The sequence below is a fragment of the Nocardioides sp. zg-DK7169 genome (genome assembly GCF_013155365.1).
In the GTDB taxonomy this organism is placed as follows: Bacteria; Actinomycetota; Actinomycetes; order Propionibacteriales; family Nocardioidaceae; genus Nocardioides.
This window is the reverse complement of record NZ_JABJRA010000016.1, coordinates 1-56,829: the sequence shown is the minus strand read 5'-3', so window position 1 is coordinate 56,829 and position 56,829 is coordinate 1. Positions and strand designations below refer to the sequence as shown.

The window sequence follows — 56,829 nt, the reverse complement described above, 5'->3', positions numbered from 1 at the left end:
CAGTCGCGCACGTTGAGCCCCGCGCCGTACACCTTGGGCCGCCCGCCGGCGAGCACGTTGGTGATCTGGCGCGGGATGAACTTCTCCACGTGCTGCCAGGGGCCGTAGTTGTTGGAGCAGTTCGAGATCGTCGCCCGCACCCCGAAGCTGCGCACCCACGCCCGCACCAGGTGGTCCGAGCCGGCCTTGGAGGCGGAGTAGGGGCTCGAGGGGTTGTACGCCGTGGACTCGGTGAAGCGCTCCGGGTCGTCGAGCTCGAGGTCGCCGTACACCTCGTCGGTGGAGACGTGGTGCAGCCGCGTCCCGGCCTTGCGGACCGCCTCGAGGAGGGTGAAGGTGCCGATCAGGTTGGTGTGGATGAACGGCGAGGGGTCGGCCAGCGAGTTGTCGTTGTGCGACTCCGCGGCGAAGTGGACCACCGCGTCGTGCTCGGCCACGAGCGGCTCGACCACGCCCGGGTCGGCCACGTCGCCGACCACCAGCGAGACCCGGTCGGCCGGCAGCCCGGCGAGCGCCTCCCGGCTGGCGGCGTAGGTCAGCTTGTCGAGCACCGTCACCCGCGCGGCGGTCTGCGCGAGGAGGTGGTGCACGAAGTTGGAGCCGATGAACCCGGCGCCACCGGTCACGAGGATGCGGTCCATGCGCCCGATGCTAGGCACGGGCGGCGTGATCGTGCCTACAGTTCGCTGCATGCGCGGCATCATCCTCGCCGGCGGCACCGGCTCACGACTGCACCCCATCACGCTGGGCGTCAGCAAGCAGCTGCTGCCCGTCTACGACAAGCCGATGATCTACTACCCGCTCTCCACGCTGATGCTGGCGGGGATCCGCGAGATCCTGGTGATCACCACGCCCCACGAGGCCGAGCTGTTCCGGCGCCTGCTCGGCGACGGCTCGCAGTTCGGGATCGAGCTGTCCTGGGCGGTGCAGCCCAGCCCCGACGGGCTGGCGCAGGCGTTCCTGATCGGCGAGCAGCACATCGGCTCCGAGCCGGTCGGGATGGCGCTCGGCGACAACCTCTTCTACGGCGACGGCCTCGGCACCCGGCTGCGCCGCTTCCACGACGTCGACGGCGCGGTCGTCTTCGGCTACCGGGTCGCCGACCCCACGGCGTACGGCGTGGTGGAGTTCGACGACTCCGGGCTCGCGCTCTCCCTGGAGGAGAAGCCCGAGCACCCGCGCAGCAGCTATGCGGTGCCGGGGCTGTACTTCTACGACGCCGGCGTCGTCGAGCTGGCGCGCGACCTCACGCCGTCGGCGCGCGGCGAGCTGGAGATCACCGACCTCAACCGCCGCTACCTCGAGGAGGGGCGCCTGCACGTCGAGGTGCTCCCCCGCGGCGCCGCCTGGCTGGACACCGGCACCTTCGACGACCTCGCCAACGCCAGCGACTTCGTGCGCGCCATCGAGCACCGGCAGGGCCAGAAGATCGGCGCCCCCGAGGAGGTCGCCTGGCGGATGGGCTTCATCGACGACGCCCAGCTCGCCGAGCGGGCCGCCGCGCTGACCAAGAGCGGGTACGGCACCTACCTGACCCGGTTGCTGGACGAGGGTCGCTGAGGGTCTTCTGCCCCGCTCCGCCCAGCTCTCAGCGCAGCGCGTCCCGCAGCACCCCCGCGATCTCGCGGTGCGCGGCGCGGGCGGTGCGGCCGGCGCCGACGACGTTGAAGAAGCCGTGGATCTGGTCGGCGAAGCGGCGGGTGGAGACCGGCACGCCGGCATCGGTGAGGCGCGCGGCGTACGCCTCCCCCTCGTCGCGCAGCGGGTCGAAGCCGGCGGTGCAGACGTACGCCGGGGCCAGGCCGGACGGCAGGTCGGCGTGCAGCAGCGAGACCCGGGGGTCGGAGCGGGTCGCGGGGTCGGGGAGGTAGTTCACGGTCGCGAGGCCCATGAACTCCGCGCTCAGGAAGAACCCGGAGCCGTAGGTGCGCCGGCTCGCCATCGTCGCCTCGCCGTCGGCCATCGGGTAGACCAGCAGCTGGAAGGCCAGCGGCAGCCCCTCGCGAGCCGCGGCGATCGCCACCCCGGCGGCCAGGTTGCCGCCCGCGGAGTCCCCGCCGACCGCGATCCGCTCCAGGTCGACGTCCAGCCCGACGTCGGGGTCGGCGGCGTGCGCGACCACCCAGCGGTACGCCGCCACGCAGTCGTCGTACGCCGCGGGGAACGGCGCCTCGGGCGCGAGGCGGTAGTCCACCGCCAGCACCCGCACCCCGGAGTGCTCGGCCAGCAGCCGGCAGGCCGCGTCGTGGGACTCCAGGTCGCCGTAGATGAAGCCGCCGCCGTGGAAGAAGACCAGCAGCGGGCTCGAGCTGCCCGGCGTCCCCGGCTCCCAGCCCTGCCGGGTCAGCGACGGGTGCCCGGTCGGGGTGTAGAGCCGCGCGCCCAGCTCGCCGGCGTCCCCCAGCCGCAGGTCGCGTACGGCGCCGACGCCGGGCCGCCCGCCGGCCAGCCGGGACTGGCGCACGATGGCGCGGCGCCCGGCCGGGATCGGCAGCGACTCCGCGGGGGCCTCGCGCGCCACCCGCTGCAGGCGCAGCATCAGCTGGGTGTCGACCGCGAGGGTCTGCCCCTCGCTCACCACCGGCGGCCCGGCCAGCCGCCGCTGCACCCGCGCGGGCAGGTTCAGCGCGCCGGCGAAGACGGCCGCCTCCGCGCGGGCCAGCGCCGGGCGCAGCCCGCGGGGCCGCGCAGGTGTGGCGGCAGCGGCGGGCGGGACGGACGACGTACCAGCAGGCGTGTCACGGGTCACAGCCGCAACCTACCCACCGGTATCGAACCCGCGGGAGGGGGTCGGCCGCCTGATGGACACCCTGCGTTCAACCAGCGGTGCCACACTCGATCCATGTCCGCCGAGCTCTCGCCGACCGCGCCCGCCGACGCTCCACCGCAGGAGCCGTTCGACGTCGAGCCGCCCTACGAGCCCGACCACGAGGCGGTCGCGGCGGTCGAGATCTTCGACGACCGATTCCTGGACCGCGAGCTGAGCTGGCTGAAGTTCAACCAGCGGGTGCTCGAGCTCGCCGAGGACCCCTCGCTCCCGCTGCTGGAGCGGACCCGGTTCCTGGCCATCTTCACCAGCAACCTCGACGAGTTCTTCATGGTCCGCGTGGCCGGTCTCAAGCGACGCATCGCCGCCGGCCTCGCGGTGCGCTCCGCCTCCGGCATGATGCCGCGCGAGACCCTCGAGGCGATCTGGCAGACCGCCCGCGAGCTCTCGCTGCGCCAGGCGCGGGTCTTCCTCGAGGAGGTGGTCCCCCAGCTCGCCGCGGAGGGCATCCAGCTGGTGCGCTGGGACGACCTGGACCGCGAGGAGCAGCGCACCTGCAAGCGCCTGTTCAAGGACCGGATCTTCCCGGTGCTGACCCCGCTGGCCGTGGACCCCGCGCACCCGTTCCCCTACATCTCCGGGCTCTCGCTCAACCTCGCGGTGCTGATCCGCAACCCCAAGACCCGCAAGCAGCACTTCGCCCGGGTCAAGGTGCCGCCGATCTTCGCCCGCTTCGTGCCACTGGGCAACCAGCGCTTCGTGCCGCTCGAGGACGTCATCCGCGAGCACCTCAAGCGCCTCTTCCCCGGCATGGACGTGCTGGAGGTGCACACCTTCCGCGTCACCCGCAACGAGGACCTCGAGGTCGAGGAGGACGACGCCGAGAACCTGCTCGCCGCACTGGAGAAGGAGCTGCTGCGCCGCCGCTTCGGCCCGCCGGTGCGCCTCGAGGTCGAGGAGAGCATCTCCCCCTCGGTGCTCGCCCTGCTGGTCTCCGAGCTCGGCGTCTCCGAGCAGGAGGTGGTCCGGCTGCCCGGGCCGCTGGACCTGCGCGGCCTGCACGGCATCGCCGACCTCGAGCGTGAGGAGCTGAAGTACCCCGCGTTCGTGCCCACCACCCACCCCTACCTCGCCGAGGTCGAGTCGGCCGCGCCCGTCGACGTGTTCAAGGCGCTGCGGCGCCGCGACGTACTGCTGCACCACCCGTACGACTCGTTCGCGACCTCGGTGCAGCGCTTCCTCGAGCAGGCCGCCGCGGACCCGCACGTGCTGGCGATCAAGCAGACCCTCTACCGCACCTCCGGCGACTCCCCGATCATCGACGCCCTCGTCGACGCCGCGGAGGCCGGCAAGCAGGTGCTGGTGATCGTGGAGATCAAGGCCCGCTTCGACGAGGAGGCCAACATCCGCTGGGCGCGCCAGCTGGAGCAGGCCGGCTGCCACGTCGTCTACGGCCTGGTCGGGCTCAAGACCCACTGCAAGCTGGCGATGGTGGTGCGCGAGGAGCCCGACGGGATCCGCCGCTACACCCACATCGGCACCGGCAACTACAACCCGAAGACCTCCCGCACCTACGAGGACCTCGGCCTGCTCACCACCGACGAGACGATCGGCGAGGACGTCGCGCACCTGTTCAACAACCTGTCCGGATGGTCGCGCAACGCGTCGTACGAGGAGCTGCTGGTCGCCCCCGACAGCGTGCGCGTCGGCCTGATCGAGCAGATCCACCGCGAGATCGCCCACCACCGCGACGGGCGGCCCGCGCGGATCCGGTTCAAGGCCAACTCGGTGGTCGACGAGGCGATCATCGACGCCCTCTACCTCGCCTCCCAGGCGGGCGTGCCGGTGCAGCTGCTGGTGCGCGGCATCTGCGCGCTGCGCCCCGGCGTACCGGGCCTCTCGGAGAACATCGAGGTCCGCTCCGTGCTCGGCCGGTTCCTCGAGCACAGCCGGATCTTCGCCTTCGCCAACGGCGGCGAGCCGGTGGCCTGGATCGGCTCGGCCGACATGATGCACCGCAACCTGGACCGGCGCGTGGAGGTGCTGGTGCGCCTGCCCCAGGCCGACGCCGTCGCGAGCGCCGAGGAGGTCTTCGACCTGGCCTTCGCCCCCGACGCCTCGGTGTGGGAGCTCGGCCCGGACGGGGAGTGGACCCACCATGCCGGGCGCAGCCACCTGCAGGAGACGCTGATCACGCGACGCCGCGCACGCCGTACGGCTGGATGAGAACAGGCGGGCCCACGTCCCTTCCACCCGGGGGGTCTGGTTTGCCACGGTGGACGGACGACCCCCTAGCATGAGTTCGTTCTTCTCCGCCTCCTCAGGAGTATCCCGTGGGTTTGCGATTCCGCCCCGTCGACAATGCGTTCTACGACCTCTTCACCGAGTCGGCCACCCACCTCGTCACCGGAGCCGATCTGCTCGCGCAGATGCTCTCGGCCGGCGAGGAGCGCGAGGCGGTGGCGCAGAAGATGCGTGACGCCGAGCACGCTGCCGACGAGACCACGCACTCGCTGTTCAAGAAGGTCAACAGCACCTTCGTGACGCCGTTCGACCGCGAGGACATCTACTCGCTCGGCTCGGCCCTCGACGACGTGATGGACCTGATGGAGGAGGTCGTCGACATGATCCTCCTCTACGAGGTGCACGAGCTCCCGCCGCGCGTCTCCGAGCAGGTCGACGTCCTCCAGCGGTGCGCCGAGCTCACCGCCCAGGCGATGCCGAAGCTGACCGACCCGGGGTCCCTGTCGGACTACTGGATCGAGATCAACCGGCTCGAGAACACCGGCGACAAGAACCACCGCCGGATCCTGGCCCACCTGTTCAGCGGCGAGTACAAGACCATCGACGTGCTCAAGCTCAAGGACATCATCGAGTCCCTCGAGGAAGCGATCGACGCCTTCGAGAAGGTCGCCAACACGGTGGAGCAGATCGCCGTCAAGGAGTCCTGAGCGCGTGTCCGCAACCCTCGCGCTGGTCATCGCGGTCGTCGTCGTCGCACTCGTCTTCGACTACACCAACGGGTTCCACGACGCCGCCAACGCGATCGCCACGTCCGTATCGACGCGCGCCCTGACCCCTCGGGTCGCGCTCGGCATGGCCGCCGTCATGAACTTCGTCGGCGCCTTCCTCGGTCAAGAGATCGCCAACACCGTCGCCGGAGTCATCTCCGTCGCCGAGAACTCACACGGCCTGGTCATCGTGATGGCCGGTCTGCTCGGTGCCATCACCTGGAACCTGGTGACCTGGTACTTCGGGCTCCCCTCCTCCTCCTCGCACGCGCTGATCGGTGGCCTCGTCGGCGCCGCGCTCGCGTCCGGGTCGGTCGTGAAGTGGAGCTCGATCGTCGACAAGGTCCTGCTCCCGATGATCGCCTCGCCGATCGTCGGCTTCGCGGCCGCCTTCGCGTTCATGCTCGGCATCATGTGGGTCTTCCGGCGCCGCAACCCGCACCGCACGCAGCGCGGGTTCCGCATCGCCCAGACCGTCTCCGCCGCCGCCATGGCGCTCGGCCACGGCCTGCAGGACGCCCAGAAGACGATGGGCGTCATCTTCCTGGCGCTGCTCACCGGTGGCTACGCCAGCGCCGACGACAGCCTGCCGCTGTGGGTCATCCTCGCCGCCGCTGCCGCCATCTCGGCCGGCACGTGGGCCGGTGGCTGGCGGATCATGCGCACCCTCGGGCGCCGCATCATCCACCTCGACCCGGCCCGGGGCTTCGCCTCCGAGACGGTCGCCGCGGGTGTCCTCTACACGACCGCGTTCGTCTTCGAGGCCCCCATCTCCACCACCCACACGATCACCTCCGCGGTCATGGGCGCCGGCGCCACCAAGCGCTTCTCCGCCGTCCGCTGGGGCGTCGCCCGCTCCATCGTCGCCGCCTGGGTCCTCACCTTCCCGATGGCCGGCGCCGTCGCCGCAGTCCTCTACTGGGTCTGCAAGTACGTCTTCCAGCTGCCGTGAGGCGCTTCACCGCTTGAGACCAGGGCCGTCGGGTGATCCGGCGGTCCTGGTTTCTTGTGGGGGGTGTCTGCCGACCCCCGGCGCCGATAGTCCGCCACACAGGTGTCGTCGAATCACGATTTCACGACATCTGTGTGGCGGACTACCGGACTTGAGGCGGCCTACCGCTCAGCAACGCGGTGGCGCAGCAGACGCTCCCGGTCCCAGTCGGAGAGCGCGCGACGCTGGGCGACCGTCTCGGTCGGGATCCACCACCGGGGTTGGGCCAGGGTCCATCGGCAATCGGCCGTGGGTCGGCGCGACGCGCGCTCGTACGCCGCGCGCAGGCGGGCCACGAACGCGCCCGGGTCCGCGAGATCGGCGCCCACCATCGTCACCGGCTCCAGCCCGTGGGCGCGGAACCGCTCCTCGCGCGTCAGGTCACTGGCCCGCCGCGCGCTGGAGAGATGGACCTTCCCGTCGTACTCCCCCACGACGCCGAGCCCCGCATCGATGAGGTCCGGGGTCCCGAGGTGCCGCCCGTCGGTGTCGAAGACCGGCCGGTTGCACAGGGGGCGCGGCATGCCGCCGGAGCCGGTCCACACCAGGCGCATCGCCGACTCGGTGGGAGCCCAGGAGTTCTCGCTGGCGAGGATCAGCGCAGCCCGGAGCTGGGGAACCCCGGTCCACGTGCGCAGCCGCCACTGGGCGTAGACGCGGCACTCCTCCAGTGAGACCAGGTCGGAGTACGCCGCCATGTCCAGGGCCAACACCGCGGTCGCGACGTCCGGGGCGTGCCGCGCCTCGAAGCAGACCGACCGCACGGCGGTGGTGACCGGGAGCCCGTCGACCCGGTCGAGGTCGCGCGGGTCGATCCCCTCCTTGCAGACCAGCCGGCCGGGGCGCGGTCGCAGGTTGCCCAGGATCGCGAGCGGCACCGGCCGCCCGTCGCTGCCGTCGAACCACCGGGCTCCCATCCAGCACAGCGCCGCCCACCCGGTCACCGCCCCGTGGCCCGTCAACTCCGCAGCCGCCTCCACGATCCGCTGCCCGACCCGGGTGCCGTCGACCTCGGCGGGCACGTACATCCCGGCCGATGTACGCCGCCAGCGCGGCCCGCGCGCCTGCCCGGGTGTGGGACCGGCCCGCCCGGTGGGGTCGATCGGAACCGGGGCCACCACGCCGGGGTGGCCCGGATGAACACCGGGACCTGCTCGCTCGAGTCGCCGCACCCGGCGAGCCTGCGACCGGCCGGCACCCTCACGGGCGCCCTGCCCACAGCCTCCCCCGGCGTACGACCGGGAAGGGGGCCTGGGGACGGTTGGTGGCCCGATCCGTCCGCTGGGGCTCTTGGTTGCCCGAAAAACGATAGTCCGCCACACCAGTGTCGTGAATCGACGAAAACACGACAGTGGTGTGGCGGACTATCGGACCTGGGCGAGCGACAACCCCCACAAGACCCTCACCCGAACCGCCCCGAGATGTACGCCTCGGTCGACTCGTTGTCCGGGTTGGTGAACATCTTCTTGGTGGGGTTGAACTCCACCAGGTGGCCGGGCTGGCCGGCGCCCTTGAGGTTGAAGAAGCCGGTGTCGTCGGAGACCCGGGCGGCCTGCTGCATGTTGTGGGTGACGATCACGATCGTGTAGTCGGACTTGAGCTCGTGGATCAGGTCCTCGATCGCGGAGGTGGAGATCGGGTCGAGGGCGGAGCAGGGCTCGTCCATGAGCAGGATCTGCGGCTCGACGGCGATGGCGCGGGCGATGCACAGGCGCTGCTGCTGGCCGCCGGAGAGCCCCATGCCGGGCTTGGCGAGGCGGTCCTTGACCTCGTTCCACAGGTTGGCGCCGCGCAGCGAGCGCTCGACGATGTCGTCGGCCTCGGACTTCTTCATCCGCTTGGAGTTCAGCTTGTTGCCGGCCAGGACGTTGTCGTAGATCGACATCGTCGGGAACGGGTTGGGCCGCTGGAAGACCATCCCGATCTGGCGGCGCACGGCGACGGGGTCGACGCCGGGGTCGTAGAGCGACTGCCCGTCGACCACCACCTTGCCCTCGACGCGGGCGCCGGGGATCACCTCGTGCATGCGGTTCAGCGAGCGCAGGAAGGTCGACTTGCCGCAGCCGGACGGGCCGATGAACGCGGTCACCGCCTGCGCCCGGATCGTCATGTTGACGCCCTGCACGGCGAGGAAGTCCCCGTAGTAGATGTTCAGGTCCGAGACGTCGATGCTCTTGGCCATCAGTTGGTTCCTTGTTCGTGTGGGGGTGTCAGCGGCCGGACTTGGGCGCGAACAGCGCGCCGATCCCGCGGGCGAGCAGGTTGAGCAGCATCACGATCGCGACGAGCACGAGCGCGGCGCCCCAGGCGCGGTCGAGCTGCTCGAGGTTGTACTTGCCGCCGGTCGTGACCGAGCTGTAGATGAAGACCGGCAGGGTCGCCATCCGGCCGTCGAAGGGGTTCAGGTTCAGCGTGGTGGTGCTGCCGACGATGATCAGCAGCGGCGCGGTCTCGCCGGCGACGCGCGCGATCGCCAGCGTCACGCCGGTGGCGATGCCACCCAGCGCCGTGGGCAGCACGACCTTGACGATGGTGCGCCACTTCGGCACCCCCAGCGCGTACGACGCCTCGCGCAGCTCGTCGGGCACCAGCTTGAGCATCTCCTCGGTGGAGCGCACCACGGTCGGCACCATCAGCACCGAGAGCGCGACCGCGCCGCCGATGCCGAAGCGCACGCCGGGCCCGAAGATCATCGTGAACAGCGCGAAGGCGAACAGGCCGGCCACGATCGAGGGGATGCCGGTCATCACGTCGACCAGGAAGGTGATCATCCGGGCCAGCCGGTTCTTCCCGCCGTACTCGACCAGGTAGACCGCGGCCAGCACGCCGATCGGCACCGAGATGATCGCGGCCATCGCGGTGATGATCAGCGTGCCCATCAGGGCGTGGTAGATGCCGCCGCCCTCGCCGAGCACGCCGCGCATGTCATAGGTGAAGAACTGCGCGGAGAGCACGCCGTGCCCGCGGCTGATCACCTCGTAGACCAGGCTGACCAGCGGCACCATCGCGAGCGCGAAGACCGACCAGGCGACGGTGGTGACCAACCGGTCGGTGGCCTTGCGGCTGCCCTCGACGGCCGAGGACCAGGCGGGCAGGCCGAGCACGAGTAGGACCCAGCCGAGCAGCACGATCGCGATCGGGCCCCAGCCGAGCAGCAGCCCGGCCAGCGTGGAGAGGCCGAAGCAGATCGCCGCCGCCAGCGCCGGGGCGTACGACGGCAGCTGCGGCGCCCGCAGCGGGAGCGAGGAGCGCCCGGTGTCCGTGGGGGTGAGGGTGTCGGTTCCGGTCATGGCGGATCAGCCCTTCACCTGGCCACGGGCGGCGACCCAGCGACCGAGGAAGTTGACGATGAACGAGACGACGAACAGCACCAGGCCGCTGAAGATCAGCACGTTGACCTTCGTGCCGGAGGCGTTGCCGAAGTTGAGCGCGATGTTGGCCGCGATCGTGGAGGGGTTCTGCGAGGAGATCAGGTTGACCGTGACCGCGCCGCTCACCGAGAGCACCATCGCGACGGCCATCGTCTCGCCGAGCGCGCGCCCGAGGCCGAGCATGATCCCGGAGATGATGCCGGAGCGGGCGTAGGGGAAGACCGTCATCCGCACCATCTCCCAGCGGGTCGCGCCGAGCGCGAGCGCGGCCTCCTCGTGGGTGCGCGGGGTCTGCAGGAACACCTCGCGGCAGATCGCGGTGATGATCGGCAGCGCCATCACCGCGAGCACCACGGCGGCGGTGAAGATCGTGCGACCGGTGGTCGCCGGGCCCTCGAAGAAGGGCAGGAAGCCAAGGTGGTCGGCCAGCCACTGGTACGCCGGGAACAGCGTCGGCGCCAGCACCTGGATGCCCCACAGGCCGAACACCACCGACGGCACGGCGGCCAGCAGGTCGACCAGGTAGCCGAGCGTCCGGGCGATCCGGCGCGGCGCGTAGTGCGAGATCACCAGCGCGAGGCCGATCGCCAGCGGGGCCGCGATCAGGATCGCGAGCAGGGCGGCGAGGAGGGTGCCGTACAGCAGCGGCCAGACGTAGAGGGTCAGGCTCTCCTTGCCGTAGAGCTGCTCCTCGTTGGCGCCCAGGGCCGGGGCCCCCTCCACGATCAGGAAGATCGCGACGCCAGCGAGCGCAAGGACGATGAGGAGACCCGCGCCGCGGGCCAGGCCCGCGAACACGGCGTCACCGCGCCGCGAGGGCTGCGCGGAGGCCGTCCTCGTGGGGGTGCGCGTGGGGGTGGTCGACACCTGGTGCCCTTCTTCTTCTGTGGTGCTGGAGTGACTCATGTGTTTCACGCACCCGAGGGTCCGCGCCCGTTTCGGGCCCGGACCCTCGAGTGAGGACGCCTGTCGATCAGCCGACCGTGATGCCGTCGACGATCGCGGTGACCTCGTTGCGCAGGCTGTCGGTGAGCGGCGCGGAGCCGGCCTCCTCGGATCCCTGCTGCTGGCCCTGGTCGCTGAGGACGTACTCGAGGTAGCCCTTGGTCAGCTCGCCGGCCTCGGCCTCGTCACCCTCGTAGGTGTCGCAGGCGAGCAGGTAGGAGACCAGCACGATCGGGTAGGTGCCCGCCTCGCTGGTCTCGTGGTCGAGCTCGAAGACGATCGAGCTGTCCGCCCGGCCCTCGACGCGCGGGGAGACCTCGAGGATCTGGGCGGCGGCCTCGGCGGTCGGGCCGACGAAGTCCTCGCCGACGCCGATCTTCGCCTCGCTGAGGCCCTGGGCCTGGCTGGCGTCGGCGTAGCCGATGGAGTTGGTGCCCTCCTTGACCGCGGACACGACGCCGGAGGTGCCCTGGGCGCCCTCGCCGCCGTACTCCTCGGGCCAGACCTCGAGGGGGCCCTCGGTCCACACCTTGGGCGCGACCGCGTCTAGGTAGTCGGTGAAGTTCTCGGTGGTGCCGGACTCGTCGGAGCGGTGCACGGCGTTGATCGGCGCGCTCGGCAGGTCGGCGTCGGGGTTGTCGGCGACGATCGCCTTGTCGTCCCAGCGGGTGATCTTGCCGGCGAAGATGCCCGCGAGGACCTCCGGGGAGAGGTTGAGGTCGTCGACGCCCTCGACGTTGTGGATCACCGCGATGGGCGAGACGTAGTTCGGGATCTCGATCGGCGCGGTCCCGCCGCAGCGCTCGGTGGCGGCGCTGAGCTCGCCCTCGTCGTCGGTGAGGTAGGCGTCGGTGCCGGCGAACGGGAACGCGCCGGAGATGAAGTTCTCGCGACCCCCGCCGGAGCCGATGGGGTCGTAGGTGACGGTCACGTCGGGGTGCTCCCCGGAGAAGCCCGCCATCCAGGCGGCCTGGGCGGCCTCCTGGGAGGAAGCGCCGCCGCCGGCGAGGTTGCCGGCCAGGTCGGAGGACGAGGTGCCGCTGGCACCGGCGTCGTCGTTCGCCGCCGAGCACCCGGTGAGGGCGATCGCCAGAGCAGCAACACCGGGGACGAACGCCCGGCGCAAGGAAGTGCGGTTCACTTCGTGACTCCTGATTTCTCGACTGATGACATCAGTGACGCTAGGCAGTCGAGGTGTCCGGATCCCGGGTCGTTGGTGAACGACCGGTGAACGACTACCGGCGGCTCGGTCACACCGGGTCTCCCGGGGCCTCCCGGGGCCTCCCGGGGCCGGTCGAACCGTCCGGCGCAGCCCTCAGGGGTGCTGCTCGGTGGCCACGACCCGCCCTTGGCGCAGGTGCACCACGAGCATCGCGCCCTTCGCCAGGCCGGGGTCGGGCACGTCGAGGGCCTCGCAGACCAGCGGGAGCACCGGGCGGTGCGTGCACAGCACCCCGCCCACGCGGCGCTCCGCGATGGTGGTCGCGAGGTCCGTCACGGCCCGCGCGACGGCGGGCCCGGTGGCGTCGGCCTCGCCGAGGTCGTCGACCGCCCACGGGCTGATGCCCAGCGACGCGGCGTACGGCGCGACCGTGTCGACGCAACGGGTCGCGCTGGAGCTGATCACCTCGCGCACGTCGTACGCCGCGAGCAGCGGGACCAGCGCCTGGGCCTGCTGCTCGCCGGTCGAGGTGAGCGGGCGCGCGGCGTCGTCGCCGTGCCAGGACTTGCGGGCGCGGGCCTCGGCGTGGCGCAGCACCACGAACGCGTCGGTGCGGCGCCGCGCCCCGCGGGCCTCGCGCAGGGTGTCGCGGTCGAAGGGGTAGGTCAGCCGCTCGGCGGCCTCGTCGAGGTCGACCCAGGCCAGGTCGTCGATCTCGTCGTTGCGCTGGTAGCCGCTCACGTCGTCGTCCCCGACCACCCGGCCGCACCAGTAGTCCACGACCTTCGTGCGCCCGCCGGAGATCTCGTAGCGCTGCCGGGCCAGCGGTACGCCGAGGCGCACCCGCAGGCCGGTCTCCTCCTCGACCTCGCGGACCGCGGCGACGGTGCGGTGCTCGCCGGGGTCGAGCTTGCCCTTGGGGAAGGACCAGTCGTCGTAGCGGGCGCGGTGCACCAGCAGCACCTGTCGCTGGGGGCGGAAGACCACGACGCCGGCCGAGAACACCTCGTGAGGCTGCACCATGCCTCAAGTGTGGGCCCGCAGCGGTCGGACGGGGTCGCTAGGGTCACCCCGTGCGCAGGCGACGGGTCGTGGTCGGGGTCGCCGCCGTGCTGGTGGTGGCGCTGCTCGCGGTCGCCGCCGTGGTCGGCGTGGGCTGGTGGCGCGACTCCCGGCGCACCGACCTGGCCCGGGCGCTGGACCTCGCCGCGCCGGCCGAGCGCTACTCCTTCACCGACTGGGCCGGCGTACGCCGCGCGCTCGACGTCCCCGACGACGCGGGCACCGACGCGCGGACGCTGCGCCGGATGCTCGACGACGGCTACGACGCCGACCTGACCTCCGCCTCCGCGCTCGAGGGGTCCGCGGAGCTGCTGCGGGCGCGCTACGGCTGGTCGCCCGCGGACCTGGACTGGGAGCTGCTCGCGCAGGCCGAGGACGGGGTCCTGGTGGTCGCCGCGCTCGGCGAGGACACCGACGTCGACGACCTGGCCGACCGGCTCGCCGGGCTCGGCTACGAGCGCCCGGGCGAGGACGACGGCGTGTGGCGCGGCGGCGAGGAGCTGGTCGCCCGGATCTCCGCGCAGAGCGGCCTGACCGGAAGCCCGGTGCTCCAGTACGTCGCGCTCGACGCCGACGCCGGGGTGGTCCGCACCAGCGACAGCGCGGCGTACCTCGAGGCGGTGCTGGCCGGCGACCTCGGCGCCCCCGAGGAGGTCGACGACGTCGTCGGCGCGGCCGGCGACGCGCTCTCCGCGGCCGTCTACACCGGGCGCCACGCCTGCACCGCGCTGGCGATGAGCCAGGCCGACGAGATCGACCAGGCCAGCGCCGAGCAGCTGGTGGAGCAGGCCGGCGGGGTCAGCCCGGTGCGGGCCTACGCGATGGCGGTGCGCCCCGCGCGCGACCTGGTGGTGGCGATGTCCTTCGAGGACGGCGAGCGCGCCCGCCGCAACGCCGACGCCCGCGCGGTGCTCGCGGCCGGCCCCGCGCCCGGCCAGGGCGGCGCGTTCACCGACCGCTTCGAGCTCGGCGACGTGAGCGCCGACGACGGCCTGGTCCGCCTCGACCTCGACCCGGTCGACGGCGCCTCGGTCTTCTCCGACCTCAGCACCGGCCCCGTCCTCTTCGCCACCTGCTGAAGACGGGCGGTCCGGGCGCGGTCCGGATAGTCCGCCACACCACTGTCGAGAAATCGCCGTTCGACGACAGTGGTGTGGCGGACTATCACCCCGAGGGGGCGAGCACACCCACCTAGCGGAAGCCGCGCAGCCGCAGGCTGTTGGAGACCACGAACACCGAGGAGAGCGCCATCGCGGCGCCGGCGAGCATCGGGTTGAGCAGGCCTGCGGCGGCCAGGGGCAGGGCGGCGACGTTGTAGCCGAACGCCCAGAACAGGTTGCCCCGGATGGTCCCCAGCGTGCGCCGGGCCAGGCGTACCGCGTCGGCCGCGACCCGCAGGTCGCCGCGCACCAGGGTCAGGTCGCTGGCCTCGATCGCGATGTCGGTGCCGGTGCCCATGGCGATGCCGAGGTCGGCCTGGGCCAGCGCGGCGGCGTCGTTGACGCCGTCGCCGACCATCGCCACGACCCGGCCCTCGTCCTGGAGCCGGCGCACGACGTCGGCCTTGTCGGCCGGCAGCACGTCGGCGATCACCTCCTCGATCCCGACGGCGGCGGCCACGGTGCGGGCGCTGAGCTCGTTGTCGCCGGTCAGCAGGATCGGGTGCAGGCCCAGGCGGCGCAGGTCGGCGACCGCCTCGGCGGAGGTGTCCTTGACGGTGTCGGAGACGACCAGCACCCCGCGGGCGCGGCCCTCCCACCCGATGACCACCGGGGTGTGGCCGGCGGCGCGCGCGTCGCCCAGGGCGGCGGCCAGCGCGTCGGGCACGGCGAGCCCGCGCTCGGCGAGCAGTGCCGGGCGCCCGACGACGACCTCGCGGCCCTCGACGATGCCGCTCACCCCGAGCCCGGGCACGTTGGCGAAGCCCTCGACCTCGGGCAGCGGCCCCTCGGCCCCGGCGACCACCGCGCGGGCGATCGGGTGCTCGGAGCCGGCCTCCAGCGCGGCGGCGCTACGGCGTACCTCGTCCTCCCCGGCGCCGTCGGCGATCACCTCGACCAGCGACATGACGCCGGTGGTGACGGTGCCGGTCTTGTCGAGCACGACCGTGTCGACCTGGCGGGTGGACTCCAGCACCTCGGGGCCACGGATCAGGATGCCGAGCTGCGCGCCGCGACCGGTGCCGACCAGCAGCGCGGTCGGCGTGGCCAGCCCGAGCGCGCAGGGGCAGGCGATGATCAGCACCGAGACGGCGGCGGTGAACGCCGCGGAGGTCTCTACGCCGGTGCCGAGCCAGAAGCCCAGGGTGGCGACGGCCAGCGCGATCACCACCGGCACGAAGACCCCGGAGACCCGGTCGGCCAGCCGCTGGACCGAGGCTTTGCCGGCCTGGGCCTCCTCGACCAGCCGGGCCATCTGGGCCAGCTGGGTGTCCGCGCCGACGCGGGTGGCGCGCACCACCAGGCGCCCGCCGACGTTGACGCACCCGCCGACGACGTCGTCGCCGGGACCGACCTCGACCGGCACCGGCTCGCCGGTGAGCATCGAGGCGTCGACGGCCGAGGTGCCGGACTCCACGACCCCGTCGGTCGCCAGCTTCTCGCCGGGGCGTACGACGAACCGGGTGCCGACGCTCAGCTCCGCGGCCGGCACCCGCACCTCGGTCTCCGCGCCCGGGGCTCCGCGGAGCACCGCGACGTCCTTGGCGCCGAGGTCGAGCAGGGCCCGCAGCGCGGCGCCCGCGCGGCGCTTGGACCGCTTCTCGAACCAGCGCCCGGCGAGCAGGAAGGTGGTCACCCCGGTGGCGGCCTCGAGGTAGATGTTGCCCATCCCGTCGGTGCGCTCGACGGTGATCCGGAACGGGTGGGTCATGCCGATCTCGCCGGCACTCCCCCACAGCAGCGCGACCACCGACCAGCCGAAGGCGGCGATCACGCCGACCGAGACCAGGGTGTCCATCGTGGTGGCGCCGTGGCGCAGGTTGGTCCAGGCCGCGCGGTGGAAGGGCCACGCGCCCCACACCGCGACCGGCGCGGCGAGGGTCAGCGAGACCCACTGCCAGCCGTCGAACTGCCAGGCCGGCACCATCGCCATCGCGACGACCGGCACCGTCAGCAGCGCCGAGACCACGAGGCGCTGGCGCAGCGCGGCCAGCTCGCGGTCGGCCGGGTCCTCGCCCGCGCCCTCCTCGGCGGCGGGCTCGACCTGCGGCACGGTCGCGGAGTAGCCGGCGGCCTCGACGGTCGAGAGCAGCACGTCGGTGCCGACCGAGGCAGGGTGCGTGACCTTGGCCTTCTCGGTGGCGTAGTTGACCGTCGCGGTGACCCCGTCGAGCTTGTTGAGCTTGCGCTCGATCCGGTTCGCGCACGAGGCGCAGGTCATGCCGGTGATCGCCAGCTCGGTGTCCGTGGGCGCGGCTCCCGGCTCAGTGGCCGTGGTCGGACTGGTGATCCGGCCCGTCGTGGGGCTGCTGGGACCCATCGGGTCCTCCCTCCTCGCCGACGGTCACGGTGAGGACCGCGGTGCGTACGACGTCGGCGTGCTTGAAGTCCAGGAAGAGGCGGTAGCGGCCCGCGCTCGGGAAGGTCGTGTGGAAGGTGATGTCCGGCCCGGCGGCGCCGGCGCCGTCCTTGGCAGGGTGCGCGTGCAGGTAGCCCAGGTCGCCGTCGCGCAGCACCACCAGGTGCCCGTGCGCGCCGAGGTAGGGCTGCAGGTCGCGCACCGGCTCGCCGTCGCGGGACACGGTGAGCTCGAGCGGGGTCTCGGCCCCGACCTCGGGCGTCCCGTGCAGGGTCACCTCGTAGCCGTCGACCTCGGCGGTGCGCGCGTCCGGGCCGAGCCGCTCGGGCTCGTCGGCGCCGCCGACCAGCAGGTCCGCGCCGAGCACCAGCGGGTCGCCCCCGGCCGGGGTGAAGTCGGCGAGCACCCGCCAGGCGCCGGCGCTCAGGTCCACCGGCACCGTCCAGGTGCCGTCGGCGCGCAGCCGGGGGTGGACGTGCTGGAAGCCGGTCAGGTCGCGCCGCACCACGATCAGGTGCAGGTCGCGCTCGTGCGCCTCGTCGTACGCCGTCACCGGCTCGCCGTCGGCGTCGCTCACCGTGAAGGCGAGCCGCTGGCGACCGGACCGGGTGACCGGGTCGACGAGCTCCAGGGTGTGGCCGCCGGCGCTCACCGCGAGCCCGGCGACCTCGGCCTCGGCGCCGGCCTGCGACGAGCCGGCCCGGTCGTCCTTGGCTTCGTGGTCGTCGTGGCCGGCGGCGTCCACCGCATGGCCGTGCCCGTCGGGCTCCTCGGTCTCCCACGGCCCGACCGCCGTACCGACGCCCAGCGCCAGCGCGAACACCGCCGCGAGCGCGGCGACGAACGCGCCGATGCGGACCGGGGTGCTCATGTGAGCGCGTAGCCGGCTTCCTCGACCGCCGCGGCCACCGCGGCAGGGTCGAGGGGCGCGTCGCTGGTGACGACGACCGCGCCGGTCTCGTGGTGGGCCTCGACGGAGGTGACGCCGGGGATCTCGGAGATCTCCTCGCGCACGGAGGCCTCGCAGTGACCGCAGGTCATGCCGCTCACGGTCCAGGTGGTGGTCTCGCTCATCGGGTGCTCCTCGCTCAGGCTGGGTGTGGGGATCTCAGGACCGGACCAGGCGCCGGATCGCGGCGACCGCCTCGGTGACCTTCTCGCGCGCCTCGTCGTCGCCCTGGCGGGCCGCGTCGACGACGCAGTGGTTCAGGTGCTCCTCCAGCAGGCTCACGGAGACCGCCTGGAGCGCCTTCGTCATCGCGGCGACCTGGGTGAGGATGTCGATGCAGTACTGCTCCTCCTCGACCATCCGCTGGAGGCCGCGGGCCTGGCCCTCGATGCGGCGCAGCCGCTTGAGGTGGTCGTCCTTGTTCTGGATGTAGCCGTGCTGGTGGGCTCCGCCCTGCTCGGCAGGCAGTCCCGCGCCGTGATCCATGACCTGGTCCATGGCCTCAACATACCCCTACGGGGTAGGGGCTTCAAGGGCGCGCAGGCGGCCCAGCGGGCCGAAATGGGTGCAGGCCCCGTCGCTCCACAGGAGCGAGGGGGCCTGCGGCCGCGAGGAGCGGCTCAGTCGTTGCGGATCCCGAGGATGGTGTCGATCTGGGCGTCGCTGAGGTGGTCCTCGGACTCGCTCGCGGCGATGATCAGGTTGGTCGTGAGCTCGACCTCGCCGAGCAGGTCGGAGTCCTCGAGCGTGACGTCGAACTGATCGCGCACGAGTCCACCTCCTTCGGCATGGTCGGGATCATCGAGCGGGCGGTACTCCATCCGCTGCTCCTTCCCCGATCCGCGGCGCCACCAAACCGGCGACACCGATTGTGTTGCGTTCTCACCCATTCTTGTCAGGGTGCGCCCACAACGGACACGAGGCCCCACCCAAGAGGGTGGAGCCTCGTGCGCAAAGACCTGTCGAGACAGGTGCTGACCAGAGTCAGACCGGGCGGACGTTCTCCGCCTGGGGGCCCTTCGGGCCCTGGGTGACGTCGAACTCGACCTTCTGGTTCTCGTCGAGGGACTTGTAGCCCTGGGTCTGGATGGCCGAGTAGTGCACGAAGACGTCGTCGCCGCCGTCCTCCTGCGCGATGAAGCCGAAGCCCTTCTCAGCGTTGAACCACTTCACGGTGCCTTGAGCCATGGTGCTGGTACTCCTTGTCAGAACGAGAAGCCGTCACTTCGACGACTCCACACCAGATGCGGTGACACGTCGCTCCGACCCGTGGTGGACCACTAAGAAGAAACGCCGTTGGATCACAAACTCCGCGGGCGTCAGACCTGCTGGAACTTGCACCTGTTGCAGTCAGAACACTACCAAGAGAAGCGCGAATGCAAACCTCCCAGGGGCGAGGAGTTTGATCCGATCGTGAACATCGCGTGACGCGGTCGTGACGGCCCGCCCACGCGGGGGCTAGGGACGGCTCGGGAGCAGGCGGGCGACGACCGCGGCGAGCTCCTCGACCCCGACCGCGACGGCCTGCGCGAGCGCGACCAGGTCGCCCGACTCGGGCAGCCTCCCCTCGCGGGCAGCGGCCTCCAGCCCCGAGCAGCGCTCCGCGACGTCCCCGAGACCGAGGTTGCCCGAGGAGCCCCGCAGGGCATGTACCGCGGCGGCCACCGCCGTGGCGTCGCCGGCGTCGACGGCCTCCCGGGCGCCGACGAGCGCCCGCTCGGCGACCTGGTGGAACCGGTCGGCCATCCGGGTGACGAGCTCCGCAGGGATGCCGCTGTCCAGCAGCGACCCGAGCCGCTCGGCGACGCCGGTGGAGGCAGGTGGCGCGGCCGGCGCGATCTCGGCTGCGGCGGGGCCCGCCTCGGCAGTCTCCGGGCGCGCCGCCACCCACCGCTCCAGGGTCGCCTCGAGCGCCCCGACGTCCACCGGCTTGGCCAGGAAGTCGTCCATCCCCGCGGCCAGGCACCTGTCGCGCTCCTCCGCGACGGCCGCGGCCGTCATCGCCACGATCGGCAGCCGGCCGGCCCGCCCGGGCATCGCGCGGATGGCGCGGGTGGCGTCGTAGCCGTCCATCACCGGCATCTGGCAGTCCATCAGCACCGCGTCGTACAGCCCGGGGTCGGCGGCGACCGCGGCCACCGCGGCGGCGCCGTGCTCGACGATGCGGACCTCGTAGCCCAGCCGCCCCAGCAGCCCCTCGGCGACGAGCTGGTTGACCTCGTTGTCCTCGACCACGAGCACCCGGCCCCGGGCGCCGGCGGCGACGGGTGCGGGCGAGGAGCCCGCGGCGGGGCGGTCGCCGGCCCCCGCGCCCTGCTCGAGGCGCCCGCCCAGGCGGGCCAGCACGTCGAGCAGCCGGGTCGGCAGCACCGGCTTGCTCAGGTAGGCGTCGATGCCGGCCGCCCGCAGCCAGGCCTCCTCGCGCTCGGTGCCCGAGGAGAGCAGCACCAGCCGGACGCGCTCGTGGCGCGCCTCCTGGCGCACCATCCGGGCCACCTGCTCCCCGTCGGCCCCCGGCATCATGTAGTCCAGCAGCACCAGGTCGTACGGCGCGCCGCGCCCGGCGGCCGCGTCGAGCTCGACCAGCCCGGCGTACGCCGAGTCGACGGCGCGCACGCCGGCCTGCCAGGTCTGGAGCTGCTCGGTGAGGATGAACCGGTTGGTCTCGTTGTCGTCGACGACGAGCACCCGCAGGCCGGCGACGGCGCGCTCGCGGGCGGTGTCGCGCCCCGGGGAACGGCCCTGCGGCTGCTCGAAGCCGACCTCGAACCAGAAGGTGCTGCCCACCCCCGGCTCGCTCTCGACGCCGATCTCCCCACCCATCGCCGTGACGATCCGCTCCGAGATCGCCAGGCCGAGGCCGGTGCCGCCGTACTCACGGGTGGTGGAGCTGTCGGCCTGGGAGAAGGCCTCGAAGAGCCGCTCGCGCACCTCCGGGGTGATCCCGATGCCGGTGTCGCGGACCTCGACGCGGACGCACGGGCCGCTGGTGGCGCTGCCGGCGGTCCCGGTGGCGCGCACCACGACCTCCCCCGCGGCGGTGAACTTCACGGCGTTGGAGACGAGGTTGGTCACCACCTGGCCGAAGCGGACCTGGTCGCCGCGGACCAGCCCGGGGGTCTCCGCGGCGCTGGAGACCAGCAGCTCCAGGCCCTTCTCGGCGGCGCGCTCGGCCACCAGGGCGGCGCTCTGCTCGAGGACCGCGCGCGGGTCGAAGTCGAGCTCCTCGAGGTCGAGGCGGCCGGCCTCGATCTTGGACAGGTCGAGGATGTCGTTGACCAGCGACAGCAGGGTGCGCCCGGCCTGGTCGATGCCCTGGGCCAGGCGGCGCTGGTGGGTGGTCAGCTCGGTGCGCCCGAGCAGCTCGCTCAGCCCGATGACGCCGTTGAGCGGGGTGCGGATCTCGTGGCTCATCGTGGCCAGGAACTCCGACTTCGCCCGGGAGGCGCCGAGCGCCTCGTCGCGGGCGGCGGCGAGCTCGCGGGCGCTCAGCTCGCGCTCGGCGACGGCGGTGAAGGCCAGCAGGATCTCCTCGAAGATCGCGGCGTCGTAGGGCCGGGGCTCGGCCGCGGCGCGCATGTCGACCACGAGCACGCACGCCAGCCGCCCGCGGACCTCGACCGGGCCGGCGAGCAGCCGGGTGCCGGCGACGGTGGAGAGGACCCGGCGCTCGCGGGCGACCCGCTCGGCCAGCTCGCGGGCGACCCGGGCGCGCTCCTCGGTCTGCGGGACCCAGGTCACATCGACCCAGGTGAGGTCCTCCGGGCCGGCGGCGCCCTCGGGGGTGTCCGGCACCCCCACCAGGACCGCCGGCCACTGCGCGACCGGGCGCACCAGGTCGTTGGCGGCCAGCAGCGCCTCCAGCAGGGTGCGCGAGGTGTTCGCCAGCGGCGCGAGGACGCTGAGGAAGGCCGCGCCGTTCTCGTGCTCCTTGGACTCGGTGACGTCCTGGATCGTGCCACCCAGGCGCACCGGCGCGCCGTGGCGCTCCTCCAGGACCATGCTGCGCACCCGCAGCCACCGCGGCGGGCGGCCCGGCTGCGGCAGGCGGGCGTCGAACTGCGGGGCGACCCGGCCCTCCGCGGCGGCGTACAGGACGTCGGAGACGCGGGCGCGGTCCTCGGGGTCGAGCAGGTCCAGGAACACCTCGACGCCGGGCGTGAGGGCGGAGGGCTCCAGGCCCATCAGCCGGAACAGCTGGTCGGACCAGACCACCTCGCCGGTGGCCACCTCCCACTCCCAGCTGCCGACCTCGGCGACCCGCTGCGCCTCGAGCAGGCGCAGCTCGCGGCGGCGCACCTCCTCGTAGGTGCCGGCGGGGCGCGCCGGGGCGACGGTGAGCAGCCAGCCGCGGCGGACGCCGTCCTCGTCGAGCAGGGGTGCCGGGCGCAGCACGACCCGCACCGAGTCCCCGGGCTCGCCGGCCTTCCCGGGCTCCCCGGCGCCGCGCAGGGTGCAGGCCACCTCCTCGGGGACGTCCAGGCCGGCGGCGAGGTCGCCCAGCAGGGCCGTGAGCACCACGAGCCCGGCCTCGTCGCCGAGCCCCGCGGCCGGGTGTCCGACCAACGAGGAGGGCGCCCGCGACACCAGCTCGCCGAGCCGCTCGTCGGCGTACGCCGTGCGCCCGTCGTCGTCGACGACCCAGACGGCGTCCGGGAGCGAGTGGAGCACCCAGCTCTCGAACCTGTGCGGCAACGACGTCCCCATGCGACCGAATGCTGCCGTATGGGGGAACCCTGGGGTTACCGTCTTGCCAGCACGACCCTCGACGTCAGGAAACGACCGGAGGCCCCCCAGTGCAGCGACATGATCTCCTCGCCCGGCTCCACGAGCTGGTGCAGCCCCGCACCTACTTCGAGATCGGGGTGCGCAAGGGGCGCAGCCTGACCTTGTCGCGCGTCCCGAGCGTCGGCGTGGACCCGTTCTTCGTGCTCACCCACGAGCTGCACTGTGACGTGCACCTGGTGCGCACCACGAGCGACGAGTTCTTCGCCCGGCGCCACCCCTTCGCGCACTTCCCCGAGCAGGTGGTCGACCTGGCCTTCATCGACGGCATGCACCTGGCCGAGTTCGCGCTGCGCGACCTGATCAACACCGAGCGCCACTGCCACCCCGCCAGCGTGATCGTGATCGACGACATGCTGCCGCGCAGCGTCGTCGAGGCCGGGCGCGGCCGGGTCGGCAGCGCCGACGGCGGAGCCTGGGCCGGCGACGTCTACAAGATCATCGACGTGCTCCACGAGCACCGCCCCGACCTGGTGGTCGTCGAGCTCGACACCTTGCCCACCGGCACCGTGGTCGTGCTGCTGCCCGACCCGAGCGACACCTCCCTCGCCGCGGCGTACGACCACGTGGTGGGCGACCTGGTCACCCCCGACCCGCAGGACGTGCCCGAGCGGGTGCTGACCCGCAGCGGCGCGATGGACCCGGCCACCTTCGTGGCGCTGCCGATCTGGGGAGAGCTGCGCGCCGCCCGGCGCCACCGTCCCGCCGAGGCGAGGCGACGCGTCCGCGACGCCTGCGCGGCCAGCGGGCTCCTGCAGCCCCCCGCCCAGCTCTCGGGCCAGGCCCCCGCGGCGGTGGCCCGATGAGCGCCCGCGGGGCCCTCGAGGTCGACGAGCTCACCAGCTGGGCGCGTCGCCGCGACGACGGCATCGACGTCTCCGTGCGCCTGCCCGGCACCGCCCTGCCGCCCGGCCCGGTCCAGGTGCGCCTGGTCGCCGGCAACGCCCGGCGGCGCTGCGACGGCACCGCCCGCGCCGACGGCGACGCCACCGTGCTCGACTTCCGCGTCGAGCAGCTCCGCCTCGGTCCGGTGGCCTGGCAGATCTCGGTGCGCGGCGGCGAGCAGGACCGCTTCCAGCGGGTGCGTGCCCGGCTGCTCGCGGTCGGCACCCAGCCGGTCGCCCTGCTGCCGGGCCCTGCGCCGGCGACCGTCCACCCCGCACCGCGACCGCGCGACGCCCAGACCCGGCTGCACGAGGTCGTGGCGACCCTGCCGCCGCCGGTGCGCACCGGCCTGCGCCGGGCGCGCGACGTGGCCCGCAAGGGCGTGCGGACCGTCCAGGGCCTGCGGGAACGATCAACCGGTGGTGCTCGATGAGCGGCAGCTCGCGTCCGGAGGACGGACAACCCGGCGCCGCCGACCCTGTTGACGGCCCCGGCGCCGAGGCCCTCGACGGGGACCCGCTGATCGACCCGATCGCCCACCTGCTGCCGGCCGGCGAGCGCCGGGGCACGGTCGTGGTCACCGACGCCCAGCGCCGCGAGCGCGCCGAGCAGTGGCGGGTCCGCCTCGCCCCGTCGGACCGCACCGGCGTCCGGGTGCTCGAGGCCGAACCGGACACCACCGAGGAGGACCTCCGCACCGCGCTGGTCGCGGGCGGCTCCGACGACGTCATGGTCGTCGTGCTCGCCCCGTCCAGCGTCGTGCGGATCTTCGGCAGCCACCGCCAGCTGGTGCGCCAGATCTTCGCCCACGTCCGCCCGCACGGCGCCTTCCTGGTCGACGTCTCCGACGACCGCGCCGAGCACGGCCGGGAGGCGCGCCTGGAGCGGATGCTGCGCGCGGTCCGCGAGGCCATGGACGACACCACCCCGCTCGACGAGGAGGCGGGCACCCTCGACGTGGCCCGCGCGGCGCGCGAGCTGCACGACCTCGGCGACGTGGTCGTGATCCTCAAGCGCGGCAAGCACGCCTACGCCGTCGGCGAGGGGGTGCCGCTCTCGCTCATCACCGCGCGCGAGCCGGACACCACCGCCACGGTCCTGGCCACCCGGCCCGGCGGCGTGCTCGACGTCCGCATGCGCGAGTCGTCGTACGGACCGAGCCGGGCCGAGCCCTGGCCCGACGCCCTCCCCTACCCCCACGTCGACCTGCGCCGCTACGACGGCGGGCTGCTCAGCCTGGGCGGGATGCGGCTGTTCAGCGGCACCACGGTGCTGCCGGAGTCGTTCCGCTGGTCCCACCACCGCCCGCTCACCCACCCCCACCTGCACTCGGTCTCCCCGGGCTTCCTGCGGGTGCCGCGCCGCACCCACGCGGTCGCCCTCGAGGGCGAGCACTACTACGTCGACTGCGTCTTCGACGGCCACTTCGGCCACCTCACCACCGAGGTCGTGTGCCGGTTCTGGGGCTGGGACGAGGCGAAGCGGCAGATCCCCGACCTCAAGGCCCTGGTCCACGTGCGACCGAAGCCCGACGCCGGTCGGCTGGAACGGATGCTGCTGACGGCGTACGGCGTCGCGCCGGACGACATCGTGATCGCCGAGCAGCCGGTGCGCCTGCGCACCGTCGTCGGCGCCTCCCCGATGTGGCACAACCAGGACCCGCACCACGCGCACCCCGACATCGTCGACACCTGGCACCGCCTGACCGCCGGCCTGCTCGGTGACGCCTCCCCCGGGACCCACGAGCGCATCTTCGTCTCCCGCGGACCGGGCCTGGCCAACCGCCGTCCCTGCCGCAACCAGGCCGAGCTGGAGCGGTTCTTCGCCGACCGCGGCTTCCACGTCTTCTACCCCGAGGACCTGCCGATGCAGGAGCAGGTGGCGCTGTTCGCGGGCGCGCGGGTGGTCGCGGGGTTCGGCGGGTCGGCGATGTTCAACCTCATGCACTGCCAGCACCTGGGGTCCACGGTGGTGATCAGCCACAACGGCTACGTCGCCCGCAACGAGCACCTGTTCACCTCGCTGCTCGGCGCCGACATCCACTACTTCTGGCAGGAGCCCGAGGTGGAGCCACCCGAGCACGGCCGGACCCGGCAGTCCGACCGTTCCGGTTTCAGCTTCGACTTCGCCGGCCAGGGCGCCGACCTCGAGCGGGTGCTGGCCGAGGCCTGAGGGGCCTGGAGTGGGACTCGGTTCCTCCCGCCCCCGAACGAGATAGTCCGCCACACCTGTGTCGTTGATCCGGCGATCGACGACACCTGTGTGGCGGACTATCGCGTGCTCCGCGTGACGCCGCCGTAACCGGGGCGCCCGGGTGTTCACACGCGCGACATCGCGCAGGACCGCAGGTCACACACAACGTTCCTAGCGTCCTGATCGGCGCCGCGGACCTTCCCGCGCGCTCTCGGAAAGGAAGCTCATGTCGAACACTCCGGCCGTACGCCGCGTCCTCCGCGCGGCACCCGCAGCGGCCCTCGTCGGTGGCCTGCTCCCCGCGCTCGCCGCCGTCCCCGCGCAGGCCATCTCCACGGTCACCACCGACAACGGGACCGAGTGGACCGTCAACGACGCCCGCCGCCCCGGCCTGGACACCGGCAGCATCCGCAACATCTCCGGCTCGCGCGCCGAGGGCCTGGGCAGCCTCTTCGTCGAGGTCGTCGGCTCGGACGCCCGGATGAACGGGCAGATGATGCGAGGCTTCGGGCTGGTCGGCGACACCAAGCGGGGCTACGTCTCCACCCGCTCGGTGCGCCTGGGCGACGTGCTGGTGTCGCGGCGCCTCGACCTGGCGAGCGCCGACACCGCGTCGTACCTCGACAGCTTCACCAACACCTCCACCGAGCCGGTCACCGTGCGCGTCTCCTTCGGCGGCTCGCTGGGGTACGGCGTGCCCGGCGAGGTCGCGACCGCGGCCACCGTGGTCGCGACCGGGGACGGCGACGACGTGATCGAGGCCGGCGACAGCTTCGCCGTCGCCACCTCCCCCGACGTCGTGTCCGGCTCCCGCACCACCTCCTACCGCCCGACCGGCCTCGTGGTCGGCGACGACGGCGCGGACCGGGTCGGGGACCAGCAGAACTACCCCTTCACCGACGACTACCGCCCGACCGGATCGGCGTCCAACGACCCCGGCTTCGTGCACGAGCTGACCCTCGCCCCCGGCGAGACCCGCTCGCTGGCCCGGATGCTGCTCACCGGCGCGCCCGGCGACACCACCGCGATCGTCGAGCGCACCGCAGCGGTCGCCTCGGCCCCGGACCTGTCCTTCCTCTCCCTCGACGAGCTGTGCACGGTCGCGAACTGGCAGCTCGAGGGCGTCACCTTCGGCGGCGCCGCCTTCGACCCGGCCACCTGCGTCGGCGCCGACCCGCTCCAGCTGCCGGCAGCGCCCTACGAGCCCACCGTGCGCACGAGCGTCGCCTACGACGTCACCGGCAAGACCGTCGCGGACCTCGGCAAGGCGCTGCGCTCCGGCGAGGTCACCTCGGTGGAGCTGACCCAGGCCTACCTGGACCGGATCGCGGCGTACGACCAGACCCAGCTGGGCTTCAAGTCCTTCATCTCGGTGGCCGACGACGCCCTCGAGCAGGCCGCGCGGGCCGACGCGCGCCGCGCGGCGGGCGAGGACGGCGACCTGCTCGGCGTCCCGATCGCGGTCAAGGACCTCTACGACGTGGAGGGCCAGACCAACACCGGCGGCGTGATGTCGCTGAAGGACTGGCAGCCCGAGTCCGACGCCTGGCAGATCGCCAAGCTGCGCGAGGCCGGTGCGGTGTTCCTCGGCAAGACCAACCTCAGCGAGTTCGCCAACTCCGGGTCGTGGAGCGAGAGCGGCTTCATGCAGACCTGGAACGGGCTCTACCCCTCCAAGAGCTCCTTCGGCTCCAGCGGCGGCTCGGCCACCGCGGTCGCCGCCGAGCTGGCGCCGATCGCGCTCGGCACCCAGACGGGGGTCTCGCTCTATGCCCCGAGCACCGGCGCGAGCCTCACGACGTTCCGCGGCACCGACGGCCTGACCAGCACCGAGGGCGTCATGCCGCTCACCTGGGCCCAGGACTACGCCGGCGCGATGGGCCAGAGCGTCGAGGACGTCGCGTTCGTCCTCGACGCCACCGCGACCCGCACCACCGGCAACAACCCCGAGGACGTCCTCACCACCCGGGTCGACAACGAGCTGCGCCCGGAGAGCTTCAGCGACACCCTGGACGCCGGCGCGCTGCGCGGCAAGAGGATCGGCTACAACCCCGCGTCGTTCGTCTCCCAGCTGGTCGGCGACAACACCAACGGCGCCGAGGCGCTCGCCGCCGCGCGCGCCGTGCTGGAGGCCGCGGGCGCGGAGCTCGTCGAGGTCTCGGGCAACCCGACCAACCCGCCCGCGTCGATCAGCGGCAACGCCGGCGCCGAGGGCTGGGAGCGCTACATCGAGTCCGAGCCGGGCTTCCCGCTGCGCACGCCGGCGGAGGTCTGGGCCAACCTGGGCAACCTGCCCTACAACGTGTCCAACCGCAACGTGTCGGGCATGGACGAGGAGAACACCCAGCGCTTCCTCGAGCGTCGCGACGGCTACAAGACCAGCGCGGCCGCGTGGATGGACTCCTTCGGCGTCGACGCCGTCGTCTACCCCGGCTTCATCAGCGCGATCGGCAACAACGACGCCACCAGCGCCGCGCTCAGCTCCGACCGGGCCTCCGGCGTGCTGACCTCCAACGTCGGCCTCCCGACCGCGATCGTGCCGATCGGCGTGGACTCCGAGGGCTACTCCAACTCCCTGCAGATCATGGGCCGCGCCTGGTCCGACGCCGACGTGCTGGCGATGGGCTACGCCGCGGAGCAGGTCGCCGACGCCCGCCTGCGTACGTCGTACGCCCCGGCGCTGGAGCACACCGGCCCGGCCGACTCGGTCGTGTCGGTCCAGCTGCGGAAGACCTCGGTCGCGGCCGGCAGCGCCACCCGCGCCACGGTCACCGTCGAGAGCGCGGCCGCCGTCACCGGCACCGTCGCCCTCGAGGTCGACGGCCGCACCGTGAGGGCGTCCCTCGCCAAGGGCACCGCCACCGTCGCCCTGCCGAAGAACCTCTCGGTCGGCACCCACCTGGTCACGGCGCGCTACGCCGGCACCTCGCGGGCCGCCGCCGGCGAGGCCACCGCCACCCTCAAGGTCACCCCGGCCAAGGCCCGGCTCGCGGTCACCCGGAAGGCCAAGGGCGCGGTGAAGCCCGGCGCCCGCGCCCGTCTGGCGGTCGCGGTCACCACGGCTCCGAAGGCCACCGGCACCGTCACCGCCCGGATCGGCGGCAAGGTCGTCGCCGTCGCCGCGGTGAAGGCCAAGGGGAAGGCGACGCTCGTCCTCCCGGCCCTGCGCAAGACCACCACCGTCGTCGTCCGCTACTCCGGCAACGCCTCGGTCGACGCGGCGAGCAAGAAGGTGAAGGTCACCGTGCGCCGTTGAGGTCCTGAGCGGGCCCCGAACGCGACAGTCCGCCACACCTGTGTCGTTGATCCGGCGATCGACGACACCTGTGTGGCGGACTGTCCCGTGGAGGGGCCCTCACCGCGAACCCGCTGGACGAGGCCGGGGAGAACAGCTCCTGGGAGACGGGGGTGTGTCGGCGCATGGGGGGAGCCTCCGGGTCCGCGCGCCCGAGGGGGCGCGACGCCCCACGTCGGACGCCTCACCCGGACCGGTGTCATCGGCCATGTGGCGGATGACGAACCCGCCCGCCCATCGGTCGAATCCCCCGTTGGTCGAGCCCGTCGAGACCCGCTGGACCAGACGGCATGGCGGGGACCGGGATCCTTCGCTTGAATCAGGCGCACCATGCTGCGCACCGGGACCGCCGTCCTCTGCCTCGTCGCATCCCTCGCGTTCAGCGGGTGCAGCGAGCCGGTCGCCACGCCCGTCGCCCGGGAGGGCGACCCGGAGCGCTCCGGCTCCTCCCAGCCCCGCACCTCCGACGCCGTGTCGGTGGCCGACGAGCCGAAGGGCCTCGCCCTGCGCTCGGTGCTCGTGCACGGCGCTGGGGTGTCGCAGCCGGCCGGGCGGGCCACGTCCGCACCCGGGTTCCCCGGCCACGCCCGCCGCCTGGCCAGCGAGTTCCGCTCCGTCTGGGTCGCCTCCGGGGTCCCCGGCGCGGTGCCGGGCCACGACTTCTTCGTCACCGTCACCGGGGAGCCCTCCGCCGAGCTGCTCGACCGGGTCTCGCGCCTCCCGACGGACGTCGAGGTCCTGTCCGGCGACCTGCTCACCGCTCGCGAGTACGCCGCGCTGTCCCGCCACGTCGTCGCCTGGCTGCGGGAGGCCGGTGTCGCGGACGACGTCTTCGTCGGGGCGTCCGCCCTCGGGGACGCGCTGGCGGTCCACGTCCCGGCGGACGTCCCGGGGGGCCTGACCGGCCTGGAGCCGGTCGCCGAGGCGCTCACCGCGATCGCCGCCGACCTCGACGCACACGCCGCGGGGTCCCGCTCCCGGCTCGCGGCGCTGCGGGCCGCCGTACCGATCCGCCTCTACGCGCGCTCCGCCGAGGGCGACGTGGTCGCGCTGGGCGGGGTCCCGGCCGGCCCCCTGCCCTAGCCGCTCCAGCTCGCAGCGCCGAGACCGCCCTCGTTTCGATCCCGCGATCACCCGCAACAACCCGTGCGGACGACGGCGACGAACAGAGGATGTGCCCACCGCGGGCCCGCACCCGCGGCGTCGCGAGGCGCGCGAACCCCGTGCGCTCGTGATGCGACCCGATATGAGCACTGAGAGCAAAGGCTCGTACTCATGATGTTCTCGCGTTGGTTCCGGCGGGCGGCACCGCACCCGTCGCCGCAGCAGCCCGGCGTGCGCGCCGAGGTGGGCACGGTCGGCCTGCTGACCGCGTCGCTGAGCTGCGGGCAGTGCCACACCCGGCTGCGCGTGGACGTCACCACCGAGACGGTCCGCCACGAGGTGGACCGCACGACCCGCCCGCTGCGGGTCACCGACGGCCCCCGCTCCTGGCTGCTGGAGTGGCGCTGCCCCGCCTGCGAGGTCCCCAGCCACGCCACCTTGCCAATGGTGAGCTCGCGCCGGGACCGTTGACCCGGGGCCCTGACCGCACTGCTGGCGGGATGTCTCTGGCCCATCTGGGCCATTGACCGCGCAACCGACCGGCTGCTTGGTTGTTCCCACCCCCCTGGACACCTCGCTCGCCACCCTCGCTCCCTCACCGAAGCCCTCCGACCGGGCCTCGACGGCGTTCGCGAAGCGTCCCTTCGTGAAGGAGTGGCATGTCTCAACCCACCCGACGGCGCCGCTGGAAGGCGCGCGGACCCGCGCTGATCTTCTCGGCCGCGCTGGTCACGTCCATGTTGGCCATCGCCGAGAGCCCCACCGTCACCGCCGCACCGGCCGCCCCCGACCTCGTCCTGGAGCGCCAGGCCGACGAGGAGCCCATGGTGGTCGAGGTGCTTCTCGCCGACACCGCCGAGATGGACCGCCTGGTCGCGACCGGCGTCGATCTCGAGCACGGCGTCCAGCAGACCGACGACGGCCTCACCGTCCGCGTGGTCGTCACCGACAGCGAGATCGAGGCGCTGACCCGCGCCGGCTACACGTTCGGCGAGACGCTGTTCTCGCAGGCCGACTCCGCCCGGGCGTTCGCCGAGCGGCAGGGCGCCATCGCCGCGACCAAGGCGGAGAACCGTGCCGGCGTCCGGGGCAAGAGCCTCGCCGAGCGCGCGCTCCCCGGCTCGACCCCTCCCGACGCCTCCGACATCGAGATCATCCGCGCCGACTACTACACCGCCTTCGGCGTCGGCACGCTCTCCGTCGAGGCCAAGTGGGACTTCGGCCAGGACCTCCCCACCACGCTGACCGTCGAGCGCGACAGCGGCCCCGGCACCCCGATGGGCTCCGGCGGCACCCAGACGATCAGCCGCTTCGTCGACGCGGGCGTGTACATGTACCACCTCGGCGCCTCGCCGGTGCACGTCGACGTGCGCGGCGAGCCGGTGCGCCCCGACCGGATCCGGATCACCAGCCCCAGCGGCGACGTGACGATCGTGGAGGTCAACGACTGGCTGCGGACCGGCTCGGAGAAGGACCCGTTCAAGGGGCCGGGCTACCAGCAGGACTACATGTCGAAGTACCTCGTGCCGACCGAGCTCTACGACCGCCTCAAGCAGCTCGGGAAGGACTTCCCGGACCTCGCGGAGGTCGTCGAGCTCCCGAACAAGTCCGCGGGCTACCGGCGCAAGGCGCAGGCCCTGCTCGAGGACACCAACAAGATCACCGCGACGATCGACGGCCGCCAGGTCCAGATCCCGTACGCCGTGGCGTCGAGCGGCGCCTGGGCGTCGCTGCTGCCCACCGCGGAGACCACGGCGGCACCCGTCGTACTGCGTCGGGTGACGTCCGCGGCGAACGCGGCCTGGCCGGCCGCCACGCCGACCATGGGCTGCGGCCCGATCACCGGCCTGCCCGCCGGCGCGATCGCGGTCATCGACCGCGGTGAGTGCTCGCTGGCCGACAAGGTCCTCAACGCCCAGAACGCCGGCGCGGTCGCCGTCGCCCTGGTCAACGCCACCACCGGTCTGGCGTCCGCGCCGAGCGGCAGTGCCACCCCGACGAGCGGCGAGACCATCACGATCCCGACCGTCGGCATCTCGCTGATGGACGCGACCCGCATCCGCAACGGCGGCAACGCCGTGACCGGCCAGCTCGTCCCGGCCGAGGCCGTGCCTGACGCCTCGCGGGTCGGCATCGAGTCGCTCGCCTGGGGCCACGAGGGCGGCAACGCCCTCAGCGCGCAGATCGTCGACCCGGGCACGCCCGACGCGGCGCTCGACGTCACCGTGAGCGACAACCGGATCACCATCAGCGTGGCCACCGACGCGAGCGGCGCGATCACCACCACGGCCATCGACGTGGTCAACGCGATCGCGGCCGACCCCGAGGCCTCGACCCTGGTCGACGCCTACCCGTACCGCACCGAGGCCGGCACCGGCGTCGTCCGGGCGACCCCGGTGATCGAGCTGAGCGACAACCTCAACGCGCCGGCGTGGGTCTCCCGTGACCCGCACCCGGTCTACGCGCTCAAGATCGGCAAGACCCGGGACGGCTCGAAGCCCGGGGTCATGGCCTACGCCCAGGAGCACGCCCGCGAGTGGGTGCCGCCCCTGGTCACCGTGGAGGTCGCCGAGCGGCTGCTGCGCAACTACGCCACCCACGCCCCGACCCGGGACCTGGTCGACAACCTGGAGATCTGGATCGCCCCGTCGATCAACCCCGACGGCGGGCACTACTCGTTCTTCGACTTCGCCTCGCAGCGCAAGAACCTGACGCGGTACTGCCCCGAGGGCGAGAGCTACGACGTCGGTTCCCGCAACAACTGGGGCGTGGACCTGAACCGCAACTACACCGAGTACAGCGCCTTCGACGGCTACTCCGGTGCCTCCACGACCAACTGCACCAGCGGCACCTTCGCCGGTCCCGCGGAGCTCTCCGAGCCCGAGGCGCAGAACGTCGACTGGATGATGGCGAAGCCGAACATGCGGTACTCGATGAACATGCACTCCTCGGGTGACTACTTCATGTGGGCCCCCGGTGCGTACAAGGCCGAGGGTCGCGTCACCTCCCCGCGGCCGACCGTCGGCGAGGAGGCCTACTTCTGGCAGGCCTCCGAGCGGATCCTGACCGCGATCAAGCGGCACCGCGGCATGAGCGTCACCCCGGCCCGCACCGGGCCGATCGTCGACGTGCTGTACTCCGCGGCCGGCAACTCCGGCGACCTCGGCTGGTACAAGTACGGCCTCTACGGCTGGAGCTTCGAGGTGGGCCGGACCTTCCAGCCCCCGTTCGAGGCGCTCACGCCCACCGGCCCCGGCGCCCACGACGAGACGATGGAGTACGCCAACGGCATCGTCGAGCTGCTCCGGGTCGCCCGCGACCAGGACCTCGACGTGACCGGCCCGACCTCGACGCTGCAGTTCGTCGAGACCTCGGACCCGGCCCAGGTCGAGTTCGTCTTCGAGACCGACGAGGCGGCGGAGATCTACTACACGACCGACGGCTCGGCACCCACCGAGGCCAACGCCACCCGGTGGGAGTCCGGCGGTGCCCGCGAGGGCGGCGAGCGGGTCCGCGTCCCGGTCGGCACGCCGATCTACTGGTACGCCGTGGACTCGGCCGGCAACGTCGAGTCGGACTACGACCCGGCCGACGCCTCCGACCAGCGCTACCGCAAGTGGATCGCGGACCCGGAGTGGGAGCCGGCGCAGGCCGAGGCGAGCGTCGAGCTGTCGATGGCGCCCACCACGGTCAAGCAGGGCCAGACGTCCACGGCCACCGTCTCGGTGACGGCGACCAACGACTTCGACCTCGCCCCGTCCGGCAGCGTGACGCTCAAGGCCGGCGCCGAGACCATCGGCACCCTCACCCTGGGCGCCGACGGCACGGCCAGCGGCCCGGTCGGGCCGTTCCCCACCGCCGGGTCGGTGTCGGTCACCGCGTCGTACACCGGTGACGACCTGACCGCCGCCGCCACCTCGGCGCCGGTCACGGTGCGGGTGACCCCCGCGGCCGTGGTGAAGGTCGCCTCGAGCACGAAGGTGCAGAAGGTAGCCCCGGCCCGGATCACCCCGGCCACCCGCGCCCGGCTGACGGTCAAGGTCTCCGCCTCCGCGAGCGTGACCGGCAAGGTCGTGGTCCGCTCCGGTGGCAAGGTCGTGGCCCGCGGGACGACCAACGCGAAGGGTCGAGTGGTGCTGACGCTGGCACGGCTCGGCAAGCCCGGCCAGAAGACCCTCGTGGTCCGCTACGCCGGCAACGCGTTGGTGAAGGCGTCCAACACCCGCAAGGTGGTCCGCGTGGTGCGCTGACGCACGACCCAGCACGACCCAGCACGACCGGCGGGGCCGGCAGCACCTCAGGGTGCTGCCGGCCCCGTCGGCGTACGGCGCGGGCGTGGGACGGTGGAGCGGATCGGCGGAGTGGGACGAACCCCCGCGGGCCGGGGCTGCGCGCCAGTAGGGTCCGGACGTCCGTCGTCGGCGCCGGGAACCGCGCCGCGAACCCCCGCGCGTCCGGAGTGCCGATGTCAGGATCGATCGGGCCGCTCACCGCGGCCGACGAGCAGTTCACCCACCAGATCGTGGACACCTTCGCGACGGTGTCCCACACCGACCTCGCCTGGGCCGAGAAGGTCTGCCTGATGGCGGCCGCGAAGGACGGCTCGGTGCAGATCGGGCTCGGGTTCGGCAAGTACGTCAACCGCAACGTCGTCGACGGCTACGCCGGGGTGGCGCGCGGCGTCGAGCAGTGGACCGTGCGGGCCAGCCGGTCGCTGTCCTCCGCGCCGGACTCCGTGGACGTCGGCCCGATCCGCTACGAGGTCCTGGAGCCGCTGAAGCGGGTCCGGGTGCGGCTGGAGGCCAACGAGGAGCAGCCGGTCGCCTACGACCTGGTCCTCGCGGGCACCGTCCCCTGCGTCACCGAGCAGCGCGAGGACCGCCGCGACCCGACCGGTTCCCGTCGTACCGCCGACCAGATCCGCTACCACCAGATCGGCGTGGTCGCCGAGGGCTGGGTCGAGATCGAGGGGGTGCGCACCGTCGTGGAGCCGGGCGAGTGGGTGATGACCCGCGACCACTCGTGGGGCATCCGACCCAGCGTCGGCGACGACCCGCGCGACCTGCCCACCGGCGCCAACGACCTCAGCACCGGCAGCGTGCTGGCGGTGTGGAACCCGATCCACCTCGAGCACCCCGACGGCCACACCTACGGCTTCCACCAGTACCTGCTCGACCTCTCCGCGCCCGGGTTCCGCCAGGTGCGCGCGCAGGGCGGCTTCGAGCACGCGGACGGCCGGCGCGAGCTGCTGGTCGGCATCGACCCGGAGATCCGCTTCGACCCCGACAACCTGCGCTTCCTCGGCGGCACGTTCCACCTGACGATGGCCGACGGGAGCGTCCGCGACCTGGTGGCCGAGCCGATCTCGGACACCGGCTTCCACCTCGGCGCGGGGTTCTACCACCGCCCGAACGGCGACCGGAACGGCTCGTGGCGCGGGGAGTACTGGCAGGACGGCAACCACTACGCCGACACCTCGCGCCGCGAGGTGGTCGAGGAGATCAACCAGTTCCGTGACTGCATGATCCGCGTGCACGACACCCACACCGGCGCCACCGGCTGGGGCAACCTGCAGACGTTCGTCAGCGGCGCCTGGCCGGCGCTCGGTCTCGACGAGGCGCCGGGGCTGCCCTGACCGGGGTTCCGTCCCGGCCGTCCGGGTCAGTGGGCGTCGACGACGTCCGCCTCGTGCTCGGGCGCGGCGGACCAGTGGGGCACCCCGCACATGTCCAGCACCACGTGGGCAAAGGATCCCTCGGGGGCAACGAGCGTGACGGGGAGCCCCTCCTCACGGCGTACGGCGGCGACGAGGGCACCGACCCCCACGCTGGCCAGGTGGGTGACAGCGGCGAGGTCGACGACGAGCGGACCGGCGTGCGACTCGAGTGCCTCGCACAAGGCGTCCACCGACAGCTCGTCGATGTCACCGGAGAGCACGAGGCCACGGTCGGGGATGTAGCGGGAACGGAACGGGGTGATGGCCATGAGGGTCCTGAGCACAGTCGACACCCGGCCCTTCTGCTAAAGCCGGCGCGAAACAGCACCAAGCATCCCCCGCGACCGGCCTCCCGAAACCACCCCACGGTCCTCAGGCGGCGGCGTACCGCGCGTTGGTGTCCTGGACGATCTCGTCGGCGAGGACACGCAGCTTGATGTTCCTGGTCGAGGAGGTCCGGGCGAGGAAGTCGAAGGCCCGCTCCTGGTCCAGGCGGTAGCGCTCGGAGAGGATGCCGAGGGCCTGGCCGATGACCTTGCGCGAGGCCAGCGCCTGCTGGAGGTCGTGCTCGCGGCGGGCACGGGCCAACGCGGTCGCGGCGTGGGAGGCGAAGAGCTCGGCGAGCTGGACGGACTCGGAGTCGATGGTCTCGCTGCTGGTGGAGTACAGGTTGAGGGCACCCAGAGTGTCCTCCTCGGTGTAGAGGCGCAGGCACATCTGGGCGCGCAGGCCGGCTCCGACCGCGTGCGTGACGTAGTGCGGCCAGCGCTGGTCGTGGCGCAGGTGCTCGACCAGCACGACCGGGTCCTGCCTGATCACGTGCGCGCCCGGGCCGTCGCCGACCCGGTGCTGGAGCTCGTCGAGCTCCCACACGAACCGGTCGGTGCCGGCCAGCGTCTCCACCCTGCCGTCGCGGTGGGCGATCGAGACGCCGACGTGGTCGAAGACGGGGAGCGCCTGGAGCGTCGACCGTACGACGACGTCGAGGGTCTCATCGAAGGAGCGCGGCTTGTGCAGCTCGCGAGCCGTGGCGGTGAGTGCGGCGGCGGTCTGGAGGGACGACGAATTCATGCGGGTCTCCGTTGCTCGACAGGCGAAGCGTTCACGAGAGACACGACACGTCTGACGGCGCGAACCCTCGTGGTCCGCGCGTCGTCTCCTCAGTGTACGCCTGACCTGCGCAAACGGTGCTTCTCGGAGGCTCCGGGGGCCCCGGGGGCTCCGGGAGGTCCCGAGACGGACGGGTCGTGCTCGACCTCGGTGAGTGCGCGGCGCTCGACCGGCCCGAAGTCGGCGAGGAGGTTCTCCCCAGATAGCAGATCGGTCCTTCCGAATCAAATCGAACTGGAGTACGATTGGACTGGAAGCCACTTCAGAACCGCTTGGTCCCGGGAGGCGTCGATGACCGGAACGGTCCATCCCTACGTCGCTGGTGTCGAGCGCCTGGGCGATGACCTCGACGAGCTGGCCGGCCTCGACCCGACCTTTCTCCCCCTCGCCGACAAGCGGCGGGCGCTGGTGCTGATGGCGCGGGTGTCCTCGCGTGCGCAGGCGCTCCAGGCACGCGTGATCGCCTGCGCCGACGACGTCGCCGACGCCGAGGGACACCGCGACGTCGCGGCCTGGGTCGCCCACCGCACCCACACCACCCACACCACCGCCCGACGCGCACAACGCCTCGGCACCGCCTGCGACCAGCGCTGGCACCACCTCGGGACCGCGCTCGCCGACGGACGCCTCAGCCTCGACCAGGGACACGTCATCGTCACCGCCCTCGACGACCTGCTCTGCGCACGCGACCTGATCGAGATCCCCGCCGAGGAGTGGGCAGAGGTCCTCACCCGCGCCGAGACCCACCTCGTCGAGCAGGCCACCGACTTCGGCCCCCGCGCCCTGCAACGCCTCGGCGAACGACTCCTCGAGACCATCGCACCCGAATGGGCCGAGGAGCTCGAACGCCGCCAGCTCGAGGCCGCCGAACGCGCCGCCCGACGGCGTACGACGCTCAAGGTGCACCACCTCGGCGACGGCACCGCACTCATCCGCGCCCGCGTCCCCGAGAGCGTCGCGTTGCGACTGACCACGATGCTGGAGGCGTTCACCAACCCCCGCAAGGAGACCGGCGAGGCCGTGGCCGCGGAGGCGGACGGGCGCCGGGTGCCCTACGAACGACGCCTCGGCGAGGCCTTCTGCGCGCTGATGGAGGCCCTCGACCCGGCGAGGCTGCCGCTGCACGGCGGCGATGCCACGACGCTGGTCATCACCATGGACCTCGCCACCCTCACCGCCGGCCTCGGCACCGCGACGCTGGCGGACGGCTCCCGCATCACCGCCGGCGAGGCCCGGCGACTGGCCTGCACCGCAGGCCTCGTGCCCGCCGTGCTGGGCACCCGCTCGGTCCCGCTCGACCTCGGCCACGCCACGAGGCTGTTCAGCCCCGGCCAGCGCAAGGCGCTCGCGATCCGCGACCGGGAGTGCCGCGCGGACGGCTGCTCGATCCCCGCCACCTGGTGCGAGGCACATCATCTGAAGCCGTGGTCAGCGGGCGGGAGGACCGACCTCGCGAACGCCCTCCTCCTCTGCTCCCACCACCACCATCTGATCCACGACGACCGCTACCTCCACCAACGCATGCCGAACGGCGACCTCCGCTTCGCCAGACGGACGTGAGGGACAGGGCATTCGGACCCTCCCCGCCGGGGGACTCGGGGGCAACACTGGATGCATGCGCGAGAGAAGTGGGCGCCGGCCACGCTGGGTCTACGGTCAGGGCTCCGACCCCGACTACAGCTCGAGCCTGGCCAACGAGCGGACCTTCCTGACCTGGGTACGCACCGCCCTGGCGCTGCTGGGTGCGGGGGTCGCCCTCGACGTCGTGAAGCTCTCGATCCCCTCTCGCCTGCAGGACGCCATCGCGCTGGCGCTGGTCGGCCTCGCACTCGTCACCGCCCTCATGGCGTGGGCGCGTTGGGGATTGGTCGAGCGCGCGATGCGCCGACGCGCCTCGCTCCCGCCGCCCGTGTTCGGAATCATGTTCGTGATGGTGGTGGTCGGGATCGCTGCCGTCCTGATCGCCTCGTGGCTGTGAGGGCAGCGCCATGCCCACCGCGCCGTCGAGCTCGCCGCAGTCGGACGACGACGGGGTCAGTGTCGGCGGACCGCTCTCGGTCGACGACCGGACGACCCTGTCCTGGGAGCGCACGGCGATGGCACTGGTCGTCGTCGCCGCCGGGACCGCCCGGCACACCTGGTCCGAGCTGGGGGCGGCGGCGCTGGTGCCGCTGGTCCCCATGATGCTGCTCTCGTTCTGGGTGCTGGCTGAGGGCTGGCGCCGCTACGACGACGACCTCTACTTCCGCGTCTACCGCGCCATCGGCGGCCCCACCTTCCTGCTCGCTGCGACCACCGCTCTCACGGCCGCCGTCGAGGCGTCCCACCTGTTCACCTGACGCTCGCTCCTCCCCCGCGCAGGACCACGGAGAGAGGCAAGAAGCCGGGTCCTTTGGCCGGGTACGCCGGGACGCCGCGTGCCTACCGTGGTGAGCGATGGACGAGTCACACGCCCCCGCACGCTCGGTGGGCACTCTCGGGTTGACCTTCGTCGCAGTCGGTGGCGTGGTCGGCTCCGGTGTGCTGTTCGCCCCGCTGTTCGCCGCCCAGCAGGCGGGTCCCGCGGCGATCCTCGCGTGGCCGATCGCAGGCCTGATGCTCGTCACCGTCGCCCTGGTCTTCGCCGAGGTCTCCGCGATGCTGCCGGTCGTGGGCGGTCTCGGGCTGCTCCCCACCTTCAGCCACGGGCAGGGCGTCGGGGTGGCGACCGGCTGGGTGGCGTGGGTCGGCTACGTGACGGCCGCACCGATCGAGACGCAGGCGATGCTCGAGTACGTCAGCAACGACGCGTCGTTCGGCTGGCTCTTCGTCGCCAGCACGTCCTCGAACGGGCAGAGCGCGCTGAGCCTGCCGGGGATCGCGGCCGCCGCGGTGGTGCTCGCCCTCTTCACGGCGCTCAACGCGTTCGGGGTGGCCATCTTCACCCGGGTCAACACCACGCTGACATGGATCAAGCTCCTGATCCCGATCGTGATCGCGGTGGCGCTGCTGACGAGGTTCTCCACCGAGCCGATCCGGGAGACCGGGTTCGCGCCCGAGGGGATGACCGGGGTGCTGGCCGCGATCACCACCGGCGGCGTCGTCTTCGCGTTCCTGGGATTCCGCCACGCGCTCGACCTCGCCGGGGAGGCGCGGCGTCCGCAGCGAACCATCCCGGTGGCCCTCGTCGGCGGCATCCTCATCTGCGCCGTGCTGTTCACCGTCCTCCAGCTCGGCTTCATCGGGGCCGTCGCCCCGGACGACCTCGACCGGGGCTGGGCCGGGCTCGGCCAGGGTGGCGCGAACGGGCCGCTGGCCGCCCTGCTCACCGGCCTGGGCATGGCCGCCCTCGCCAAGCTGGTGGTGGCCGACGCGGTGCTCGGGCCGTTCGGCGCAGGCCTGGTCTCGACGGCCTCCACCGGCCGGCTCGCAGTGGCCGTCGCGCACACCGGGCTGTTCCCCCGCACGATGACCGCCCTGTCGCGCCACGGCGTACCGATGCGCGCGATGGTGCTGAACCTCGCTGTCGGGATGGCGCTGCTGCTCGCGTTCCGCGACGGCTGGTCGGAGCTGCTCTCCTTCAACTCCGGCGCCATCGTGCTGTCGATGTGCATGGGGCCGATCACCGTCGTCGCGCTGCGCCGCCAGGTCCCCGAGCGGCGACGCCCGTTCCGGGTCCCTGCGCTGCCGGTGCTGGCGCGGGTCGCGTTCATCGTGGTCGGCCTGATCATCTACTGGACCGGCTGGGACACGATGATCAAGCTGACCATCCCGATCGCCGCCGGCGCCGTGGTCCTGGGCTGTCGCATCGCCCGCGACCCGACCCTGGGCCGCTCCCTGTCGCTGCCGTCGGTGCTCTGGCTCGGGCCCTACTACGTCGGGCTGCTCGCCCTCACCTTCGCCGGCCGGTTCGGCGGGGGCCGGGAGTGGCTGCCCAACGGTGTCGACATGGTGGCGGTCGCCGTGTTCTCGCTGGCGTTCTTCGAATGGGGGGTGCGCTCGGCGCTGCCCGCCGCCCAGGCGGCCGCTGCCGTCGCCGGGGTCCCCGAGGTCCGGGCCGACCCCGGGCCGGCGGTCGCGCCGCGCCAGTCGTGACGCGGTGGGGCGCTACTGTGCGGCCCACGTCACGAGCCCCCAGACCTACAGGAGACCCATGCGCGGCGAGCTGTTCGGCACCAACCTCGAGTCGGCCAGCAGGGACCGGTTCACGCTGCAGAACCCGCGGATGCTCCGCGTCGCCCTCGACGGCGAGGTGATGGCGCGGCAGGGCTCGATGGTCGCCTACCAGGGCCAGGTCGACTTCGCCTACCAGGGCGCGGGCGGCATGGGGAAGTTCCTGAAGAAGACGCTCACCGGCGAGGGGATGCCCCTGATGAAGGTCTCCGGGCGCGGCGACGTCTTCCTCGCCGACGACGCCTACGAGATCCACCTGATCCGCCTCGAGGACGACGCGCTCACCGTCAACGGCCGCAACGTGCTCGCCTTCGACTCGTCGCTGTCCTGGGACATCAAGCGGGTCGAGGGCGCGTCGATGCTGTCCGGCGGCATCTTCAACACGACGTTCACCGGCACCGGGACCGTCGCGATCACCGCGCACGGCACGCCGGTCGTCCTCGACGTCGACGCCCCGACGTACGCCGACGTGCAGGCGGCGGTCGCCTGGTCGGCGTCGCTCACCACGGGCGTGCGGCGCACGGCGGGCGCGGGCGCGCTCATCGGGCGCGGGTCGGGCGAGGCCTTCCAGCTCGCGTTCAGCGGCAAGGGGTTCGTCGTGGTCCAGGCCAGCGAGGGCCGGGTCGTACCGCCGCACAGCCACTGAGCGGACCCGCCTCACCGACGATTGGTCACGAACGACACCGAATCGGCCCAGATCCCTGTCGTTCGTGACCCATCGTGGCGCCTCCAGCGGAGGTCAGCCGCCGTCCCCCGGCAGCGGCGGGCCGTAGAGCTGCTGCGCGCCCTCGCGGTCGAGAGCGGTGATCTGCATGTCCGAGGTGCCGACGCCGCCGCAGAAGTAGTGCATGACCGAGCGCGGGTCGTACTGCGTCAGGTCGATGGTGTCGGTGGTGTCCTCGTCGGGGCACTGCGACGGCGCACCGCTGCGGATGTGCTCGTGGCGGAAGCCGAGGACGTGGCCGAGCTCGTGGCGCATGATGCCGACCCGGTCGAAGCGCAGCCCCGGCTCGAAGTAACTGGGGTCGACGAGCAGCCGGCGGCGCTCCGGCGGGCTGGTCGGGAAGAACGCCGAGGCGAGGAACTGTCCCTGGGCGTCGACGAAGCGGACCGCGAAGACCAGCGTGGGGTCGAGGTCGGACAGCGGGGACGACGGCTCCGCGCCGTCGTGCTGGGACAGGTGGCGGAAGCGCACCCCACAGGTGGCCTCCCAGTCGGCGGTCGCGGCGGCGACGGCGTCACGGACGGTCTCGTACTGCTCGCGGGTGGGGAAGCTCTGCTCGAGCACGCAGTAGTGCAGCGAGGTCGGGTCCTCCCAGCGCGCCACGGAGCCGCCGACCGAGATCCCGGTGAGGGACGCCGAGGGCTCCAGCGGCACCGACGGGGCCGGGTCGGGTACGGCGCGGTCGCGCGCCGCCTCGCGGCGCAGCGCGTAGAGGTGCAGCTCGTCGCGATCCAGCAGCAGGTCGCCCTCGGCCACGACGTAGGTGCGCCCGTCGATGCTCAGCTCCACCGGACGCAGGGCCGTGGTCAGCTCGCCGTACGCGCTCGTGCCCTCCGCCACGGCGACCAGCTCGGGCTGCTCCTGGAGCACCCGCGCGGCCAGTGTCTGGTCGGGTCCCGTCATGCCAGCCACCTCCGCGTCCGAGCGCCGTGGGTGATGCTGCACGAAGCGTAGGCTCGCGGCGAGGAGTCCGTCCATGGCAGAGGAACACCGGGACCACACCCCGCTCGACACGGCGCGCGCGTCGCCGTCGTACGTCGCCTGGCGCGACGCGCTGCCGTCCTTCGAGCTCGACGGTGAGCGGCTCTACCTCCCCACCGGCGACGTCCCCGTCGCCGAGGACGAGCTGGCCCGCGACTGGCTGCGCAGGGACCCGGACCACGCGGAGTGAGCACGGCTCCCGCCGCGTTCGGGCAAACGCGCCCCCGACCGCCGGCGGCGTCCCTATCCTCACGCAGTGAGAAGCCTGCGCCTGGCGAAGTCGCGGAGAGGCGAGGAGCCACACCGATGAGCCACGAGGGACCGGAGTCGCTCAAGCCCTACGACGCCTTCGACCTCGATCCCCGCACGCGCGGGATGCGCGGGCCGCGCCACGCCCGCCGCGAGCTGTTGCGCCGCCGCGAGCTGTTCTTCCTCTACCTGCGCCCGCGGGAGACCGTCCGGTGGGTGACCACCAGCGCTGGCGTGGTCCCGCTCGTCCTGGCGATCACCGACGCGGCGCTGATCAGCGTGCCCGCCGACTTCACGCTTCCCCTCGAGCGGTACCCCGGGCCGCTGACCGTCCAGCGCGGACGGCGTCGGCTGACCGGGTGGCGGACCCCGATCCGCGACCACACCGGCAGGCTCCTGACCGTCACGGTCCGCGAGGAGGACCTGGCCGAGCTGGCGCGGCTCACCTGAGGCGCCGCGCTCACACCACCCGCTGCAGCGCCTCCGGCACCAGGTCGGCCAGCGTCGGGTAGCCGTCGACCGCCATCGTCAGGTCGGTCTCGGCCAGCAGCGAGCGGAGCACGTGGACGGCGCCGGGGACTCCGCCGAGCGCGAGCCCGTAGACGTAGGGCCGGCCGACGGCGACCGCGGTCGCGCCCAGCGCGAGCGCCTTGACCACGTCGGCGCCGGAGCGGACGCCGGAGTCGAAGATGACCGGCGCGTCTCCGGCCGCCTCGACGACCGCCGGGAGCCACTGGAGCGCGGAGCCGCCGCCGTTGGCCTGCCGGCCGCCGTGGTTGGAGCAGTAGATGCCGTCGACGCCGTGGTCGAGCGCCCGCCGGGCGTCGTCGGGGTGGCAGATGCCCTTGAGCATCAGCGGCAGGTCGGTCAGCGAGCGCAGCCAGGCCAGGTCGTCCCACGACAACGGGTTGCCGAACGTGCCGGCCCAGGTGAACACCACCGTGCCCGGGTCGGGGTCGGGCCCGGTCATGGCCTGGAAGACCGGGTCGGAGGTGTAGTTGGCGAGCGCCTTGCCACGCAGCTGCGGGAAGTTGCCGCTGGCCAGGTCGCGCGGGCGCCACCCCGGCACCCACGTGTCGAGGGTGACCACGATGCCGTCGTACCCCGCCTTCTCGGCGCGTTGCACCAGGCTCGCGGCGAGGTCGCGGTCCTTGGGCGTGTAGAGCTGGAAGTACGACGGGGTGTCGCCGGTGTGCGGGGCGACGTCCTCCAGCGGGTCGTTCATCAGCGTCGAGGCGATCATCGGTACGCCGGTCTGCGCGGACGCCTGGGCGGTCGCGATGTCGCCGTGCCCGTCGGGGGTGCACAGGCCGATCACCCCGACCGGCGCCATCAGCAGCGGCGTCGACAACCTCTTGCCGAACAGCTCGATCGACAGGTCCCGCTCCGCGGAACGGGTGAGCATCCGCGGCACCAGGGCCCAGCGACCGAACGCCTCGACGTTGCCGCGCTGGGTGGACTCATCCCCCGCCCCGCCGGCGACGTAGGTGCGCAGCTCGGGCGGCATCGCCGCGAGCGCGTCCCGCTCGAGCGCGGCGTGGTCGAAGGGCATCCGCGGCAGCACCCCTTGGAGCGCTGCGAAGTAGAGCTCGATCTGGTAGTCGCCGTAGGCCATTCGCGGACCCTAACGGCCGCCGGCAACAGGTGCGGAGGAACGCGGAGACGAAAAAATGGCGCGAGCCCGGCCTCCACGCTGCGTGAGGGGAGAAGTCGGGCTCGCGCCTGCACGGAACCGATAACCAGCTGCCGCGGAAGGTAAACGTCCCGGGCAGACCGCGGGGGCGCGGCGCCTCAGTCCTCGCGCTCGAAGACGAAGACGCCGCTCGCGGTGGAGAGCACCAGGTGCTCCCCCACCGCCTCCACCTCGGCCACGTAGGTGAGCAGCTCGGCCTCGGTCGCCACCGCGGTGGCCCGCCCGGTCGTGGTGTCGATGCGGTAGAGGTCGTCCGCCGCGGGCTGGAGCCGCGTGCCGTCGCCCAGGTCGACGGCCGGCCGACCGCTGACATCGAGCGTGTGCGGGTGGGCGAGCACGCGCCGGGTGGTCCACCGGGGAGCGCCGGTTGCGGCATCCAGGCCCGTCAGCGCGGGCGTCCCGCAGGCCGTGACCACGAGCTCGCCCCAGAGCGCGGCGTCGCAGTGGCCCCCCGGCAGGCTCCGGGACCACGCCTCGGAGCCGTCGGCGTCGATCGCCACCACCCGGATCCGGAGGGAGGAAGCAGACTGGCCCGCCCAGGTGCGGACCATCGCATGGACGCGGCCGGCCTCCGCGTCGGTGCCCACCACCTTGACCTGCACGCTGCGCCCATCCGGCACCGCAGTGGGCCAGGTCCACGCGGGCTCGCCGGACTCCGCGTCGAGGGCGGTCAGTCCCTGCACCAGCGGGGACGGCACCGCGGTGGTCCACGGCCGGTCGCTGGCCCCGAAGGCGCTGGCGACCACGACCGGGCCGGCGTCGTCCAGCACGGCTCGCGGACCGCGGTGCTCGACCACGCGGCTCCACCGCTGTTCACCCGAGCGCGGGTCCAGGCGGCTGATCGCGAGCTGGTTCTGCCCCTCGGGGCCCGCGCGTGCGACCACCACGTCGCCCCCGGGCACCGCGGTGCTGCCCAGGGGCGGGTCGAAGCGGGCCTCGGTGTCCTCCCCGATCTCGGTGCAGGCGACCCGGTCGCCCGAGGCGACGTCGTACGCCGCCAGCTGCGGTGCCCGGTCCTCGGGGATCCCCAGGGTCAGGAACAGGTCGCCGACCGGGCCGCCGCCCTCGCCGTACCCGCGCACCCCGACGCCCCACCGGGCCGCCCCGGTCGCGACGTCGGTGAGCACGACCTGGCCGTCGTACTCACCGTCGAGGAGCTCGCCGCCGGAGGCGAGGTACGCCGTGTCGTCGTCGACCGCCCCGACCACCGGGCGGCTCATCGAGCTCTCGAAGACCCGTCCGGCCACCAGGGACCCGAACGGCGCCGGGAGCGCCTCGAGCGCGTCGAGCAGCTTCGGGTCGGCGCCGGAGATCGCGTCCGGGGGCTGCAGCACCTGCCCGACCTCGTTCGCGTCGAGCGTCTCCGCGGCGGCGCCGCAGCGGTGCCGCCACCGGTCCTGCCCGACGTAGACCAGGGCCGCGAGCAGCACGACCGCGACCGCCAGGAGCGGCTGCCAGTGCCGACGGATGATCACGGGCCGCACCCTGCCTCCATCGGACAGGCGCTCGACCCCATCAGCCCTCCGCCGGGTCGGACGGACGACGACGCAGGCGGGGCCGCGGCAGGGCGTCGACCACCCGCCGCCGGGCCCGTCGTACGGCGTCCCGGACGCGGCGGACCGGGGTGAGGACGAGCGCGCGCAGCCACCTGACCGGCGCCGCGAACAGTCTCTTGAAGAACCGGCCGACCGCACGCGCGGCCGCCCGCGCCCACCGCAACGGCGCCAGGCACACCGCGCGCAGCGCCTGCAGGACCGGCGCTACCGCCGCGACCACCCAACGGCGCAACGCGGCCCAGGCGGCCGCGATCCACTGGAACGGGCGCAGGAGCAACCGGCCGAGCGCGCGGAACGCCGCCGTCAGCCACCGCCACGGCGCGAGCAGCACCCTCTCGACCGCGCGAACGACGGCAGCGCCCCACCGGGCGAGCAGCTCGGCCACCGGGCGCAGCGCGTCGCGCACCGCCTTCAACAACCACGTGACCGGCCGAAACAGCCAGGACACCGCACGCCCCAGCGCGGCGAGCACCCGCGCCACGGCGCCGGCGATCGCCGCCACCACGCGGCGTACGCCACGACCCACCCAGCGCAGCAGGTCCCACGCCCAGACGAAGGGCAGCAACGGCAGGCCCAGGGCGACCTCGAGCGAGGAGGATCGGCGGTCACGGCGATCGTGCATGCGCAGACCCTCCCCCACGGAGCACCGGACCATGCACGCGGCGAAACCGCTGCGCCGACCGGGTACAGCTAGCCGGCGTCGACCGCCCAGCCGATGCCGGCGCACGATCGCCTCCCGGTCGAGCGGGGGCAGGCTCCTGAGCCCCGCGACCAGGTCGCGTCGCCGGTGCACGTCGTCGGCGCTGCTCCCCGTCGTCGCGAGCGCCTCGTCGAGGTCGCTGACCTCGAAGGTGCGGCGTCTGCGCCGGGCACGGAGGTGGTTCGCGCTGACCCGTCGCGCGGTCGCGAGGAGCCAGGGTCTGGGTGGGTCCGGAAGGTGCGGGAGCTTCTGCCAGGCGATCGAGAAGGTCTCGGCGACCAGGTCCTCGGCGTCGGGGCCGACGCGATACCGCAGGTATCGCAGGATCCCGTCGGCCTCCTGCCGGTAGAGCGCCTCGAACCGGGCGTGCTTCATCGTCGTCGACTCCGCCGATCCGGTGGTCGTGTCGGTTGCTGTCACACCCCGCAAGTGTCGGCGGCGGACCGGTTCTTACATCGGGATTGCTGCGGGGCGACGCCCGGCGGACCAGTACGCGGGGTCAGCGCACGCGCAGGGTCCGGTTGGACGTCAACCCGGACCCGGTCGCCGTGTCCTCGAACCGCACGGTGATGCGGTAGGCGCCGCGCTTGTGCAGTCGCTTCGTGCGGAAGGTCTGCGTGGTGGCGCTGCCGTCCAGCGTGGCCACGGCACGCTTGACGTGCTTCCCGCCGGGTCCCTTGATCCGCAGGGTGAGGGTGCCAACCGCGGCCTTTCCCTTCGGCGACACCCGCACCCGCACGGTCGCTCGCGTCCCCTGCTTCTGCACGGCGGGCACGCCGATGTTCAGCCGCTGGGGGAAGCACTCGATGATGACGCTGTCCGGCGGCACCTCGGGCTCCCCCGCGTCGTCGGCGGCCGCCGCGGGCGCGAGCGTCGCGGCGTACAGCGCGGCGGTCATGACGGACACCGCCATGGCGTTCCTCGAGATCTTCATCCGTGCATCCCCCGTGTGCGTGGTCCCGCGGCGCCGTGGTGACGCGACGAGCGACCTGCGGAGAAGTACGCCGCAGCCGGGCGAGTCTAGAGCAGACAGGGACCCCGCGGGCGGGAGTCGCCGCTCCCCGATGACCGCCGTCTCAGGCCCGCGCCAGTCCCCGACCCTCGAGGCGGTGGATGTCCGGCAGCCGGCGGCGCCGCACCATGTGCACGGTGACCAGTGCGGAGGTCAGCGCCGCGTAGACGCACCACAGCGACGCGAACGCCTGGACGTAGACGATGGCGACGACCGTGAGCCCGACGAGGTTGAGCAGCCCGAAGGCGACGATCGAGGGGTAGCCCGACAGCACCGACGGGCCGATCACCGCCACGACGTACAGCACGGCCCACATCGGCCCGTACGTCAGGTCGACGTCGTAGACCAGCGCGTGCGGCTCCTCCCTGACCAGGAGCGGGCCGTCGAGGACTGCCCAGAGCAGGTACGCCGCGACCACCGCGCCGAGCAGCACGAACGGCGCCACCCGAAGCCGCCGTCCTTGGGGCTCGAGCAGCAGCACCGCGAGCGGCACGAAGATCGGGAGGACCGGGAAGGCGAAGAGGACGTAGATCACCGCGGCGGCGTGCTGGACCCCGGGCGAGACGTAGTCGGACGCACCGTGCCAGACGAGGGCCTCGGTCAGCTGGTGGAGCGCGAAGAGCAGCGGCAGCGACGCGAACGGCAGCTCCCGGGCCGTGCGCACCTCGCGCAGGCAGATCGCCGCGACGGGGAGCAGGGCCACCCCGGCGGTCAGATCGGCGCTCATCGAGAAGCACACGCTGGAGCGGTACCCCGGCCCGACCGACCAAACGTCAGGCCGGTGCGGCGCGCCTCCGCCCGCCCGCCTCGACCATCTCGTCCGGGTCGTCCGGCACCCGTCCCACGACGTCGGCGACGCCCCGGGCGACCACGGCGGTCGCACCGAAGACCTCGTCGCCTGCGGGGGTCGACATCAGGTAGCGGGCCCCGATGGTCTCCCCGGTCGACGGGTCGATGATGAGGACGGTGCGGGTGAGGAAGACGTCCTCGGTGCGGGTGATGCCGATACCCGGGCGGCCGAGGAGGTCGCGCGCGTCGTCGTCCACCTCCACGCCCGGGATGCGCGTCAGCGCGCGGTAGAGCGCCGCCGTCGTGTCCGGCGGCGCGAGCCCCTCGCTGACGAGGTCGACGATCGCGTCGAAGAGCACCTGGTCGGTGCTGCGCGCGTCGTCCCACGTGGGGAGCTGTGAGGTCAGCTCGTCGAGGAGGGCGTCGGGGTCGCTCGGCAGCGAGGCGAGGTAGGCGTAGGTCGGACGGCGGATGCCTACGGGTGAGCCGGTGCCGCCCCAGATCGGCCAGTCCTGGCCGAACTCGCGGATCAGGCCTTGGTCGCTCGTGGAGCCGGGCTCCTGGCTGAGCCAGATCTCGCGGGTGTGCCGGTCGCCGAGGTCGACCTCGCCGTCGTACGCGCCCTCGTTGGTGAGCGCGATGCTGCGCACGTAGACGAACTGGTCGGCGCTCGGCGCGAGTACGTCGGTCTGGGCGAGACGGCGCGAGGCCGCCTCGAGGACGTCGACGGCGGGAGCCGACGCGACGATCGGTCGAGCAGCCTCGACGGGCGGGGAGGACGGCGTCCCGGCGACGACCAGGACCAGCGCAGCGACGGTGCCGAGGCAGGCCAGGACCAACCCCGGTACGGCGACGGTCGCGACGCGGTCGCGACGCACGACTGCGCGCCGCTCGGCGCGGACCTCGGCCCGCAGGTTCTCGCGCAGGGCCTGCTCGATACGGGCGCGCTCGGCGGCGGTCGGCGCTCCGGCGGGCGGGGGCGGCAGCAGGTCGACGTCGTTCATCGGGGGCCTCGGTTCGTGGAGTGGGGGTGCGCAGGGGCAGGCGAGAGGGGCGGCGCCACGTCGGGGTCGGCCACGAGGACGCGGAGCCTCTCCCGGGCGCGGTTGAGCCGTGAGCGCACCGTCCCGACCGGGATGCCGAGCGCGTCGGCCGCTTCCTGGTAGGAGAGCTCGGACCAGACGCACAGACTGACCACCTCCAGCTCACGGCGGGTCAGCGCGTCCAGCGCAGTACGCGTGCGCTCGAGTCGCCGCGCGTCGTCGAGCCGACCCACGGCCTCGTCGGCGAAGTCGGCGACGACGCCGGGACGGGCCCGGTCGGAGCCGAGGAAGGCGAGGCGTCGGCGTCGACCGCGGGTCACGTTCATGGCGTGGTGGGCCGCGATGGCCAGCAACCACCCACGCAGCGGAACGTCGCTCGGCTCGACGTCACCGCGTCGGCGCCAGGCGACGAGGAAGGTCTCGGAGGTGACGTCCTCGGCCGACGCCCGGCTCCCGGTCAGCCGGAGGGCCGCCGCGAAGACCTCGTCGCTGTGGGCACCGAACAGCTGCGAGAACACGTCGTGGTCCCCGGCCCGCAACAGGGCCCGTTGCTGGCGCACGGACAGGTCGGCCATGTCAGAGGAGCGCTCGGTTCGGTGCGGGGGCGATGGACTCACACTAGGTAATGTCCGCGGCGGCGCCCGGGTTCGGTTTCTCCCCGCGCGGATCAGCGTGATGCTCGCACGACGTATCCGCGCGTGCGTGCAGCAGGCCCGCGGCGGGTGTCGGGTCAGCTGGTGGCCTCGGCTGTTGCCTTGATCTCGGCGAACAGCGCGGCGCCCTTGATCGGCTCACGGGAGGCGAGGTCGACGACGACGGCCGCGTCGCTCTCGTTGCACGAGTACGCCGCGTCGAGATCCGGGTTCACCCCGAACACGATCTTGCCCGTCTTCGCGTCCGCGTCGATGTCGCGCAGGCCGAACCAAGCCGGGTCGGGGGCCCCCAGGGCGACGCAGAGCCCACTAATGGGGTCCTTGGGATCGATCTTCTCCGCCACCGTCCGCTCGATGGAGCTCCACTCCCTGGCCCACGCGGTCATCGTGTCCGCCGAGACCGACACAGCTTCCTCCGACGCCGGGGCGTCCGAGGAGGTCGGGTCGCCAGCGGGGGGCGCGGCGGACTCCGTGGGCTCGGTGGACTCCGTGGTCTGTGCGGTCAGGCGGTCCGCCTTCGAGGTGTCAGGCTCGTCGGCTCCGCTGCAGCTGGTGAGCGGCAGCGCGGCAACGAGCACGAGCGGGGCGAGACGGGACGTCCTACGCATGAGGCGCTCCTTGTGAAAGACCCTGAGCCAGCCGCATCCGGTGTCCCAGGCCGCGTCGTACTTGTGCGGTGCTGGCGGTCGAGCTCAGCCAACCATGCCCCAGCGGTTCGAGGAAGGCTGCTGCACCGACCGGCGACATCTGATCTGGGGCGCCTGAGGTGATGCTGGGACACACGAGCTAGCGGACCTTCGCTGGGCGCCAGGCTCCCTTTTTCGGAGGCCTGAAGTCACGTTTCTCTGACGCGAGCTGCTGCTGGAAGTCCACCAGCTGCCAGCCGGCTGCTCCGTGGGCGACCGTCAGGAGGTTGCTGCTCCAGAAGTAGAACGGTTCCCCGTCGATGTTGAGTCTCGGTGACTCGACGAGCTCGATGAGATGCACGACGAAGGTGTTGTCTTGCTCCCCCGATGCCTGCGACCTCACCCATGCCGTCTCACCCGGTGCCGTCCTGTTGCCGGGCCAGCGTCTCGCATCCGAGATGATCCGAGCGGCCAGCTCCGGCAGGTCCGTGGCGAGGTACTGCTCGAACAGCTCCGGCCCGGTGCCCTCCGTCTGATCCTCCATGGCGTGGCTCAGCGTGAGGGCGAAGACTTCGGCGCCGTACCGGTCGAACGGGCCCTGCGCAGCCTCGGCGAGTTCATCGGCGGTCGGTTCGGCCGGCACCGGCTTCGAGTGGGAGGGGCCGCTGGGCGCGTCGCTGGTGGGTGCGGCAAAGGGCCGATCGTCCTCGACCACTGGCTCGAGGGTCTTCTCGGAAAGCTCGCTGATGCTCGCGCCCTCCCGGTCGTTCCCCAGCTCCTGGCCGGCACCATCACCGGTGCACGCCGTGGTCGCCAGGGCGGTCCCCCAGACCGCCAGCCACCAGGCGACACGTCGGGCTCGCACGTCGCTCCACCTCCTCGGCCGATGACCCGGTCGCATACGCGCTGATCATGGCACCGACCCTCGTCTGAGGCGCTGGTGGAGAACCTCTTGTCATCGAACGTGCGTTCGAGTAGTATGAGGCATGGCCGACTCCGAGCTCTCCGACTGCGACACCCCAGCCGCCGTGCTGGCGTTCGCACAGCGCCGTCGGGTTGCGGCCCAGCGGGCGGAGATCGACGTCCTGGAAGCGGCCCTGGTGTGGGCGGCGATGCATCCGGAGGAGTCGGTCTCGACAGGCTCGACCAACGGTTCCCAAGGCCCGGTGTTTGGCGAGATGGCCGTTCCACTCGCGGGTGAGGGGACGCCGCTGGTCGCGGAGTTCGCGCCGATGGAGTTCGGCGCCGCGCTGGGGCTGTCGACCGATTCCGCGCGGACCCTGGTCGGAGATGCCCTCGAGTTGGCCCACCGGCTCAAGCGGACGTGGAAGCTGGTCCGGGCCGGTGAGGTGCCGCTATGGAGGGCGCGGCGCCTGGCGCAGCTGACCGCCACCCTTCCGGTCGAGGGTGCCGACTTCGTGGACCGCCAGCTCGCTGGCTTCGTGGGGAAGATCAGCTGGGCCGGGATCGACCGGCTCGTCGACCAGGCCCGCGTCACGTTCGACCCCGAGGGTGCGGAGAAGGAGCGCCGCGCGGCTGCCGACGGCCGCCGGTTCGACGTCCGCACCGACGAGGCCAACCCCCGCGGCATCGTCCACGTGGAGGGTGTCCTCGACCTCGCCGACGGACTCGACCTCGACACCGCGATCCGCCAGGGCGCGGAGGAGTTGGCCGCGCTCGGGTCCACCGAGTCGTTGGACGTACGCCGCTCGATGGCTGCCGGCGAGCTCGCCCGCCGGCAGCTCGCCTTCGACCTGCGCGCCGAGGCCGGCAGCGCTGGTGAGGCCGCAGCCTCAGTGGTGAAGCCGCGGCAGGTCGTCATCCACGTTCATCTCTCCCACGCCGCGATCGGTCGCGACGAGGCCGGCTTCGCCAAGGTCGAGGAGACCCGGTCCGTCGTCTCCACCGACCAGGTCCGCGACTGGTGCAACAGCCCGGAAGCGCAGGTCGTGATCAAGCCGGTCATCGACCTCGAGGCCCACCACCACACCGACACCTACGCGGTCCCCGGCAAACTGGCCGAGCAGACCAAGCTCGCCCAACCGGTGTGCGCGTTCCCGTGGTGCGAACGCCCCGCCCGGCGCTGCGACACCGACCACGTCACCGCCCACGGTGACGGCGGCGCGACCTGCAGCTGCAATCTTGCGCCGCTGTGCCGGCGACACCATCGGGCCAAGACCCACACAGCCTGGACCTACGACAAGACCGACGCCGCGACGTACCTCTGGCGGTCCCCGCACGGTCTCCACCTCATCAAGGACCACGGCACCACGAGCCTCGTCACCGCGCACCCGCCGGACGAGTAGATCCACCGCCCCCGGACCCCGTCAGCACCCAGCCGGCGGGGCCACACCCGTGTGCGGGTCTCGACAAGCTCGGCCAACGTGCCGTCCGGGAACCACCAATCACCGCACCCGCCCGCAACGCGGCTCTTCCCAGATGAGGGTGTAGCGGGCGTTGGCGTGGCGGTCCCCGGATAGACGTCGAGGTCTCCCGAGGATGGAAGTTCCTACGCTCGCCATCCTGAAAGACCTCGACATGCCCGACGCTACCGTCCGGGCGGGCTTCGCCTGCCCGGACCTGACCACGTTCTGCCGCCTCGACGCGCTGGACCTCGTCGTGACCGGTCAGCTCCTCGAACCCGATCGAGCAGTGCTCGCCTGCAGGGTCCTCACGCCGGATGAGTGGTGTCGTCGCTGCGGCGCTGAGGGCATTGCTCGCGACACCGTCATCCGTCGGCTCGCGCACGAGCCTCTCGGGTGGCGACCCACCGTCCTCGAGGTCACGGTGCGTCGCTACCGCTGCACCGGCTGCGGGCACGTGTGGCGCCAAGACACCACCCGTGCGGCCGAGCCACGGGCGAAGCTCTCGCGCCGCGGGCTGCGGTGGGCACTCGAAGCACTCGTGGTGCAGCACCTGACCATCGCCCGGATCGCGCAGGGACTCGATGTCGCATGGGACACCGCCAACGACGCCGTTCTGGCCGAGGGCAAGCGGGTCCTGATCGACGACGCCGACCGGTTCGACGGCGTGAAGGTCGTAGGCGTCGATGAGCACGTGTGGCGCCACACCCGCCGCGGCGACCGGTACGTCACGGTGGTCATCGACCTCACCCCGATCCGCGACAAGACCGGGCCGGGGCGGCTGCTCGACATGGTCGAGGGCCGCTCGAAAGAGGCGTTCAAGACCTGGCTCGCCGCCCGTCCCGACTCCTGGCGCGACGGGATCGAGGTCGTCGCGATGGACGGGTTCACCGGCTTCAAGACCGCCACCACCGAGGAGCTCCCCGACGCGGTCGCGGTCATGGATCCCTTCCACGTCGTGCGCCTGGCCGGCGACGCACTCGACCGGTGCCGCCGGCGTGTGCAGCAGGCCATCCACGGACACCGCGGGATGAAGAGCGACCCGCTCTACACCGCACGCCGGACTCTGCACACCGGCGCCGAGCTCATCACCGACAAGCAGGCCACGCGGCTAAGGGCGTTGTTCGCGGCCGATGAGCATGTCGAGGTCGAGGCGACCTGGGGCATCTACCAGCGCATGATCGCCGCGTACCGGCACGAGGACCGCAGCCAGGGGCGCGAGTTGATGGTCCAGCTGATCGCCACTGTCAGCAGCGGCGTCCCGAAGGCCTTGGTCGAGCTCACGACCCTCGGGCGGACGCTGAAGAAACGCGCCGACGACGTCCTCGCCTACTTCGACCGCCCCGGCACCAGCAACGGACCGACAGAAGCGATCAACGGCCGACTCGAACACCTCCGCGGCTCCGCGCTCGGGTTCCGCAACCTCACCAACTACATCGCCAGGAGCCTGCTCGAGACCGGCGGCTTCAGACCGCGACTACACCCTGGATTGGGATGAGCCGGGAATCGGCCGCCGCGCCGCTGAAGAAGGCCGGTAAGAATGCGGGCAAGAATGCTGGGCACGCGAAGCGCAAGACCCATGAGGGTCGCCCCGTCGAGCAGATGACGGCGGCTCCGTTGCCCTCGCGCGGCGAGCGTGTGATGCGCGCCGTCCGGGCCCAGGACGGCGACCCGTACGCCTGGGGCCCCGCCGGACCGAACCGGTTCGACTGCTCCGGCCTCACCCAGTACGTCTACCGCTCCGTGGGCAAGGCGCTCCCGCACTCCAGCAGCGCCTAGGTGGGGCACACCAGGCGGATCAGCCGCGGCGCCGCGCGCCCCGGCGACCTGGCGTTCTTCCACAGCGGCGGCAGCGTCTACCACGTCGCGATCTACGCCGGCGGGAACACCGTCGGGCACGCCCCCGGCACCGGCAAGCGCGTCTCGCGCGCCTCGATCTGGGCCGGCTCGGTCTCCTTCGGCCGGGTTCGCTGACCGGTCCGGCCGATGGCCGTGACCTCATGACGTCGCCGCCGGGATTATTCCCGCATGACCGGACTCACTCCTGAACAAGGAAAGTCCTGCCACGCCGACTTGTTGTACTAAATGGCAGCGGAAGCGAAGTTGCGAAGCTGCTCGGAACCGGATCTGAGGATGCGCTCGCGCGTTTTCCTCGCTGGGTCCGACCCACCCCCCAGAAGAATGGATGCCCTGTTTTGTCGGCGTTCCTGAACACGTTCCTCCGTCGCCTCCTGGAGCCGTCTCACTTGGTCGGCTCGCTCGTCGTGGCCATCACGGCGACCGCCCTCGTGACCGTCTCCTTCGGGTGGAGCGGCACCGTCGACTCGGCCGACGTCGAGAACGCGGCGTACGCTCCGGTCGAGGCTCAGCCGGAACTCATGGCGGCTCGCGTCAAGGACGAGCCTGCCAAGGCCAAGTTGAGGCCCGAGGAGGAGCCCGACCAGAAGGCCGGGCAGAAGACCCGCTCGGAGTCCGGGCAGAACGCCAACCACCAGGCTGGCAAGAAGGCCGGGAAGAAGAGCGAGGCCAAGCACAAGGTCACGTTCCGGGTGCAGGCGAAGAAGAAGGCCGGGAACGGTCGCTCCTCGATCTCCCGTAGTGGACATCGGGGGCTGGCGGCTGGACAGGCGCGGCTGCCCGTCGCGCCCAACAACGCCCGCGAGACCGTGACCTCTGCGTCCCGCGCGAAGGCCAACGCACCCGGCTACTGCCTGGCCTGGTCGCGCAAGCAGGCCGGCATCCCGGCGCGCTTCCCCGACGCCGCCACGGCGTGGCACAACGCGGCCGGTCGCCACGGCGGCGACCACAACCCCCCGCGAGGTGCCGCGGTCTACTGGACCGGTGGGAGCAGCGGCTACGGCCACATCGCCATCTCCCTCGGCAACGGCCGGGTCCGCTCCTCCGACGCGGCCGGCTCCGGCCGGGTCGGCACGATCGGCATCCGTGAGCTGAGCCGTGAGTGGGGACTGCGCTACGGCGGCTGGGCGAACACGATCAACGGCTACGTGATCCCCGGGGTCCCGGTCCGCTGACCTGAGCTCTGAGCCCCCGATGTCCGGAAGCGGCCGCCGGCCGGTCGGAACCCTGCACTGGCAGGGCCCGGCCTAGCCGGCGGCCTTTCTGGTTCCCAGCCGAGTGAAAGCGCTGCGCACTCAGCTACCCACCTCGCGCGAAGCGCTGGAAGCTGCTCTCCGGCTCGCTGCGACGTTCGACGGTGATGAGGATCCCGGAGAGCAGCAGGCAGAGGCAGCGCTGGACTCGGTTACCGCGCAGTGTCGAGCCCCGCTGAGGATGCGGGGGACTGCCCCCAGTTGAGTTGACACCTGACCTCTGAGGTTTCGACCTCAAGCGGAAGGATGTCCCCGTGGCAAAGCCCTATCCCAAGGAGTTCCGCGACGACGTCGTGGCCGTGGCCCGCAAGGG

Annotated in this window: 50 protein-coding genes and 1 pseudogene (1 of these 51 only partly in view); 24 read left to right on the top strand and 27 right to left on the bottom strand. The window is 72.5% G+C overall.

The features are described from left to right. On the bottom strand, positions 1-641 hold the 5' portion of the coding sequence (gene rfbB / locus HOQ23_RS19570; RefSeq protein WP_172217121.1) for a dTDP-glucose 4,6-dehydratase. Its footprint begins 358 nt before the window's first position; 641 of the gene's 999 nt are visible here — the first part of the coding sequence; its start codon is at positions 639-641; the stop codon falls past the left edge of the window. A 49-nt stretch (positions 642-690) separates the two neighbouring features. On the opposite strand from rfbB, the gene rfbA reads away from it, so the two are divergent. After that, the gene (rfbA, locus tag HOQ23_RS19565; RefSeq protein WP_172217119.1) at positions 691-1,560 is read left to right on the top strand and encodes a glucose-1-phosphate thymidylyltransferase RfbA; all 870 of its coding nucleotides are present in this window, start codon (positions 691-693) and stop codon (positions 1,558-1,560) included. A 28-nt stretch (positions 1,561-1,588) separates the two neighbouring features. On the opposite strand, the gene HOQ23_RS19560 is transcribed toward rfbA, so the two are convergent. Next, on the bottom strand, positions 1,589-2,749 hold the full coding sequence (locus tag HOQ23_RS19560) for an alpha/beta hydrolase (RefSeq protein ID WP_367650591.1): 1,161 nt from the start codon (positions 2,747-2,749) through the stop codon (positions 1,589-1,591). Positions 2,750-2,842: 93 nt separating this feature from the next. On the opposite strand from HOQ23_RS19560, the gene HOQ23_RS19555 reads away from it, so the two are divergent. From HOQ23_RS19555 to HOQ23_RS19545, 3 genes are all read left to right on the top strand, one after another. Then, the gene (locus HOQ23_RS19555) at positions 2,843-4,993 is read left to right on the top strand and encodes an RNA degradosome polyphosphate kinase (protein ID WP_172217117.1); all 2,151 of its coding nucleotides are present in this window, start codon (positions 2,843-2,845) and stop codon (positions 4,991-4,993) included. A gap of 107 nt (positions 4,994-5,100) precedes the next feature. Beyond that, positions 5,101-5,718, top strand: a complete 618-nt coding sequence (locus tag HOQ23_RS19550) for a DUF47 domain-containing protein (RefSeq protein WP_367650590.1) — start codon at positions 5,101-5,103, stop codon at positions 5,716-5,718. A gap of 4 nt (positions 5,719-5,722) precedes the next feature. Beyond that, positions 5,723-6,730, top strand: a complete 1,008-nt coding sequence (locus tag HOQ23_RS19545; RefSeq protein ID WP_172217115.1) for an inorganic phosphate transporter — start codon at positions 5,723-5,725, stop codon at positions 6,728-6,730. Positions 6,731-6,891: 161 nt separating this feature from the next. On the opposite strand, the gene HOQ23_RS19540 is transcribed toward HOQ23_RS19545, so the two are convergent. From HOQ23_RS19540 to HOQ23_RS19515, 6 genes are all read right to left on the bottom strand, one after another. Further along, positions 6,892-7,797, bottom strand: a complete 906-nt coding sequence (locus HOQ23_RS19540) for a hypothetical protein (protein ID WP_172217113.1) — start codon at positions 7,795-7,797, stop codon at positions 6,892-6,894. 374 nt (positions 7,798-8,171) lie between these two features. Beyond that, positions 8,172-8,951 carry a phosphate ABC transporter ATP-binding protein PstB gene (pstB, locus tag HOQ23_RS19535; protein ID WP_172217111.1) on the bottom strand — a complete coding sequence of 260 codons (780 nt, stop codon included), beginning with the start codon at positions 8,949-8,951 and terminating at the stop codon, positions 8,172-8,174. Positions 8,952-8,979: 28 nt separating this feature from the next. After that, positions 8,980-10,059, bottom strand: coding sequence for a phosphate ABC transporter permease PstA (gene pstA / locus HOQ23_RS19530; protein ID WP_172217109.1), 1,080 nt, complete (start codon positions 10,057-10,059; stop codon positions 8,980-8,982). A 6-nt stretch (positions 10,060-10,065) separates the two neighbouring features. After that, positions 10,066-11,007 carry a phosphate ABC transporter permease subunit PstC gene (gene pstC / locus HOQ23_RS19525; protein WP_367650589.1) on the bottom strand — a complete coding sequence of 314 codons (942 nt, stop codon included), beginning with the start codon at positions 11,005-11,007 and terminating at the stop codon, positions 10,066-10,068. A 106-nt stretch (positions 11,008-11,113) separates the two neighbouring features. After that, positions 11,114-12,226: a phosphate ABC transporter substrate-binding protein PstS gene (locus HOQ23_RS19520; protein ID WP_172217105.1), complete on the bottom strand. Its 1,113-nt coding sequence runs from the start codon at positions 12,224-12,226 to the stop codon at positions 11,114-11,116. Positions 12,227-12,400: 174 nt separating this feature from the next. Beyond that, positions 12,401-13,270: an NUDIX hydrolase gene (locus tag HOQ23_RS19515; RefSeq protein WP_172217103.1), complete on the bottom strand. Its 870-nt coding sequence runs from the start codon at positions 13,268-13,270 to the stop codon at positions 12,401-12,403. Between the two features lie 50 nt (positions 13,271-13,320). Between HOQ23_RS19515 and HOQ23_RS19510 the strand changes: the two genes are divergently transcribed. Then, complete coding sequence (locus HOQ23_RS19510) at positions 13,321-14,388, top strand: hypothetical protein (protein ID WP_172217101.1); 1,068 nt, start codon at positions 13,321-13,323, stop codon at positions 14,386-14,388. 112 nt (positions 14,389-14,500) lie between these two features. Here the strand turns inward: HOQ23_RS19510 and HOQ23_RS19505 are convergent, their stop codons facing one another. The 7 genes from HOQ23_RS19505 to HOQ23_RS19475 all read right to left on the bottom strand — a co-directional run bounded on the left by HOQ23_RS19505 (position 14,501) and on the right by HOQ23_RS19475 (position 22,484). Next, entirely contained in the window at positions 14,501-16,789 is a 2,289-nt protein-coding gene (locus tag HOQ23_RS19505; protein ID WP_172217099.1) for a cation-translocating P-type ATPase, read from the bottom strand. Beyond that, complete coding sequence (locus HOQ23_RS19500) at positions 16,734-17,699, bottom strand: hypothetical protein (RefSeq protein ID WP_172217097.1); 966 nt, start codon at positions 17,697-17,699, stop codon at positions 16,734-16,736. Before HOQ23_RS19500 ends, HOQ23_RS19505 begins: the two co-directional genes overlap by 56 nt. After that, complete coding sequence (locus HOQ23_RS19495) at positions 17,696-17,902, bottom strand: heavy-metal-associated domain-containing protein (protein WP_172217095.1); 207 nt, start codon at positions 17,900-17,902, stop codon at positions 17,696-17,698. Before HOQ23_RS19495 ends, HOQ23_RS19500 begins: the two co-directional genes overlap by 4 nt. A gap of 34 nt (positions 17,903-17,936) precedes the next feature. Then, positions 17,937-18,275: a metal-sensitive transcriptional regulator gene (locus HOQ23_RS19490; RefSeq protein ID WP_253945718.1), complete on the bottom strand. Its 339-nt coding sequence runs from the start codon at positions 18,273-18,275 to the stop codon at positions 17,937-17,939. Between the two features lie 122 nt (positions 18,276-18,397). Beyond that, complete coding sequence (locus HOQ23_RS19485; RefSeq protein WP_172217093.1) at positions 18,398-18,547, bottom strand: hypothetical protein; 150 nt, start codon at positions 18,545-18,547, stop codon at positions 18,398-18,400. A 214-nt stretch (positions 18,548-18,761) separates the two neighbouring features. Next, positions 18,762-18,965: a cold-shock protein gene (locus HOQ23_RS19480; RefSeq protein WP_056863399.1), complete on the bottom strand. Its 204-nt coding sequence runs from the start codon at positions 18,963-18,965 to the stop codon at positions 18,762-18,764. A 270-nt stretch (positions 18,966-19,235) separates the two neighbouring features. After that, entirely contained in the window at positions 19,236-22,484 is a 3,249-nt protein-coding gene (locus tag HOQ23_RS19475; RefSeq protein ID WP_172217091.1) for a response regulator, read from the bottom strand. An 89-nt stretch (positions 22,485-22,573) separates the two neighbouring features. Between HOQ23_RS19475 and HOQ23_RS19470 the strand changes: the two genes are divergently transcribed. The 8 genes from HOQ23_RS19470 (at position 22,574) to HOQ23_RS19435 (ending at position 35,674) form a co-directional block, all read left to right on the top strand. Next, positions 22,574-23,368 (top strand): class I SAM-dependent methyltransferase, encoded by a 795-nt coding sequence (locus HOQ23_RS19470; RefSeq protein ID WP_216654463.1) that lies wholly within the window; start codon positions 22,574-22,576, stop codon positions 23,366-23,368. Further along, positions 23,365-23,880 carry a hypothetical protein gene (locus tag HOQ23_RS19465; protein ID WP_172217089.1) on the top strand — a complete coding sequence of 172 codons (516 nt, stop codon included), beginning with the start codon at positions 23,365-23,367 and terminating at the stop codon, positions 23,878-23,880. Before HOQ23_RS19470 ends, HOQ23_RS19465 begins: the two co-directional genes overlap by 4 nt. Further along, the gene (locus HOQ23_RS19460) at positions 23,877-25,619 is read left to right on the top strand and encodes a glycosyltransferase family 61 protein (protein ID WP_172217087.1); all 1,743 of its coding nucleotides are present in this window, start codon (positions 23,877-23,879) and stop codon (positions 25,617-25,619) included. The genes HOQ23_RS19465 and HOQ23_RS19460 overlap by 4 nt, the downstream gene beginning before the upstream one ends. Positions 25,620-25,866: 247 nt before the next feature. Further along, positions 25,867-28,896, top strand: coding sequence for an amidase family protein (locus HOQ23_RS19455; protein ID WP_172217085.1), 3,030 nt, complete (start codon positions 25,867-25,869; stop codon positions 28,894-28,896). A 369-nt stretch (positions 28,897-29,265) separates the two neighbouring features. Further along, positions 29,266-30,018 carry a hypothetical protein gene (locus HOQ23_RS19450; RefSeq protein ID WP_172217083.1) on the top strand — a complete coding sequence of 251 codons (753 nt, stop codon included), beginning with the start codon at positions 29,266-29,268 and terminating at the stop codon, positions 30,016-30,018. Positions 30,019-30,210: 192 nt separating this feature from the next. Continuing rightward, positions 30,211-30,510: a hypothetical protein gene (locus HOQ23_RS19445; RefSeq protein ID WP_172217081.1), complete on the top strand. Its 300-nt coding sequence runs from the start codon at positions 30,211-30,213 to the stop codon at positions 30,508-30,510. 188 nt (positions 30,511-30,698) lie between these two features. After that, positions 30,699-34,289 carry a M14 family zinc carboxypeptidase gene (locus HOQ23_RS21355; RefSeq protein ID WP_172217079.1) on the top strand — a complete coding sequence of 1,197 codons (3,591 nt, stop codon included), beginning with the start codon at positions 30,699-30,701 and terminating at the stop codon, positions 34,287-34,289. Between the two features lie 215 nt (positions 34,290-34,504). Then, positions 34,505-35,674 carry a hypothetical protein gene (locus HOQ23_RS19435; RefSeq protein ID WP_172217077.1) on the top strand — a complete coding sequence of 390 codons (1,170 nt, stop codon included), beginning with the start codon at positions 34,505-34,507 and terminating at the stop codon, positions 35,672-35,674. A 26-nt stretch (positions 35,675-35,700) separates the two neighbouring features. Here the strand turns inward: HOQ23_RS19435 and HOQ23_RS19430 are convergent, their stop codons facing one another. Both HOQ23_RS19430 and HOQ23_RS19425 read right to left on the bottom strand, forming a co-directional pair. Continuing rightward, positions 35,701-36,024 carry an STAS domain-containing protein gene (locus HOQ23_RS19430; RefSeq protein WP_172217075.1) on the bottom strand — a complete coding sequence of 108 codons (324 nt, stop codon included), beginning with the start codon at positions 36,022-36,024 and terminating at the stop codon, positions 35,701-35,703. 103 nt (positions 36,025-36,127) lie between these two features. Continuing rightward, a complete protein-coding gene (locus HOQ23_RS19425) occupies positions 36,128-36,826 on the bottom strand; it encodes a GAF and ANTAR domain-containing protein (protein WP_172217073.1) in 699 nt (232 codons plus the stop codon). A gap of 330 nt (positions 36,827-37,156) precedes the next feature. Here HOQ23_RS19425 and HOQ23_RS19420 point away from each other — a divergent pair, with 330 nt between their 5' ends. From HOQ23_RS19420 to HOQ23_RS19400, 5 genes are all read left to right on the top strand, one after another. Then, positions 37,157-38,425 carry an HNH endonuclease signature motif containing protein gene (locus tag HOQ23_RS19420; RefSeq protein ID WP_172217071.1) on the top strand — a complete coding sequence of 423 codons (1,269 nt, stop codon included), beginning with the start codon at positions 37,157-37,159 and terminating at the stop codon, positions 38,423-38,425. Positions 38,426-38,480: 55 nt separating this feature from the next. Further along, positions 38,481-38,843, top strand: a complete 363-nt coding sequence (locus tag HOQ23_RS19415; RefSeq protein WP_172217069.1) for a YidH family protein — start codon at positions 38,481-38,483, stop codon at positions 38,841-38,843. A gap of 10 nt (positions 38,844-38,853) precedes the next feature. Next, positions 38,854-39,204 (top strand): DUF202 domain-containing protein, encoded by a 351-nt coding sequence (locus tag HOQ23_RS19410; protein ID WP_172217067.1) that lies wholly within the window; start codon positions 38,854-38,856, stop codon positions 39,202-39,204. Positions 39,205-39,301: 97 nt separating this feature from the next. Beyond that, a complete protein-coding gene (locus tag HOQ23_RS19405; protein WP_172217065.1) occupies positions 39,302-40,939 on the top strand; it encodes an APC family permease in 1,638 nt (545 codons plus the stop codon). Between the two features lie 58 nt (positions 40,940-40,997). Then, positions 40,998-41,663, top strand: a complete 666-nt coding sequence (locus HOQ23_RS19400; protein WP_172217063.1) for an AIM24 family protein — start codon at positions 40,998-41,000, stop codon at positions 41,661-41,663. 93 nt (positions 41,664-41,756) lie between these two features. Here the strand turns inward: HOQ23_RS19400 and HOQ23_RS19395 are convergent, their stop codons facing one another. Further along, entirely contained in the window at positions 41,757-42,644 is an 888-nt protein-coding gene (locus HOQ23_RS19395; RefSeq protein WP_172217061.1) for a matrixin family metalloprotease, read from the bottom strand. Between the two features lie 73 nt (positions 42,645-42,717). Between HOQ23_RS19395 and HOQ23_RS19390 the strand changes: the two genes are divergently transcribed. Then, complete coding sequence (locus HOQ23_RS19390) at positions 42,718-42,912, top strand: hypothetical protein (RefSeq protein WP_172217059.1); 195 nt, start codon at positions 42,718-42,720, stop codon at positions 42,910-42,912. Positions 42,913-43,028: 116 nt separating this feature from the next. Beyond that, positions 43,029-43,421 (top strand): hypothetical protein, encoded by a 393-nt coding sequence (locus tag HOQ23_RS19385; RefSeq protein WP_172217057.1) that lies wholly within the window; start codon positions 43,029-43,031, stop codon positions 43,419-43,421. Positions 43,422-43,431: 10 nt separating this feature from the next. On the opposite strand, the gene HOQ23_RS19380 is transcribed toward HOQ23_RS19385, so the two are convergent. The 9 genes from HOQ23_RS19380 to HOQ23_RS19340 all read right to left on the bottom strand — a co-directional run bounded on the left by HOQ23_RS19380 (position 43,432) and on the right by HOQ23_RS19340 (position 51,908). Beyond that, a complete protein-coding gene (locus HOQ23_RS19380; RefSeq protein ID WP_172217055.1) occupies positions 43,432-44,586 on the bottom strand; it encodes an alpha-hydroxy-acid oxidizing protein in 1,155 nt (384 codons plus the stop codon). A gap of 176 nt (positions 44,587-44,762) precedes the next feature. Further along, positions 44,763-46,139 carry a PQQ-binding-like beta-propeller repeat protein gene (locus HOQ23_RS19375; protein WP_172217053.1) on the bottom strand — a complete coding sequence of 459 codons (1,377 nt, stop codon included), beginning with the start codon at positions 46,137-46,139 and terminating at the stop codon, positions 44,763-44,765. Between the two features lie 40 nt (positions 46,140-46,179). Beyond that, on the bottom strand, positions 46,180-47,340 hold the full coding sequence (locus HOQ23_RS19370; protein WP_172217051.1) for a sigma-70 family RNA polymerase sigma factor: 1,161 nt from the start codon (positions 47,338-47,340) through the stop codon (positions 46,180-46,182). A 79-nt stretch (positions 47,341-47,419) separates the two neighbouring features. Beyond that, the gene (locus tag HOQ23_RS19365; protein WP_172217049.1) at positions 47,420-47,854 is read right to left on the bottom strand and encodes a hypothetical protein; all 435 of its coding nucleotides are present in this window, start codon (positions 47,852-47,854) and stop codon (positions 47,420-47,422) included. 142 nt (positions 47,855-47,996) lie between these two features. After that, positions 47,997-48,659: a DUF6629 family protein gene (locus HOQ23_RS19360; protein WP_216654462.1), complete on the bottom strand. Its 663-nt coding sequence runs from the start codon at positions 48,657-48,659 to the stop codon at positions 47,997-47,999. A 46-nt stretch (positions 48,660-48,705) separates the two neighbouring features. After that, positions 48,706-49,725 (bottom strand): CU044_5270 family protein, encoded by a 1,020-nt coding sequence (locus HOQ23_RS19355; protein ID WP_172217045.1) that lies wholly within the window; start codon positions 49,723-49,725, stop codon positions 48,706-48,708. After that, positions 49,722-50,339, bottom strand: a complete 618-nt coding sequence (locus HOQ23_RS19350) for an RNA polymerase sigma factor (RefSeq protein WP_172217043.1) — start codon at positions 50,337-50,339, stop codon at positions 49,722-49,724. The genes HOQ23_RS19355 and HOQ23_RS19350 overlap by 4 nt, the downstream gene beginning before the upstream one ends. A 155-nt stretch (positions 50,340-50,494) precedes the next feature. Next, positions 50,495-51,025, bottom strand: coding sequence for a hypothetical protein (locus HOQ23_RS19345; RefSeq protein ID WP_172217041.1), 531 nt, complete (start codon positions 51,023-51,025; stop codon positions 50,495-50,497). A 178-nt stretch (positions 51,026-51,203) separates the two neighbouring features. Next, entirely contained in the window at positions 51,204-51,908 is a 705-nt protein-coding gene (locus HOQ23_RS19340; RefSeq protein ID WP_172217039.1) for a hypothetical protein, read from the bottom strand. Between the two features lie 121 nt (positions 51,909-52,029). Here HOQ23_RS19340 and HOQ23_RS19335 point away from each other — a divergent pair, with 121 nt between their 5' ends. The 4 genes and pseudogenes from HOQ23_RS19335 (at position 52,030) to HOQ23_RS19315 (ending at position 56,438) form a co-directional block, all read left to right on the top strand. Then, the gene (locus HOQ23_RS19335) at positions 52,030-53,349 is read left to right on the top strand and encodes an HNH endonuclease signature motif containing protein (RefSeq protein ID WP_172217037.1); all 1,320 of its coding nucleotides are present in this window, start codon (positions 52,030-52,032) and stop codon (positions 53,347-53,349) included. Positions 53,350-53,581: 232 nt separating this feature from the next. Further along, positions 53,582-54,904, top strand: a complete 1,323-nt coding sequence (locus HOQ23_RS19330) for an ISL3 family transposase (protein ID WP_172217125.1) — start codon at positions 53,582-53,584, stop codon at positions 54,902-54,904. Further along, positions 54,901-55,380 (top strand): annotated as a pseudogene (locus HOQ23_RS21045) (C40 family peptidase). The gene HOQ23_RS19330 and the pseudogene HOQ23_RS21045 overlap by 4 nt, the downstream one beginning before the upstream one ends. A gap of 290 nt (positions 55,381-55,670) precedes the next feature. Beyond that, the gene (locus HOQ23_RS19315) at positions 55,671-56,438 is read left to right on the top strand and encodes a CHAP domain-containing protein (protein ID WP_172217031.1); all 768 of its coding nucleotides are present in this window, start codon (positions 55,671-55,673) and stop codon (positions 56,436-56,438) included. The last annotated feature ends 391 nt before the right edge of the window (positions 56,439-56,829 follow it).

Excerpts from the sequence above, each read along its gene's own strand:
- rfbA (WP_172217119.1), top strand. The coding sequence starts at position 691 with ATGCGCGGCATCATCCTCGCCGGCGGCACCGGCTCACGACTGCACCCC.
- HOQ23_RS19555 (WP_172217117.1), top strand. The coding sequence starts at position 2,843 with ATGTCCGCCGAGCTCTCGCCGACCGCGCCCGCCGACGCTCCACCGCAG.
- HOQ23_RS19540 (WP_172217113.1), bottom strand. The coding sequence starts at position 7,797 with ATGTACGTGCCCGCCGAGGTCGACGGCACCCGGGTCGGGCAGCGGATC.
- pstB (WP_172217111.1), bottom strand. The coding sequence starts at position 8,951 with ATGGCCAAGAGCATCGACGTCTCGGACCTGAACATCTACTACGGGGAC.
- pstA (WP_172217109.1), bottom strand. The coding sequence starts at position 10,059 with ATGACCGGAACCGACACCCTCACCCCCACGGACACCGGGCGCTCCTCG.
- HOQ23_RS19515 (WP_172217103.1), bottom strand. The coding sequence starts at position 13,270 with ATGGTGCAGCCTCACGAGGTGTTCTCGGCCGGCGTCGTGGTCTTCCGC.
- HOQ23_RS19505 (WP_172217099.1), bottom strand. The coding sequence starts at position 16,789 with ATGGGTCCCAGCAGCCCCACGACGGGCCGGATCACCAGTCCGACCACG.
- HOQ23_RS19500 (WP_172217097.1), bottom strand. The coding sequence starts at position 17,699 with ATGAGCACCCCGGTCCGCATCGGCGCGTTCGTCGCCGCGCTCGCGGCG.
- HOQ23_RS19495 (WP_172217095.1), bottom strand. The coding sequence starts at position 17,902 with ATGAGCGAGACCACCACCTGGACCGTGAGCGGCATGACCTGCGGTCAC.
- HOQ23_RS19490 (WP_253945718.1), bottom strand. The coding sequence starts at position 18,275 with ATGGACCAGGTCATGGATCACGGCGCGGGACTGCCTGCCGAGCAGGGC.
- HOQ23_RS19480 (WP_056863399.1), bottom strand. The coding sequence starts at position 18,965 with ATGGCTCAAGGCACCGTGAAGTGGTTCAACGCTGAGAAGGGCTTCGGC.
- HOQ23_RS19475 (WP_172217091.1), bottom strand. The coding sequence starts at position 22,484 with ATGGGGACGTCGTTGCCGCACAGGTTCGAGAGCTGGGTGCTCCACTCG.
- HOQ23_RS19465 (WP_172217089.1), top strand. The coding sequence starts at position 23,365 with ATGAGCGCCCGCGGGGCCCTCGAGGTCGACGAGCTCACCAGCTGGGCG.
- HOQ23_RS19460 (WP_172217087.1), top strand. The coding sequence starts at position 23,877 with ATGAGCGGCAGCTCGCGTCCGGAGGACGGACAACCCGGCGCCGCCGAC.
- HOQ23_RS19455 (WP_172217085.1), top strand. The coding sequence starts at position 25,867 with ATGTCGAACACTCCGGCCGTACGCCGCGTCCTCCGCGCGGCACCCGCA.
- HOQ23_RS19450 (WP_172217083.1), top strand. The coding sequence starts at position 29,266 with ATGCTGCGCACCGGGACCGCCGTCCTCTGCCTCGTCGCATCCCTCGCG.
- HOQ23_RS19445 (WP_172217081.1), top strand. The coding sequence starts at position 30,211 with ATGATGTTCTCGCGTTGGTTCCGGCGGGCGGCACCGCACCCGTCGCCG.
- HOQ23_RS21355 (WP_172217079.1), top strand. The coding sequence starts at position 30,699 with ATGTCTCAACCCACCCGACGGCGCCGCTGGAAGGCGCGCGGACCCGCG.
- HOQ23_RS19435 (WP_172217077.1), top strand. The coding sequence starts at position 34,505 with ATGTCAGGATCGATCGGGCCGCTCACCGCGGCCGACGAGCAGTTCACC.
- HOQ23_RS19430 (WP_172217075.1), bottom strand. The coding sequence starts at position 36,024 with ATGGCCATCACCCCGTTCCGTTCCCGCTACATCCCCGACCGTGGCCTC.
- HOQ23_RS19425 (WP_172217073.1), bottom strand. The coding sequence starts at position 36,826 with ATGAATTCGTCGTCCCTCCAGACCGCCGCCGCACTCACCGCCACGGCT.
- HOQ23_RS19420 (WP_172217071.1), top strand. The coding sequence starts at position 37,157 with ATGACCGGAACGGTCCATCCCTACGTCGCTGGTGTCGAGCGCCTGGGC.
- HOQ23_RS19415 (WP_172217069.1), top strand. The coding sequence starts at position 38,481 with ATGCGCGAGAGAAGTGGGCGCCGGCCACGCTGGGTCTACGGTCAGGGC.
- HOQ23_RS19410 (WP_172217067.1), top strand. The coding sequence starts at position 38,854 with ATGCCCACCGCGCCGTCGAGCTCGCCGCAGTCGGACGACGACGGGGTC.
- HOQ23_RS19405 (WP_172217065.1), top strand. The coding sequence starts at position 39,302 with ATGGACGAGTCACACGCCCCCGCACGCTCGGTGGGCACTCTCGGGTTG.
- HOQ23_RS19400 (WP_172217063.1), top strand. The coding sequence starts at position 40,998 with ATGCGCGGCGAGCTGTTCGGCACCAACCTCGAGTCGGCCAGCAGGGAC.
- HOQ23_RS19395 (WP_172217061.1), bottom strand. The coding sequence starts at position 42,644 with ATGACGGGACCCGACCAGACACTGGCCGCGCGGGTGCTCCAGGAGCAG.
- HOQ23_RS19390 (WP_172217059.1), top strand. The coding sequence starts at position 42,718 with ATGGCAGAGGAACACCGGGACCACACCCCGCTCGACACGGCGCGCGCG.
- HOQ23_RS19385 (WP_172217057.1), top strand. The coding sequence starts at position 43,029 with ATGAGCCACGAGGGACCGGAGTCGCTCAAGCCCTACGACGCCTTCGAC.
- HOQ23_RS19380 (WP_172217055.1), bottom strand. The coding sequence starts at position 44,586 with ATGGCCTACGGCGACTACCAGATCGAGCTCTACTTCGCAGCGCTCCAA.
- HOQ23_RS19365 (WP_172217049.1), bottom strand. The coding sequence starts at position 47,854 with ATGAAGATCTCGAGGAACGCCATGGCGGTGTCCGTCATGACCGCCGCG.
- HOQ23_RS19360 (WP_216654462.1), bottom strand. The coding sequence starts at position 48,659 with ATGAGCGCCGATCTGACCGCCGGGGTGGCCCTGCTCCCCGTCGCGGCG.
- HOQ23_RS19355 (WP_172217045.1), bottom strand. The coding sequence starts at position 49,725 with ATGAACGACGTCGACCTGCTGCCGCCCCCGCCCGCCGGAGCGCCGACC.
- HOQ23_RS19350 (WP_172217043.1), bottom strand. The coding sequence starts at position 50,339 with ATGGCCGACCTGTCCGTGCGCCAGCAACGGGCCCTGTTGCGGGCCGGG.
- HOQ23_RS19345 (WP_172217041.1), bottom strand. The coding sequence starts at position 51,025 with ATGCGTAGGACGTCCCGTCTCGCCCCGCTCGTGCTCGTTGCCGCGCTG.
- HOQ23_RS19335 (WP_172217037.1), top strand. The coding sequence starts at position 52,030 with ATGGCCGACTCCGAGCTCTCCGACTGCGACACCCCAGCCGCCGTGCTG.
- HOQ23_RS19330 (WP_172217125.1), top strand. The coding sequence starts at position 53,582 with ATGCCCGACGCTACCGTCCGGGCGGGCTTCGCCTGCCCGGACCTGACC.